The 56,153-nt window shown below is 66.0% G+C and carries 60 protein-coding genes (2 of these 60 cut by a window edge); 31 read left to right on the forward strand and 29 right to left on the reverse strand.

Features of this window, described 5'->3' with window-relative positions; translation table 11 throughout:
• Positions 1–103, reverse strand: the 5' portion of a protein-coding gene (gene ligD / locus ABZ293_RS24015; RefSeq protein WP_355183977.1) for a non-homologous end-joining DNA ligase. It extends 857 nt beyond the left edge of the window; 103 of the gene's 960 nt are visible here — the first part of the coding sequence; the start codon lies at positions 101–103; its stop codon lies off the left edge, out of view.
• A gap of 112 nt (positions 104–215) precedes the next feature.
• Between ligD (ABZ293_RS24015) and ABZ293_RS24020 the strand changes: the two genes are divergently transcribed.
• From ABZ293_RS24020 to ABZ293_RS24035, 4 genes are all read left to right on the forward strand, one after another.
• Entirely contained in the window at positions 216–656 is a 441-nt protein-coding gene (locus ABZ293_RS24020) for a MarR family transcriptional regulator (protein ID WP_354959475.1), read from the forward strand.
• On the forward strand, positions 653–2,059 hold the full coding sequence (locus ABZ293_RS24025) for an MFS transporter (RefSeq protein ID WP_355183979.1): 1,407 nt from the start codon (positions 653–655) through the stop codon (positions 2,057–2,059). Before ABZ293_RS24020 ends, ABZ293_RS24025 begins: the two co-directional genes overlap by 4 nt.
• Positions 2,060–2,101: 42 nt before the next feature.
• A complete protein-coding gene (locus ABZ293_RS24030) occupies positions 2,102–2,683 on the forward strand; it encodes a hydrolase (RefSeq protein WP_355183981.1) in 582 nt (193 codons plus the stop codon).
• Positions 2,684–2,748: 65 nt separating this feature from the next.
• A complete protein-coding gene (locus ABZ293_RS24035; protein WP_355183983.1) occupies positions 2,749–2,952 on the forward strand; it encodes a hypothetical protein in 204 nt (67 codons plus the stop codon).
• A gap of 28 nt (positions 2,953–2,980) precedes the next feature.
• Here the strand turns inward: ABZ293_RS24035 and ABZ293_RS24040 are convergent, their stop codons facing one another.
• From ABZ293_RS24040 to ABZ293_RS24055, 4 genes are all read right to left on the reverse strand, one after another.
• Positions 2,981–3,139 carry a hypothetical protein gene (locus ABZ293_RS24040; protein ID WP_355183985.1) on the reverse strand — a complete coding sequence of 53 codons (159 nt, stop codon included), beginning with the start codon at positions 3,137–3,139 and terminating at the stop codon, positions 2,981–2,983.
• Between the two features lie 116 nt (positions 3,140–3,255).
• Positions 3,256–5,379 (reverse strand): DEAD/DEAH box helicase, encoded by a 2,124-nt coding sequence (locus ABZ293_RS24045; protein ID WP_355183987.1) that lies wholly within the window; start codon positions 5,377–5,379, stop codon positions 3,256–3,258.
• Between the two features lie 299 nt (positions 5,380–5,678).
• A complete protein-coding gene (locus ABZ293_RS24050; RefSeq protein ID WP_355183989.1) occupies positions 5,679–6,923 on the reverse strand; it encodes a DUF6596 domain-containing protein in 1,245 nt (414 codons plus the stop codon).
• Complete coding sequence (locus ABZ293_RS24055; protein ID WP_355183991.1) at positions 6,920–7,312, reverse strand: YciI family protein; 393 nt, start codon at positions 7,310–7,312, stop codon at positions 6,920–6,922. The genes ABZ293_RS24050 and ABZ293_RS24055 overlap by 4 nt, the downstream gene beginning before the upstream one ends.
• Before the next feature lie 340 nt (positions 7,313–7,652).
• Here ABZ293_RS24055 and ABZ293_RS24060 point away from each other — a divergent pair, with 340 nt between their 5' ends.
• On the forward strand, positions 7,653–8,294 hold the full coding sequence (locus ABZ293_RS24060; RefSeq protein ID WP_355183992.1) for a LysE family translocator: 642 nt from the start codon (positions 7,653–7,655) through the stop codon (positions 8,292–8,294).
• Between the two features lie 569 nt (positions 8,295–8,863).
• A complete protein-coding gene (locus ABZ293_RS24065) occupies positions 8,864–9,346 on the forward strand; it encodes a hypothetical protein (protein WP_355183994.1) in 483 nt (160 codons plus the stop codon).
• A 146-nt stretch (positions 9,347–9,492) separates the two neighbouring features.
• On the opposite strand, the gene ABZ293_RS24070 is transcribed toward ABZ293_RS24065, so the two are convergent.
• From ABZ293_RS24070 to ABZ293_RS24095, 6 genes are all read right to left on the reverse strand, one after another.
• Positions 9,493–10,716 carry an RtcB family protein gene (locus ABZ293_RS24070; RefSeq protein ID WP_355183995.1) on the reverse strand — a complete coding sequence of 408 codons (1,224 nt, stop codon included), beginning with the start codon at positions 10,714–10,716 and terminating at the stop codon, positions 9,493–9,495.
• Positions 10,717–10,798: 82 nt separating this feature from the next.
• Positions 10,799–12,001 carry a glutamate ABC transporter substrate-binding protein gene (locus ABZ293_RS24075; RefSeq protein ID WP_355183997.1) on the reverse strand — a complete coding sequence of 401 codons (1,203 nt, stop codon included), beginning with the start codon at positions 11,999–12,001 and terminating at the stop codon, positions 10,799–10,801.
• A 162-nt stretch (positions 12,002–12,163) separates the two neighbouring features.
• Positions 12,164–13,240 carry an amidohydrolase family protein gene (locus tag ABZ293_RS24080; protein WP_355183999.1) on the reverse strand — a complete coding sequence of 359 codons (1,077 nt, stop codon included), beginning with the start codon at positions 13,238–13,240 and terminating at the stop codon, positions 12,164–12,166.
• A gap of 1 nt (position 13,241) precedes the next feature.
• Entirely contained in the window at positions 13,242–14,615 is a 1,374-nt protein-coding gene (locus ABZ293_RS24085; RefSeq protein ID WP_355184000.1) for a glutamine synthetase family protein, read from the reverse strand.
• Between the two features lie 58 nt (positions 14,616–14,673).
• Positions 14,674–14,886, reverse strand: coding sequence for a DUF397 domain-containing protein (locus ABZ293_RS24090; protein ID WP_355184150.1), 213 nt, complete (start codon positions 14,884–14,886; stop codon positions 14,674–14,676).
• Positions 14,876–15,784: a helix-turn-helix transcriptional regulator gene (locus ABZ293_RS24095; RefSeq protein ID WP_355184002.1), complete on the reverse strand. Its 909-nt coding sequence runs from the start codon at positions 15,782–15,784 to the stop codon at positions 14,876–14,878. The genes ABZ293_RS24090 and ABZ293_RS24095 overlap by 11 nt, the downstream gene beginning before the upstream one ends.
• A 228-nt stretch (positions 15,785–16,012) precedes the next feature.
• Here ABZ293_RS24095 and ABZ293_RS24100 point away from each other — a divergent pair, with 228 nt between their 5' ends.
• From ABZ293_RS24100 to ABZ293_RS24110, 3 genes are read left to right on the forward strand one after another with little or no spacing between them, the layout of a single operon-like run.
• Positions 16,013–16,384 carry a hypothetical protein gene (locus ABZ293_RS24100; RefSeq protein ID WP_355184004.1) on the forward strand — a complete coding sequence of 124 codons (372 nt, stop codon included), beginning with the start codon at positions 16,013–16,015 and terminating at the stop codon, positions 16,382–16,384.
• The gene (locus tag ABZ293_RS24105; protein WP_355184005.1) at positions 16,384–16,719 is read left to right on the forward strand and encodes a hypothetical protein; all 336 of its coding nucleotides are present in this window, start codon (positions 16,384–16,386) and stop codon (positions 16,717–16,719) included. Before ABZ293_RS24100 ends, ABZ293_RS24105 begins: the two co-directional genes overlap by 1 nt.
• Positions 16,720–16,736: 17 nt before the next feature.
• The gene (locus ABZ293_RS24110; RefSeq protein WP_355184007.1) at positions 16,737–16,991 is read left to right on the forward strand and encodes a hypothetical protein; all 255 of its coding nucleotides are present in this window, start codon (positions 16,737–16,739) and stop codon (positions 16,989–16,991) included.
• 264 nt (positions 16,992–17,255) lie between these two features.
• On the opposite strand, the gene ABZ293_RS24115 is transcribed toward ABZ293_RS24110, so the two are convergent.
• From ABZ293_RS24115 to ABZ293_RS24160, 10 genes are all read right to left on the reverse strand, one after another.
• Entirely contained in the window at positions 17,256–17,627 is a 372-nt protein-coding gene (locus ABZ293_RS24115; protein ID WP_355184009.1) for a hypothetical protein, read from the reverse strand.
• 29 nt (positions 17,628–17,656) lie between these two features.
• Positions 17,657–18,106 carry a roadblock/LC7 domain-containing protein gene (locus ABZ293_RS24120; RefSeq protein ID WP_355184011.1) on the reverse strand — a complete coding sequence of 150 codons (450 nt, stop codon included), beginning with the start codon at positions 18,104–18,106 and terminating at the stop codon, positions 17,657–17,659.
• Positions 18,103–18,903, reverse strand: a complete 801-nt coding sequence (locus ABZ293_RS24125; protein WP_354960342.1) for a hypothetical protein — start codon at positions 18,901–18,903, stop codon at positions 18,103–18,105. The genes ABZ293_RS24120 and ABZ293_RS24125 overlap by 4 nt, the downstream gene beginning before the upstream one ends.
• Positions 18,893–19,327, reverse strand: a complete 435-nt coding sequence (locus ABZ293_RS24130; protein ID WP_355184013.1) for a hypothetical protein — start codon at positions 19,325–19,327, stop codon at positions 18,893–18,895. The genes ABZ293_RS24125 and ABZ293_RS24130 overlap by 11 nt, the downstream gene beginning before the upstream one ends.
• A gap of 500 nt (positions 19,328–19,827) precedes the next feature.
• Entirely contained in the window at positions 19,828–21,792 is a 1,965-nt protein-coding gene (locus ABZ293_RS24135) for a hypothetical protein (RefSeq protein WP_355184015.1), read from the reverse strand.
• Between the two features lies 1 nt (position 21,793).
• A complete protein-coding gene (locus ABZ293_RS24140; protein ID WP_355184017.1) occupies positions 21,794–23,659 on the reverse strand; it encodes an HSP90 family protein in 1,866 nt (621 codons plus the stop codon).
• A 54-nt stretch (positions 23,660–23,713) separates the two neighbouring features.
• On the reverse strand, positions 23,714–24,055 hold the full coding sequence (locus tag ABZ293_RS24145; protein WP_355184019.1) for an MmcQ/YjbR family DNA-binding protein: 342 nt from the start codon (positions 24,053–24,055) through the stop codon (positions 23,714–23,716).
• Between the two features lie 8 nt (positions 24,056–24,063).
• Complete coding sequence (locus ABZ293_RS24150; RefSeq protein ID WP_355184021.1) at positions 24,064–25,488, reverse strand: VWA domain-containing protein; 1,425 nt, start codon at positions 25,486–25,488, stop codon at positions 24,064–24,066.
• A 2-nt stretch (positions 25,489–25,490) separates the two neighbouring features.
• Positions 25,491–26,372 (reverse strand): MoxR family ATPase, encoded by an 882-nt coding sequence (locus ABZ293_RS24155; RefSeq protein ID WP_354960336.1) that lies wholly within the window; start codon positions 26,370–26,372, stop codon positions 25,491–25,493.
• A gap of 85 nt (positions 26,373–26,457) precedes the next feature.
• Complete coding sequence (locus ABZ293_RS24160) at positions 26,458–27,723, reverse strand: glutamate-5-semialdehyde dehydrogenase (RefSeq protein ID WP_355184023.1); 1,266 nt, start codon at positions 27,721–27,723, stop codon at positions 26,458–26,460.
• Positions 27,724–27,798: 75 nt separating this feature from the next.
• Between ABZ293_RS24160 and ABZ293_RS24165 the strand changes: the two genes are divergently transcribed.
• The 9 genes from ABZ293_RS24165 (at position 27,799) to ABZ293_RS24205 (ending at position 34,437) form a co-directional block, all read left to right on the forward strand.
• The gene (locus tag ABZ293_RS24165; protein ID WP_355184025.1) at positions 27,799–27,999 is read left to right on the forward strand and encodes a DUF2510 domain-containing protein; all 201 of its coding nucleotides are present in this window, start codon (positions 27,799–27,801) and stop codon (positions 27,997–27,999) included.
• A gap of 164 nt (positions 28,000–28,163) precedes the next feature.
• Positions 28,164–28,916 carry an RsiV family protein gene (locus ABZ293_RS24170; protein WP_355184027.1) on the forward strand — a complete coding sequence of 251 codons (753 nt, stop codon included), beginning with the start codon at positions 28,164–28,166 and terminating at the stop codon, positions 28,914–28,916.
• A gap of 65 nt (positions 28,917–28,981) precedes the next feature.
• Positions 28,982–29,662 carry an RsiV family protein gene (locus tag ABZ293_RS24175; RefSeq protein WP_355184029.1) on the forward strand — a complete coding sequence of 227 codons (681 nt, stop codon included), beginning with the start codon at positions 28,982–28,984 and terminating at the stop codon, positions 29,660–29,662.
• A 48-nt stretch (positions 29,663–29,710) separates the two neighbouring features.
• Entirely contained in the window at positions 29,711–30,352 is a 642-nt protein-coding gene (gene nadD / locus ABZ293_RS24180; RefSeq protein WP_355184031.1) for a nicotinate-nucleotide adenylyltransferase, read from the forward strand.
• A gap of 83 nt (positions 30,353–30,435) precedes the next feature.
• A complete protein-coding gene (rsfS, locus tag ABZ293_RS24185) occupies positions 30,436–30,879 on the forward strand; it encodes a ribosome silencing factor (RefSeq protein WP_355184033.1) in 444 nt (147 codons plus the stop codon).
• On the forward strand, positions 30,872–31,531 hold the full coding sequence (locus tag ABZ293_RS24190; protein WP_355184035.1) for a histidine phosphatase family protein: 660 nt from the start codon (positions 30,872–30,874) through the stop codon (positions 31,529–31,531). The genes rsfS and ABZ293_RS24190 overlap by 8 nt, the downstream gene beginning before the upstream one ends.
• Before the next feature lie 487 nt (positions 31,532–32,018).
• Entirely contained in the window at positions 32,019–32,753 is a 735-nt protein-coding gene (gene octT, locus ABZ293_RS24195; RefSeq protein WP_355184152.1) for a diglucosylglycerate octanoyltransferase, read from the forward strand.
• Positions 32,754–33,596 (forward strand): DegV family protein, encoded by an 843-nt coding sequence (locus ABZ293_RS24200; RefSeq protein WP_355184037.1) that lies wholly within the window; start codon positions 32,754–32,756, stop codon positions 33,594–33,596. It begins immediately after the preceding gene.
• Between the two features lie 394 nt (positions 33,597–33,990).
• A complete protein-coding gene (locus ABZ293_RS24205) occupies positions 33,991–34,437 on the forward strand; it encodes an HIT domain-containing protein (protein ID WP_355184039.1) in 447 nt (148 codons plus the stop codon).
• Between the two features lie 60 nt (positions 34,438–34,497).
• Here the strand turns inward: ABZ293_RS24205 and thrS are convergent, their stop codons facing one another.
• Positions 34,498–35,721 (reverse strand): threonine--tRNA ligase, encoded by a 1,224-nt coding sequence (gene thrS / locus ABZ293_RS24210; protein WP_355184040.1) that lies wholly within the window; start codon positions 35,719–35,721, stop codon positions 34,498–34,500.
• 215 nt (positions 35,722–35,936) lie between these two features.
• Positions 35,937–36,695, reverse strand: a complete 759-nt coding sequence (locus ABZ293_RS24215) for an NAD(P)H-binding protein (RefSeq protein WP_355184042.1) — start codon at positions 36,693–36,695, stop codon at positions 35,937–35,939.
• A gap of 160 nt (positions 36,696–36,855) precedes the next feature.
• Between ABZ293_RS24215 and lexA the strand changes: the two genes are divergently transcribed.
• The 8 genes from lexA to holA all read left to right on the forward strand — a co-directional run bounded on the left by lexA (position 36,856) and on the right by holA (position 46,623).
• Complete coding sequence (lexA, locus tag ABZ293_RS24220; protein WP_355184044.1) at positions 36,856–37,518, forward strand: transcriptional repressor LexA; 663 nt, start codon at positions 36,856–36,858, stop codon at positions 37,516–37,518.
• 107 nt (positions 37,519–37,625) lie between these two features.
• Positions 37,626–38,117: an FBP domain-containing protein gene (locus ABZ293_RS24225; RefSeq protein WP_355184046.1), complete on the forward strand. Its 492-nt coding sequence runs from the start codon at positions 37,626–37,628 to the stop codon at positions 38,115–38,117.
• A 446-nt stretch (positions 38,118–38,563) separates the two neighbouring features.
• Positions 38,564–39,511, forward strand: coding sequence for a non-homologous end-joining DNA ligase (ligD, locus tag ABZ293_RS24230; RefSeq protein WP_355184048.1), 948 nt, complete (start codon positions 38,564–38,566; stop codon positions 39,509–39,511).
• Positions 39,512–39,720: 209 nt separating this feature from the next.
• Complete coding sequence (locus tag ABZ293_RS24235) at positions 39,721–40,347, forward strand: histidine phosphatase family protein (RefSeq protein ID WP_355184050.1); 627 nt, start codon at positions 39,721–39,723, stop codon at positions 40,345–40,347.
• Positions 40,348–40,752: 405 nt separating this feature from the next.
• Positions 40,753–41,658 (forward strand): ComEA family DNA-binding protein, encoded by a 906-nt coding sequence (locus ABZ293_RS24240; RefSeq protein ID WP_355184052.1) that lies wholly within the window; start codon positions 40,753–40,755, stop codon positions 41,656–41,658.
• Positions 41,659–41,732: 74 nt separating this feature from the next.
• Positions 41,733–44,276 carry a ComEC/Rec2 family competence protein gene (locus ABZ293_RS24245; RefSeq protein WP_355184054.1) on the forward strand — a complete coding sequence of 848 codons (2,544 nt, stop codon included), beginning with the start codon at positions 41,733–41,735 and terminating at the stop codon, positions 44,274–44,276.
• 455 nt (positions 44,277–44,731) lie between these two features.
• Positions 44,732–45,502: a phosphotransferase gene (locus ABZ293_RS24250; RefSeq protein ID WP_355184056.1), complete on the forward strand. Its 771-nt coding sequence runs from the start codon at positions 44,732–44,734 to the stop codon at positions 45,500–45,502.
• Between the two features lie 149 nt (positions 45,503–45,651).
• Positions 45,652–46,623, forward strand: coding sequence for a DNA polymerase III subunit delta (gene holA, locus ABZ293_RS24255; protein WP_355184058.1), 972 nt, complete (start codon positions 45,652–45,654; stop codon positions 46,621–46,623).
• Between the two features lie 87 nt (positions 46,624–46,710).
• On the opposite strand, the gene ABZ293_RS24260 is transcribed toward holA, so the two are convergent.
• Both ABZ293_RS24260 and ABZ293_RS24265 read right to left on the reverse strand, forming a co-directional pair.
• Positions 46,711–46,899 carry a type II toxin-antitoxin system HicB family antitoxin gene (locus tag ABZ293_RS24260; protein WP_355184060.1) on the reverse strand — a complete coding sequence of 63 codons (189 nt, stop codon included), beginning with the start codon at positions 46,897–46,899 and terminating at the stop codon, positions 46,711–46,713.
• Between the two features lie 10 nt (positions 46,900–46,909).
• Positions 46,910–47,980 carry an aldo/keto reductase gene (locus ABZ293_RS24265; protein WP_355184062.1) on the reverse strand — a complete coding sequence of 357 codons (1,071 nt, stop codon included), beginning with the start codon at positions 47,978–47,980 and terminating at the stop codon, positions 46,910–46,912.
• A 123-nt stretch (positions 47,981–48,103) separates the two neighbouring features.
• Between ABZ293_RS24265 and ABZ293_RS24270 the strand changes: the two genes are divergently transcribed.
• Positions 48,104–49,015, forward strand: coding sequence for a helix-turn-helix transcriptional regulator (locus ABZ293_RS24270; RefSeq protein WP_355184064.1), 912 nt, complete (start codon positions 48,104–48,106; stop codon positions 49,013–49,015).
• Positions 49,016–49,074: 59 nt separating this feature from the next.
• Here the strand turns inward: ABZ293_RS24270 and ABZ293_RS24275 are convergent, their stop codons facing one another.
• Positions 49,075–49,320, reverse strand: coding sequence for a hypothetical protein (locus ABZ293_RS24275; protein WP_355184066.1), 246 nt, complete (start codon positions 49,318–49,320; stop codon positions 49,075–49,077).
• A 380-nt stretch (positions 49,321–49,700) separates the two neighbouring features.
• The gene (gene rpsT / locus ABZ293_RS24280; protein WP_355184068.1) at positions 49,701–49,961 is read right to left on the reverse strand and encodes a 30S ribosomal protein S20; all 261 of its coding nucleotides are present in this window, start codon (positions 49,959–49,961) and stop codon (positions 49,701–49,703) included.
• A gap of 432 nt (positions 49,962–50,393) precedes the next feature.
• Between rpsT and ABZ293_RS24285 the strand changes: the two genes are divergently transcribed.
• From ABZ293_RS24285 to ABZ293_RS24300, 4 genes are all read left to right on the forward strand, one after another.
• Positions 50,394–51,983, forward strand: coding sequence for a circularly permuted type 2 ATP-grasp protein (locus ABZ293_RS24285; RefSeq protein WP_355184154.1), 1,590 nt, complete (start codon positions 50,394–50,396; stop codon positions 51,981–51,983).
• Complete coding sequence (locus ABZ293_RS24290) at positions 51,983–52,957, forward strand: alpha-E domain-containing protein (protein WP_355184070.1); 975 nt, start codon at positions 51,983–51,985, stop codon at positions 52,955–52,957. Before ABZ293_RS24285 ends, ABZ293_RS24290 begins: the two co-directional genes overlap by 1 nt.
• A complete protein-coding gene (locus tag ABZ293_RS24295) occupies positions 52,954–53,796 on the forward strand; it encodes a transglutaminase family protein (protein ID WP_355184072.1) in 843 nt (280 codons plus the stop codon). The genes ABZ293_RS24290 and ABZ293_RS24295 overlap by 4 nt, the downstream gene beginning before the upstream one ends.
• A gap of 187 nt (positions 53,797–53,983) precedes the next feature.
• A complete protein-coding gene (locus ABZ293_RS24300; RefSeq protein ID WP_355184074.1) occupies positions 53,984–54,772 on the forward strand; it encodes an aquaporin in 789 nt (262 codons plus the stop codon).
• A gap of 194 nt (positions 54,773–54,966) precedes the next feature.
• Here the strand turns inward: ABZ293_RS24300 and ABZ293_RS24305 are convergent, their stop codons facing one another.
• A complete protein-coding gene (locus tag ABZ293_RS24305) occupies positions 54,967–55,545 on the reverse strand; it encodes a type II toxin-antitoxin system PemK/MazF family toxin (RefSeq protein WP_355184076.1) in 579 nt (192 codons plus the stop codon).
• Between the two features lie 116 nt (positions 55,546–55,661).
• On the reverse strand, positions 55,662–56,153 hold the 3' portion of the coding sequence (locus tag ABZ293_RS24310) for a hypothetical protein (RefSeq protein ID WP_355184078.1). It continues 237 nt past the right edge of the window; 492 of the gene's 729 nt are visible here — the last part of the coding sequence; its start codon lies off the right edge, out of view; its stop codon occupies positions 55,662–55,664.

A 56,153-nucleotide genomic window follows, 5' to 3' on the forward strand; every position in this document is an offset into this window, starting at 1 on the left:
TCGCGCCGGACTCCGGGAAGTAGATCCGGTCCGGGTTGGAGATGCGGACGGTGCGGTCGCCGATATCGAGTTCGACAGCGGGCGACGCGGACTTACTGGCCACCTGTCCGACGATAACGGCTGCACGGTCCGATCGCGTGCATCCGCGTGATATGCAGGTCGAACTGAGCAGTTAGAACTGTACAGTTGAGACTGAATAAATTAGAGTCGTCGGCATGGCCGAGAAGATCTCCGAATCCGCCGTTCGGGCCGCTGCCGAGGTGCGGGTCGTCTTCGGCAGGCTGCGCCGGCGCATGCGCGAACTGGCCGCCGACGACGACCTGACCCCGTCGCAGGCGGCCGTGCTCAGCCGCTTGGACAAGGACGGCGCGGCATCGACCAGCGATCTCGCCGCGGCCGAACGCGTGCGCCCGCAGTCCATGGCCATGACGGTCGCGGCGCTGGATCGGTACGGATTCGTCGAACGCCGCCCGGATCCCGCGGACGGGCGCAGGCAATTGCTGTCATTGACGGCGGCGGGGCGCGAGCGGCTGCGGGGTGACCGACAGGTGCGCCAGGAGTGGCTGGCGCGGACCCTGCAGCAGCGGTGTACGGAGGCGCAACGGCGCACCATTCTCGAGGCACTCGCATTACTGGACGATGTGGCGCAATCATGACCGCTGTCGAACAGCAGCACACTGGACCATCCACTGGCACAACGGGATTCGATCGCGGGCTGATCGCGCCGATGATCCTCGGCTCGATTCTGAACCCGATCAACTCCTCGATGCTCGCGGTGGCGCTGGTGCCGATCGGGAAGGCGTTCGGCGCACCGCCGTCGCAGACCATCTGGCTGGTCTCGGCCCTCTACCTGGCAACAGCGGTCGGCCAACCGGTCCTCGGACGGCTCGTCGACCGATATGGGCCACGCACCCTCTATTTGATCGGCACCGCACTGGTCGGTATCGCGGGCTTGCTCGGTGCGCTCGCGCCCGGTCTCGGCGTGCTGATCCTGTCCAGGGTGCTGCTCGGATTCGGCACCTCGGCGGCCTATCCGGCCTCGATGTTCCTATTGCGCAGCGAATCCGAGCGGACCGGAGCGCAGAGCCCGGCCGGGGTGCTCGCCGTATTGTCGATCGCCAATCAGGTGATGGCGGTGGTCGGGCCGACGCTGGGTGGGGTGCTGATCGGCGTGGGCGGTTGGCATCTGATCTTCACCATCAATGTGCCGCTATCGCTGGCGTGCCTGGTGCTCGGGCGGATGCGCCTGCCCGGGAGGGCCGAATTGCCCGCGGCGGTGCGGGCGCGGCAGGACGGCGGCGTGGATATCGCTGGCATGGTGTTGTTCGCGGGTGCGCTGGTCTCGTCGATGCTGTTTCTGATGGAACCGGCCCTCGCGCACTGGTATCTGCTGGTGATCGCCGGTGTTGTCGGGCTGGTATTCGTGCTGCGGGAGTTGCGTGCCGCCGCGCCGTTCATCGATCTGCGGGTGCTCGGCGGTAATGCGCCGCTGCTGGCCACTTATGGCCGTCAGGTGCTCGCCTTCGTCACCGCCTATGCCTTCCTCTATGGCTTTACCCAATGGTTGGAGGAGGGGCGGTCACTGAGTGCATCCGTGGCGGGGCTGGTGCTGTTGCCGATGTCGTTGAGCGCCATAGTGATTACCGCCATTACCGGACGGCGTCGCCAGGTGCGCGGCAAGCTCATCGCGGGCGGTCTGCTGCAGGTCGCCGCGTGCGCGTGCCTGCTGCTGCTCGGCCCACACACCGGAATCTGGCTATTGGTGGCGCTCGGTGTGCTGATCGGGCTGCCGCAGGGGCTCAACGGGCTGGCCAATCAGAATGCGCTGTACTACCAGGCCGATCCGGCGCGAATGGCGTCGTCGGCCGGATTGTTGCGCACCGGAATGTATCTCGGTGCGTTGATCGCGGCGGCGGCCGATGCGGCCGTCTTCCCGCAGGCCGCCGATAGCGCCGGGGTGCACGAGTTGGCGGTATTGCTGCTCGTCGTGTCGGTGCTGTTGGTGATCGTCACGGTTGCGGATCGCTCACTCGCGCGCGTGGGGCGCGCGGCAACCTGATCTTCATATATCCCAGGACAATTCACCTCGAAAGGTCGCATCATGCCGGTTACCACACTCGACGAGCGCACCGCACTGGTCGTCATCGACCTGCAGCACGGCATCGTTGCTGCACCGCGCCAACCGCATTCGGCCGCAGCGGTCATCGAGAACTCCGCCGCGCTCGCCCACGCCTTCCGCACCCACGGCCTGCCGGTGGTGCTGGTGCGGGTCTCGTTCTCGGCCGATGGCGCCGATCAGGTGAAGGGGCGCAACGAATTTCCGTTCCCGGGCGGCAATCCGCCGGAGGGCTGGGACCGGATCGTGGACGATCTCACCGGCCATCCCGAGGATATCCACGTCATCAAGCGCAATTGGGGCGCGTTCTACGGCACCGACCTGGACCTGCAACTGCGCCGCCGCGGCATTACCCAGATCGTGCTGGCCGGGATCGCGACCAGCATCGGCGTCGAATCGACCGCCCGCGCCGCGCACGAACACGGCTACCACGTCACCCTGGCCGTCGATGCCATGACCGATTCCGATGCCGAGGCCCACCGGCACAGCATTACCAAGATCTTCCCGCGCCTCGGCGAAACCGGCACCACTGCTGAGATCGTCGAACTGGTTGCCGCAACCCGCTGACCCGTGGCTTCGCCGGTCGTGAACATCGGGTGTCAACCGGGGTCGAAGGGGCGCACACTGGCGAGATGACCAAGCTGATGCGAGCGATTCGTCGTTTGTTCGGACGCGGGGTCCCCGCCGGTGGCGGCGGGGGGCCCGGCGAAGCCGGTGGCGGCGCCGCGGGCGTTCGCGAGCCGCGCCGGCCGATACTGCCCGACGACCGACTCAGCGATACCAAGCGAATGGAACCGGATCCGCCGACGCTTCGGCTACCGGACGCGCGCCAGTGAGGCGTGACCGGTAACCGACCGCTGCGGCTCAGTTGTCTCCGCGCAGTTCCGGCATGGGCGGTAGCTCGATGGTGTCGGCGAGCGGGTCGACGCACTGGTTTTGCAAAATCTCGAAGAACGCCTCGGCCGAGCCATACCGCGCGGTGACCTCTCTGAGCAGCCGTTCTGCGGGCATGTTCGAGTTCATGTGGATATCGTGACCTACCGAACCCGGCCTGAAACGCGCGTTCGCTAAATATTCGCTAGGTTGTTAGTTATTGAGCGGCAAACGATGGGTTCGCGCATGCACCCGCCCGGTACCGATTACGTCTGGGTCGCCAGCGCGAAGGGCAGAACCGCCGGTGCACCGGCGTTCCGGAGCGCATGGGCCGCCACCGTGAGCGTCCACCCGGTATCGGAGAGGGCGTCGACCAGCAGAATCGGCCCGTCGACCGAAATCGGGTCCGGGATCAGCCAGGAGTCGAACAGCCCGGCCACCCGGTGCGCGGAATTCGCGGCCGATACCGGCGGCCGGTCCGGACGCAACCGCAGGGTGCCGAGGTCACGGAGGCGACCGACCTCGGCGAGGCGGGCCGCGAGGGTGGCGGTGAGCACCGGATGGCGATGCGATTCGAGGGCCATGACCGCGGTCGGGCGGGTCGCCCAATTCCACTCGCGCAATACCGCGATGCAGGCATCGAAGACCGCGTCCGGAACCGGATCGTCCGGGGCGTCGAGGAGGGCGCGCAGGCGCTGGCCCCAACCCAGATCGGTGAGCCTGCCGAGAGTTCGTCCGGTCTCGGCGCCATTGGTGATCTTGCCGGACAACCGGATGCCGAGTTTCGCCATCCCGGTCGGCCACTGTTTGCGCGGGGCGAGGTCGAGGCCGGGACGGTCGAGTCGGGCCCGGGTCGCGGCAATGGCCGAGGAATCGATGGTGGTATCGAGCCGGGTGCCGGTGCAGTTGTCGCAGCGACCGCAGCCGGGCGCATCGTCGTCGAGCGCGGGCAGTCCCGGGTCGTCGAGCTGGCGGCGCAGGAACCGCATCCGGCAGCCGGTGGTGCGCTGGTAGTCGATCATCGCCTGCTGTTCGACCTCGCGGGCCGCGGCCAGGCGTTCGTAGCGTTCGGTGTCGTAGGTCCACGGCTGTCCGGTGGCGATCCAGCCGCCGCGGACCCGGCGCACCGCGCCGTCCACATCCAGCACCTTGAGCACCATCTCCAGTCGCGAGCGGTTCAGCTCGACCAGCGGTTCCAGGGCGGCCGTCGACACTGCCCGGTCGAAATCCAAGGCGTCGAGTACCGAGCGCACTATGTGTTCGCGCGGAAAGGCAACGGAGGCAAAGTAACTCCAGATCCTGGTGTCCTCAGGTCCGGGCAGCAGCACCACCTCGGCGCGATCGGTGCCGCGGCCCGCGCGACCCACCTGCTGGTAGTAGGCGATGGGGGAGGACGGGGCGCCGACGTGCACCACGAATCCCAGATCGGGTTTATCGAAGCCCATGCCGAGGGCGGAGGTGGCGATGAGCGCCTTCACCTCATTGTTGAGCAGCGCCGCCTCCAGCACTTCGCGTTCGGCGGTATCGGTCTGCCCGGTGTAGGCGGCGACATTGTGCCCGTGCGCATTCAGCACATCGGCAAGATCGTGGGCGGCGGCGACGGTGAGGGTGTAGACGATGCCGGAGCCGGCCAGCTCGCCGAGGTGCCCGCTCAGCCAGGCGGTGCGCTCGACCGCGTCGTCGAAGTGGACCACCGACAGGTGCAGGGATTCACGATCCAGGGTGCCGCGCAGTACCAACGTTTGGGTGCCGATCTGGGTCGCGACATCGGTGACCACCCGGTCGTTGGCGGTCGCGGTGGTGGCCAGCACCGGCACATCGGAGCCGAGATCGGCGATGAGGGTGCGGATGCGGCGGTAGTCGGGCCGGAAATCGTGACCCCAGTCGGAGACGCAGTGCGCCTCGTCGATCACGACCAGTCCGGCGTCGGCGGCCAGCTTGGGCAGTACCTGGTCGCGGAAATCCGGATTGTTCAGCCGTTCCGGGCTGACCAGCAGCACGTCCACCTCGCCCGCGGCCACCCGATCATGGATCTCGTCCCATTCGGTGACATTGCCGGAATTGATGGTCGCCGCGACGACGCCCGCGCGTTCGGCGGCCGCGACCTGATTGCGCATCAGCGCCAGCAGCGGCGACACGATCACCGTCGGGCCGCGTCCCGCCCGCCGCAACAGCTTGGCCGCGATGAAATACACCGCCGACTTACCCCAGCCGGTGCGCTGCACCACCAGCGCCCGCCGCCGCTGCACGATCAGCGCCTCGATCGCCGTCCACTGATCCGCGCGCAGCCTCGCCCCCGGTCCCGCCAGGTCGCGCAGCAGCTCCTCGGCCCGCTCGCGCAGGTCGGGAGCTGTGAGGTCGATCGCTGACGTACCGGCCGCCGTGGTCATGCGCTCCATCGTGCCCGATGCCACCGACAGCGCTACCGACCACCGCCGTGCGCACCATGCTGCCCGAATTCGACGGCTCGGCCGATACTCCTGGGCAATGAACAACAGGGATGCGAATTGCTCTCTGGGGAGTGTGAGTGAACGCGAGTCTGTCTCGAGTCAATATCTTGGCAGGATCCGGCCGGTCACATGGTTGATGCCACGGCCGGCGAGATCACCTGAGAGTGCTCGGTAATGTCGATTATGCGATGTTCAGGCCAGACAAGACCCAACCCGCACCGGGAGCTGCGAGCGCGCGTCTAGGCTGGGCCGGCGAGGCGACGTATCCGATCGTTGAGGTACCGCTGTTCAGGGACGCTGGCGGCGAGTTGAGCGGCCCGCCGATAGCTTTCGACGGCGCCGGTCTGGTCGCCGATCATTTCCAGTAGGTGTGCGCGAACCGCGTGGGTCCGGTGATGACGCCGCATGGACGGGTTGTCGAGCAGGGGTGCGATCAGGTCCAATCCCTGCTTCGGGCCGAAGGCCATGCTGATGGCGACGGCCCGGTTGAGCGTCACGACCGGGCTGGGTCCGACTCGGTCCAGCATGGTGTAGAGGATGCTGATCTGCCGCCAGTCGGTGCTCTCCCACGTGGGCGACTCCGCGTGCACGGCAGCGATCGCCGCCTGCAACTGGAACCGGCCGACATGGCCGCGGGGCAGGACCCGCTCCAGGATGCCGACACCTTCCGCAATCAGGTCCCGGTCCCACCGGGAACGATTCTGTTCGGCCAGCGGGACCAGGTTGCCGTCCTCGGTGCGGGTCTCCGCTCGGGAGTGGGTGAGCAGCATGAGAGCCAGGGCGCCCGCAACCTCGTCGTGATCCGGTATCGCACAATGCAATTGACGGGTCAGCCGGATAGCTTCATCGGTCAGACTCCAATCCACCAGTGCGCCACCGGCAGAACGAGTGTGGCCCTCGGTGAACAGCAGATGGCACACATCGAGTACGGACGTGACGCGCGAGGGCAGGTCCTGTTCACTCGGGAGCTCGAACACAGCACCGGCCGACCGCAGGATCGACCGAGCGCGGGTGAGACGTTGCGTCATGGTGCGTTGCGGAACCAGGTAGGCGGCGGCGATCTCGCCGGTTCCCAGACCACCAACGGCGTGCAGGGTCAACGCAACCTGCGAGGAGCGGCTAAGACTCGGGTGACAGCACAGCACGAACATCTGCAGCATGTCGTCGCAGTCGCCTACAGTCGCCTGATCCGCCGACGGCGCGAGGTACGCGCCACCGGGCTGCGCGACGGCCACCGCCTCTTCGCGCCCAGCCCGTGCCCGGTCGGCCCGCAACCGATCGATCAATCGCCGCGACGCCACGGTGATGAGCCAGCCCCGCGGATTGGCGGGCACCCCGTCGCGACACCACTGCACTGCCGCCGCCTCGGCCGCTTCCTGGGCGGCATCCTCGCAGTCGCCGAAGTCGCCATGCCTGCGCAGCAGGGCGGCGAGGACGTGCGGCGACTCGTGCCGCCACACGTCCTCCACCACCCGGTCGCTCACTGCTCGTCGCCGCCCGGCCACATCGTCGGCCGCAATTCGACGGTTTCACCCGGACCGGTGAATTGCGCGGCGATCTCCTCGGCGCGGGTGTGGTTTTCCACGTCGATCAGGAAGAACCCCGCCAGATGCTCCTTGGCCTCCGAATACGGCCCATCGGTCACCAGCGGTTTCCCGTCACCCCACCGATACAGCCGCGATGACTCGGGCGCCCCAAGGGCTTCCCCCGTCAGCAACTCACCCTTCTCCCGCATCTCGCCGAGCAGCTTCTCGAAATCGGAGTTCATCTGATCCCGCTCTTCCTGCGACATCGCCTGGTACTCGGGCAGGTAGTCACCCGTCGGATGTCCCCAGGGCTGCGGATTGGAGTGAATCAGGATCACGTACTTCATCACGACTCCTTCGCGATCGCGGATGCGCCCGGATGACCCATCCTTACCCGAAACGTCGGAGTCCGCGCCATGATGTCGACATCCCTGTTGCGTTCGCCCACATGACCGCCGCGGGCGGGTGTTCGCTCGGCATCGAAGTCGACTGTCGATCCGTTTCCGGCAGGACGTCCGGCGCAGGAATCGAACGTCCCGTAATGCCGCTGGGCGCGTGGTCGTGAACGTCCGCATCTGCCGATTCCGCGATGTTTCAACGGCAGGATCTCCCGACAGCAACGGTTACGGTTCCAGTGCGTCGGAACTGGCTCGCGACAAATAGCCAGCTGCACCCCAGGATGAGAGCATGATCGAAACCACGGCAGTGTTGGGAGTGGCTGCGACCGAGTTGGGAATGGTGCTGACGCCGGGCCCGAACATGATGTATCTGGTGTCGCGCACCATATCGCAGGGACGACGAGCGGGTCTGGTATCGCTATCGGGTGTGGCCGTCGGATTCATCGTGTATCTCGTGGCCGCCACCGTCGGGATTACCGCGATCTTCGCGGTGGTGCCGGGGGTGTATCTGAGCATGAAGCTGGCCGGCGCAGCTTATCTGGCGTACTTGGCGTGGAAGACGTTGCGCGGCGGCATCTCTGTGTTCGAGCCCTCCGATCTGCCCGCCGACTCCACGCGCAGGCTCTTCGGCATGGGGCTGGTCACCAACCTGCTCAATCCCAAGATCGCGATCATCTACATGGCGTTGATCCCGCAGTTCGTGACCCCAGAACAGGGGCGAGTCTGGTTGCAGAGCCTGCTGCTGGGCGCAGTGCAGATCGGTATCGCGCTGACGGTCAACGGCTTGATCGTGCTGGGAGCCGCCACAATCGCAGCGTTCCTGACCGGCCGCCCGCTCTGGATGCGGGCACAACGCTGGGTCACCGGCACAATGCTCGGCGTCGTCGCCGTTCTACTAGCTACCGACCGGACCCGCCCGGTTCCGGCCTAGGCTGACCGACGCGAATAACACGCTGCTGGCAAGTGCGCGGTAATGCCGAGTTCCGAATAGTTGGCCCAGTCCCGCCCTCGCCCGCCTCCCCAGCTATCTGCAGACTGCCATCGCTCGGTCCAATTTCCTTGGGGAGATACTGATTTGAGTGTTCATCCGCCTCTTCGCAGCCGCACTAGGGTTCCTCGTTGCGGTCTCGTGATCGATCGGGATCTCAACGCCGCGATCAACCTCGCCCGCCTCGGCGACGCCACTGACACCGGTGGACGCCACTGACACCGGTGGTGGAACGGGGACTGGTACCTCGAGTAGCCTGGCCGCCAGTCATGGGCTTGGACAAGACGTGGAGCCGACCAGACCCGCCCCACCACGGTGGTTGGGAAGGCAGGTGGCGTGGAAGCGTCTGCCCCGCACGGTTCTCGGGCCGGGAAGAAGGGTACTGCCACTCCGCAAGGAACGGCTGCCTGAACGATGAGTCGTCATTCGTCATACGAACACTCACACTTCAGGTAACGGTGAGACGATAGCTCGGCACGCACGCACACCGTGGGACCGCGCAGGAGGTAGCCATGACCAACTACGAGCCGCCGCCGGGTTGGTCTCCGCCCGGTTCCCAATTCCGCAGCACCAGTGGGTTCGGGCGGACTCTGGTCGGCATTCTGGTCGGTCTGGTGGTGACGCCGGTCGGGATCGGGCTGGCCGCCCACGCGGCGTTGGATACCCGACAGTGGGTCATTCTCGGATCCGCGGCCAATCGAGCCGGATCGACCTTCCAAATCGTCGCAGCGGCACTGCTATTGCTCCTGGTCGCGGCGCTGGCCGCGTACTCACCGGCCGGGACGGTGCTGGCCGGGCTGGTCTGGGGTGTGGTGCCGGGATTCGTGTACTTCCTTTTTCCCGACGACACCTGGCGGATCATTCACGACGATCTGCCGGTGCTGTCGGATGAAATGCGGTTCGCGCTGATCACCTGGGTGACCAGCGGTTTCCCATTCATCCTCGGCGTGCTCCTGATCGGTGCGGGCGTCGCAGGCACACTGCGGCGGCGCTGAATACATTCAGGCCGAATTGCCTGCGCGATCCTTGCATGCCGACCTGGTCAACACTCAGCAGCGGCCGCTGCGTCGGAGTTGTCGCAGTGTTGCTGAGCTGGTTCGGGGCCGAATTGCGGTTGTGTGCATCGCAATTCGGCCACGTTTCACCCCTTCACACACAGCACCTGATGCAATGTCGCGACGATATCCACCAGATCGCGCTGTGCCGCGATCACCTCGTCGATATCCTTGTACGCGGCCGGGATCTCATCGACCACACCCGCATCCTTACGCGACTCCACCCCTTCGGTCTGCGCGATCAGATCGGCGACCGTGAACTGCCGCTTCGCCGCATTCCGGCTCATCCGCCGACCCGCACCGTGCGATGCCGACTGGAACGAGGCCGGATTTCCCTTGCCACGCACCACGTATGAGCGCGTGCCCATCGAACCCGGAATCAACGCCAGATCGCCAGCGCCCGCGCGCACCGCGCCCTTACGGGTCACCAGCATTGGCACACCGTCGATCTCTTCCTCCGCCACATAGTTGTGATGGCATGAAATCGGCTCGTCGAAACGCACCTCGCGTCCGGCGAATTCCGCGCGCACCGCACCGCATACCAGCGACAGCATGACCGCGCGGTTGCGGGCGGCGTATTCCTGTGCCCAGGTGAGATCACGCCGGTAGGCTTCCATTTCCGGTGTACCGGAAAGGAATACGGCCAGATCGCGATCGGGGATGTCCTGGTTGTGCGGCAGTGCGCGCGCGATGGTCATATGCCGCTCGGCGAGTTCCTTACCGATATTGCGGCTACCTGAGTGCAGCAGGATCCATACCGAATCATGCTCGTCCAGGCAGATCTCGATGAAGTGATTTCCGGAGCCGAGCGAGCCGATCTGCTTATGTGCCTTGGACTCCAATGCCTGCACGCCCGAATGCAATGCGCCGAATTCTGACCAGAAGCGGTTCCAGCCGGTGTTGTGCCGGGCCAGCTCGCCGTGTGACGCAGCGAACTGCGCCCCCAGCTTCGCGACATCGACCGCATTCTTGTGCGCCTGGAAACCCACCGGTACCGCAGCTTCGATGCGCGAGCGCAGCGAATGCAGATTGTCCGGCAGATCGGCGGCGGTGAGGTCGGTCTTGACGCTTTCCATGCCGCAGCCGATATCCACGCCGACGGCGGCCGGCGCGACGGCATCGCGCATCGCGATCACCGAGCCGACCGTCGCCCCCTTGCCGAGGTGCACATCCGGCATGACGCGGACGCCGTGGACCCATGGCAGTTGCGCGATATTTCGCAGTTGCTGCAGCGCGGACTGCTCGATGTCGTGCTCGTTGGCCCACATGAGCGTCTGCGCCCTCGTACCGCGCAGCTCGACGGGAAACATGGGGAACATCCTTTCTCGTTCGGTGTGTTCCCCTTCAACGCTAGATTCCCCGGACCACTATCCGCACATCATTTTCGGCCGGTTACGGCTCCACGAAATCGGCGGCCAGGCCGCACAGTTTCCATGTCCCACCGCGGCGCGCCATCGTCCCGGTGTAATCGATGTCCTTGAAGTACTGCCGATATTTCGCGGGCACATTGGTGAAGGATTCGTGCGCGAGGAAGGTCGCCGAATCCGGGCCGGTCTGGGTGATTCCGGTAATCGTGGTGGTGAATCCGGCACCTTCGACCTCCGGGCCGATCCGCCCGTCGTATTGCGGCGTGTACTGCACAACCAGCGCGTTGACGGCCGGTAGCGCCTCCGGGCAAATGAGCGCGGCGAACGATTGCCACTGTCGGGCATTCGCGGTCGCGGCCAGCTGTCCGACGGCCTCGGTCAGCGCCGGGTCGGAGCTGGACGGATTGTTCGTCGTGGTGCGCGCATCCGGCGGATTGAAGACCAGCGGCGCGGGCAGTGGCCGATAGCCCGACGGCTCGATATTCTCGGCCACCGCGCGGGCCCAGGTGCCGTCGGCGATCATGGCCTGAATGGCATTGGTGATCTTGCTCTGCAGGACGGTGTCGCCCTTTTCGACGCCGACGCCGTATCGCTCGCGGGTGAAGGGGTGCCCGACGACCCGCAGCTCGTTCGGATGCTGTGCGGCGAATCCGGCGAGGATCACATCGTCGGTGCTGACCGCGTCGACCTCGCCCGCGAGCAGTTCGTCCACGCAGGTCGAATAGGTCTCCTCCAGGGTGACCCGCACACCGGTCGCGAAGTCTCGCTTGATCTTGTCCGCCGAGGTGGAACCCTCGCCGGTGCACACGGTGCGGCCATCGAGAGCCTCCGGCCGATCGATATCCGCCGCACTGCGTAGGACCAGCAGATCCTGACCGGCCAGCAGGTACGGTCCGGCGAAGGACACCGCCTGCTGTCGAGCGGCGGTGATCGAATACGACGCGACGACAAAATCCACCTCGCCGCTGTCCAGCAGCGCTTCACGCCGATCCGACGGTGCCTCCAGCCAGCTGATCCGCTCGGCATCGACGCCGAGGTATTTCGCGATATAGATCGCGGTATCGACGTCGAATCCGTGCGGAATCCCGTCCTCGCCCATGACCGACAGACCAGGCTGATCGAATTTGATACCGATGGTGACGGTCCATGGCGTGTGATCGATGGGGTACACGCAGGCGGCCAGCACCACGCCGCTCGCCAGGCCGACAGTAAGGATCGAGCGCTTCATCGAGCCGAATCTCCTCTCGATGCCGGGATACCTCGGTCGAGCAGGTTCGCGCCCTGCGCATATTCAGCTAATTATCAGCACGAACGATTCGCGTAATTTTCGCTGATCATGCGATAGAAGTGAGTGGGCATTGCGCGAAACCGTTCACTTTTTGAGACCTGGCTACTGATGAGCGATCGACGGGCTTCGATAGATGTGCGCCGCGTTTCCGTTGGCGATTGCAATGACGAGTGCTTCGGCGTCAACGGTCGTTATGACGTCCTCGGCGATCCACTCGTCGAGCAGGCGGCCGAGACCGCGCCGCCACAGCACCGCCCCGAGGTAGTGCAGTTCCGGAAGTCCGTAGCCGTCCGAGGAATAGAGCATCGAACGGAACGGGGCGAGTTCGAGTGCTTCCGCGAGCACCGCCGCGGCCCGCTGTCCCACATAGGGAATCGTCAGGCCGAGATCGAGATGCACATGGTCGAAGGCGTGTGCGAGATAGGCCGCGTTGCGATGAAACGGCCAGCAGTGCAGCAGTACGACCGATGTGCCCGAGCCCGCTGTGGCCCGCAGGAAGTCGGTGAGCAGCAAGGGATCCGCATGCCGAAGCCGCAGATCGGTGTCGCCGAAACCGGTGTGGAATTGCAGGGGCAGGCCGAATTCCCCGCCGATGCGGGCACCGAGTCCGACCAGCCAGCCCAGGGTCGCCGGATCGGTGAGGCGGCGTTCGAGGGGGACTTCATCGGGCGGGGAGTCGGTGCGCGGGAAGTCGAGTCCGCAGCGGTAGGCCACGATTGTCTTGAGGCCGACGGCATTTCGGACCCGCCCGCGCAGCGCGGTCTCGATATCCTCGAACGGCGTCGTCTCCACGGCGACCTCGGCGATCACCCGTTCGGCGAGGTGTTCGAGTCGGACGATCTCGCGCACCTCACCGTCGGCGACCGCCGCGAATTCCGCTCGTCCGCCGCCGAATCCGGTGTCGAGGAACCAGCGGGTGACACCGGTCGCGCGCAGTAGCCGGGTGGTCGTTTCGCGCCAGCCGAGTTCGGCGCGGCGGGCCAGATACCGCTCCGGATCCACATGCGGCTCCAGATCGAGAACCGGTGCGCACCAACGCCTTATCGCGAGACCGAGCGCCGAATCGAAGCTGCCGCGCTGCCCCTCGCCGAGCAGCCGCTCGAAACCGGGCCGGTCCAGATCGGCGGCCACTACGCCGTGACAGTGGTGATCGGTCAGCGCGATGCCATCGGTCAGCACGCTAGAACCGCCACCGGGTCAGCTCGACCACCTTGGCCGGGCTGATATCCCGATAGCGTTCGGCCTCGGCGCGGCGCACGGTGAGCAGGGCATCGTGCAATTCGACACCGAGCGCCTCGGCGAGCACCTTGGAATCCGCCAGTGCGTCGGCGGCCTCCATGGAATTGGTCGGCAGCCGCCGCACACCCGAGAGCATGAGTTGTTCCGCATCGAATCCCACCGGATCGCCGGTGATTTCGGCGGGCAGCCGCAGTTCTTCGGCGACGCCAGCGAGCCCGGCGGCAATGACCGTGCCGACGATCAGATACGGATTACCGGTCGCGTCGAAACATTTGATCTCGGCATTGGCCGCCCATTCCTCGGTGCCCCGCACGCCGGTGATGAAGCGCAGGGCAGACTCCCTGGTCTCCCGACCCCAGCATTGCCAGATCCCGGCCCACCGCGAGGGCTGCAGGCGCAGGAAGCTCGCCGGATTGCCGGCCCCGATCGCGACCAGTGCGGGCAGTTCCCGCAGCACACCGGCCAGGAAGGCCTCGCCGGCGCGTCGCATGCCGTACGGTCCGTCGCCAGCGGCGAAGAGCGGCCCCTGCTCGTCCTGAAGCGAAAAATGCAGGTGCGCACCGGAACCCGCACTGCCGGGCTCGATACACGGCGCCAGCAGCGCGCGCCAGCCGTATTGCGCGCTCACCTGCCGGATGGTGTGCCGGAGCAGGACCACATCATCGGCCGCGGCCACCGGATCGTTGGGTGCGACCGACAGCTCCATTTGCGCGAGCGCGTATTCCGGATGGAACTGATCGACCGCGATCTCCTGACGTTCCAATGCCGCGACCAGATCGCTGGCGTATTCGGCCACCTGACTCAACCGGATCATGCCGTAGGCGGGTCCGTATATCGCTGGGACGAAATCGCTTTCGGTATCCGCGCGCCCGAGCGCCCACTCCGTCTCGAAGGACATTGACAGCCGCAGACCCGACTCCTGCGCCGCTTGGGCCTGCCGGGTCGCGAACGCACGCTGGCAGGCGACGAAGCGGGTGCCGTCCTGGGTGTACTTATCGGCGGGCGCCCAGGCCCAGCCCGGCTGGCAGGCGAGTTCGGTCAGCCGGGACAGGTCCGGGATCAGGCGCAGATCGCCGTCGGGCCCGCCGAGATATCGGCCGACCGACATCAGATCGTCGAAGGTGAACGTCTCGAAGCAGGGGGAGACGCCGATCCCGTATTTGGCGGCATGCGCCAGCCGCCCCTTCGGTACGGTCTTCACCCTGGTTATTCCGGCATTGTCGACGAAGGACAGCACGACCATATGGGCCTCGAGGTGTCCGATCAGCGCATCGTGGGCACCTTCGGCCGGTATCCGGTCCGGCATGGTGGGCATAGTCCCAAGATAGGCCGCGCCCGCCCGCTTGGGGGCGGACTCGGCCGACCTGGTCGTGTTATGCGGTGGGTCGGGTGAACTCACCGTCTTGCATGCCTGCGGTGAAGGCATCCCACTCACCAGGGGCGAATACCAGTGCTGGGCCGGTTGGGTTCTTCGAGTCCCGAACGCCGACCTTGCCGCCGTCGAGCCATGCCACCTCGACGCATTGCCCGCTGCCTTCGCTGTAGCTGCTCTTGAACCAGTTCACCCCGGATAGGTCAACGTTCACCACGTTCGTGCTCCTTCGCCACCTGTCGCAGCAGGTTTCTAGTCTCCACCTCGCCCAGACATGCATCCCGGATGGCCGCAGCAAGCTCGCCATAGAACCGCACATCCTCAGGCCTCTCAAGATATACGTCCTGCGCCGCTCCGCCGTCGATGAATACCACTGGAGGCTCGATGGGTTCACCTTTGGCGATGCGCTCGAACTCCAGGATGATGAACGAGCTGTTGGGCGTCCCCCACGTCAAACCTGCACTGTATGGATGTATCCGCAGCGTGATGTTGGGTCGCTTGGACATTTCGGCGAGGTGCCTCAGCTGCGCGGCCATGATGCTCCGGTTGCCGATCACGCGGTATAGCACCGATTCGTGCAAGATCACGTTCAACTGGATCGGGTTCGTCTTGCGCGTGATGAGCGCTTGCCGTTTCATTCGGTGCTCGACGCGCCGGTCGACGTCGTCAGGGCTGGTGAACATGGGAACCGCGCTGATGATTGCCCGCGCGTAGTCGACCGTCTGGAGCAGGCCAGGAACGTGTTGCTCATGGCAGCTGGTGAGTCGGCGCGCGGCGGCCTCGAGCCCCACGTACATGTTGAACGCGTTGCTGTACAAGCCGCCATAGACGTGGTGCCAGCTCTTGACCCTGCCTTGCTGGGCGAGGTCGACGGCGGCCTTGGTGTCGTCGTCGCCGACGTCGTACACCTCGCATAGCGCCTGTACGTCCTGTCGGCGGACCTTTTGAATCTGTCCGGTCTCGATGCGCTGAAGCACGGCTCTGGATAGGTCGACCAATTTGGCGGCTTCGGCAATGGTGAATCCGGTCGCTTCGCGGCGCTCGCGAAGGAACCGTCCGAGTTGGCGGCGCGGCAGGGTTGATGACGGGCCGTGCTCTTCGGTGCTGGTCACGGGGTCTCCTGGAATCGAGTCACATCGGATCGAGAACCGAGCCTGTTCTTACTGCAGAACCGAGCGCCGTTCTGGCGTTTTAGAGCAATCGCAATCGAGTGCTCGTTTCTGCTGCTGTCTATCGGTTGCTGATGCTATGCTGTGGGCGGCGCTCGAGCTGGGAATCGTTGAGGTACAAGGCCTGTCCGACCGCCACCCCGCAGCTCCATCGACCGAAGGCCTGGAACGATGACGAACAATCAAGTGGCAGAATCACATACAGGGCAATCCGACGCGCCGAAGGCTGTTGGATTCGTGCGCGGTGACGTGTCCGGACTCGCCGCACCCCGGCACGCAAACGCCGTAACGCTGCACGCTCGGCTACTGGGCTACCAGTACGTTTACACGGTACGGCCACCCCAGGACATCCCCGACCCGATCGGGTACGGCCTCGGGATCGCCGCCGGGCTGGGGGTTGCCGCGATCGTGGTCTACGACTTGGCTCAGGTCGACGATCAACCAGCGCGGGTGTGTGAGGACTTCGATCTCGAAACCGTTTGTCCCGCAACCACATGGGCGAGGGTCGCCTACCCGGCCATCCCCGAGACCGGGGTGGCCTGATGCGCGAGGACATGATCGTCACGCCGCCGCGAGTTTGCGGGCATGCCGATATCACGTTGGCGCATCAGCAGATGCGCGAGCATCGCGCCTGCCGTATCGGCTGGTGCGTGTGGAAGGCGGCGGCGTATTACACGCTGGTCGATGCGGGTCGAGTCACGCCGCAATCGTTGACCCCGCGCGAGCGCGCCGCCGCGCGCGGCCTCGAGTTCCCGCCACTGGACCACGAGGGCTCCGCGCAGGGCGGGCCGACAGTACAAACACTGCGTGAGGTGCTGGACAAGCTCACCGAGCTGTCGCTACCGATTCCGGGCGCGAACAGCGGCGGCGACGGCTGACGATCGGGGGATTCGGGATGAGTGAGCATCGCACTGAGGTGGACGGCTGGCAGGCGATCTGGCGGCTCGACGACCACCGCGTTCGAATGATGTTGGTGCGCAACCTCTTCGAATCGGAGCCGCTGCTATCGATGTCGAGCGTAGCCACCGCACCGGACCTGGTGCAGGTCCGGGAGCGGTTCCCGGCACTGTCGCGGTTGTGGGACGCGGTACGTCACGAGTACTGGACGGAATCCCTGTCCCCTAAAGAGCATTCGCCGGGGACGACCTGAGTGACGGGCATCCACCGACCCGGCGCGCCGCGATCGGCTGAACGAGCACTTGCTACCTGTACCAGGTGTACTGCCCACGGACGTTGGTAACGGCGAGCTGACATGGCGAAGACCTCCGAGTGAAGTGCGAGCTGTCTAGGAACGCACCGAATTCACTGGAGGTCTTCGTGTCTCACCGTAATGCCCCATTGTCGGAGTTGGGCCTCGCCTACAGTGAAATCCTGCCCGACGAACGCAAGGAAACCGCGGTCGCGAGCGAGCGGATCACACCTCCAGGTCCCCCTCGATGCCCTTGAGGCGGTGCCGGGCTAGCGCGAGATTCGCCCGGCCCCGGTCCAGGGCGAGGTAGAGGAACAGGCCTTGGGACTTACGGCCGGTCATCGGTCGGATGATGTGGTATTGGCCCGACAACGTGATGAGGATGTCCTCGATGGCCTCGTTGAGCCCCAGCTGCTCCATGGTGCGCAGCTTGGCGCGCACCACCTCGGTGTTGCCCGCGGCGGCGACCTGGAGGTCCAGGGCCTTGGTACTGCCGAGCATCCCGAGCGCCATGCCGCTGTCGTAGTCGACGACGGCGGCTCCGATCGCGCCGTCGATTACCATCATCTCTTTCAGTGCCAGATCCATACTGGACATATCTGTTCCTTTCGATTGATGTTGGTTGCCTAGTCTTTTCCAGGGGCCGTCAGCTGGTCGGCGATCCTGCGCGCCACCGGGCGCGACTCCAGATGGAGCCGGCCGACGTTCACCTCAGGGCCCGCCAGCACGGTCAGCGAGGCCCAGCTCGCCGCGTAGACCACCACGTACCCGCCGGTGCCGCGCACCACGACGTCATGGAATCCGCCATCGTGCGCGGTGGTGGCCATCCGGTGCGACAGCGCCAGCTGCGAAGCGGCCAGCGCGGCCATGCCGGAGGGCTCGATGTGCGCGGGCAGATCGTGGGCGATGAGCAGCCCGTCAATGGATGCCACCAGCGTGCCGGTCAGGTGCGGGATGCGATCGTGCATTGCCTTCAGCTCTGCCAGCACCACCGCGTTCGGTTCGGGTCCGGACACCGCCACCTTGGTTAACCTTCCCATCAGTGCGTGACCGAGCAGTTTCCTCCGCGCGGTCACTCGAGCTCCGCCAAAGCTGCCCGCAGACGGAGGAGCAGGGCCTCATCAACTGGCTCCCATTTCGGTTCGGAAGCCGGCTCGGCCCGCCGCGTCCGGCGTCGAGGTAGCGGTTCGGACTCGGCGACTTCGCGAGCGGCCGCCACCGGCTCGGCTGTCTCGACCGGAGCGGGTGCCGCGACGGCCGGCTCGATCAGCCCTGCCACGGTCAGGTCCCGCACGGCCTTCAGGCAGCCATAAGTGGTGCGGCCGAGCTCGCGTGCGATCCCGGTGATGCTGCGCCGGGTGTCAGCGGCGGCCAGCACCTCGGCCTGGCCGCCGGTGAGTACTACGCGCCGTCGCCGCACGCGGCGGACCGGCACAACGGGGGCGCGGTCGACCAACGTCGCAGGCCACGGCCCAGACTCCGGATCGCCACGCCGCGCGCACTCATGAACGAGCGCGCGCGGCGTGATCTGGCAGACCGGGGCGAGCCAGTGCGGCGGCGCGGGCTGGAATTCGGGGACGGCGGGCGAGGCCAGCAGAAAGTAGGCGGCATCGAACACCGACAGCAACACCAGAGTTTCCAGCCCTGGCCGCCCCAGCACATGGCCGGGATTTCCGTCTGCGGCCCGCCGCCAGTCCTCCGTGGTTGCCACACCCGCCTCCACGACAAGCCGGTCCAGCCCGGTTGTCCGGCCGCAGTCGACGGATGCGATCGCGCCCTCGGTCAGATGAAACGCACCGTCGCCAGCGCGCAACATGCCGGTACGCCTTTCCTTTTCGAGCCGTTGCAGTTCGACTGCGAGCTCAACGCTCATGACCGTCCTCGGTCAATTCGCGCAGAATTCCCCGGAGCTGGAACCGCGCCATCGCAAGATTCCCGGTGTCGTCGTCGAGCACAACGTGCATGAAAAGCCGACCGTCGAAGTCGCCGTTCACCAGATTCAACAGGTGATATGCGCGGGTTCCGCAGACGATGATCTCGGTGACGTCGTCACCGTCGCGGCCGGTTGCCAACGCTGTGCAGCCGAGCACCTCGCGGACCACATCGGTGGTGGCGGCGGCGGCCTCATGCTGGTCCACCAGATCGTGCCGACCTGCCGCGGCGATCGCCAGACCACTCGCTCCGTCAACCAACGTCACGCTGCGCGCACCGGGAATCTCCATGACACGTTGCAGACAGCCGTCGATATCGGTCACCGTGCCCTGGCCTGCCTGCCTGTCGTGGGATGATTTCAGCAAACCAGACGCTACACACCGTGCCGACCGGTGTACAGAAAAAACCGGAAAATAATACTAAAAAATGCATATCCCCTGGTGGCAGGCGAAGATTGGGGCCGGAGCCGCCGGACAAGAAGTGCTGGACGGTGTCGGAACGGACCTGCGATACGACGCCGGATGCAATGCAGTACCTGATGGCGCGGGCACGCCAGCGCCTTCACGCGGATAACCTGTTACCCTGCAAGCGAATCCAGCAACTCGTCCGCATGCGCCAGCTCACTATCCACACCGGCCTGGTTTTGAGATCGGCACCGGAACTCGAGCCCGACACGCCGACCCGAACAGAGTCCTACTAACTAGTGTGTCGCTCCCAAATAGTGTGTCGGGCCCAAACTTCGGGACCGACACACTACGGCCTGCTACCCACCAACGATCAGGACTGGGGCGAGGAGCACCTCATGCTCGACATCGCACTCGAGGTCGTCAGGGATCTCGATCATGACCCCGGAAGTCGTTGATGGTCACTCGTCCGGTACCTCGAACTCGTCGCGCTCCATATCGGCCAGCTGGCTGCGGGTGTTGAGGAGTTCGGTGGCTACCTCGCTCGACGGGTCCTTTTCGGCCAGTTCTTCCAGTTCCGTGAGGAGTTCGCGCATCGTCGCCAGCCATGGCCGATCGGTTTCCGAACCGCTGCCGTAGAGCTGAAGCCAGGCCGCCGAGCGCAGGCATTTGGCTCGGGGGACGATGCGACCGAGGCTGCCCCACAGGTGTGCGGCGCGCAGGAAGGCGGCGACCGCCTGTTCGTCTTCGCCGCAGTAGTCCAGCACCGAGGCCGCCGACCAGGCCAGCTCGGCTTCGAGTTCGACGCGGTCGGGATCATTGTGGACCAGCCGGGCGCCCTCGACGAATTGCTGTGCGGCATCACGGAATCGGTTGAGCTTGCGTAGTGATTCGCCGTATTGGCGGCGCACGAGCGCCATTTCGGCGGGGGGATAGGGCATCTCACCGGCCGCGAGTGGCTGTTCGAACAGTGCGGCCGCCTCGCCGTGCCGTCCGGCCCGGTGCAGCGCACGCGCGGCGACGAAGGTGAGATGTATCGCGTCCGCGGGCGAGATCGGTTCCCAGCGGGCCGCGGCGGTGAGTGCCGCGTCGGCGAGTTCGTATTCGCGGCCCCGCTGCCCGGACAGCGCCATGACCAGTTGGGAGCTCAGTCGCGCGAGATGTTCCGCGGGCAGTGCGGTCGCGCCGATCGAGAGTGCCCGGCGCAGATACTGTTCGGCGTCCTGTGGATAGTCCACCAGTCGTACCGCGGCCAGTTCGGCCAGCTGCAGTGCGTCCTCGGCTTGCTCCTCGGAAGTCGCGGTGACAGCCGGTGCCACGGCGGCGATCTTGCGCGGCAAGGTGTTGCGCACACCGAGCGGAAGGTGCTCGACCAAATGCCGCTGTGCGAGGCGGGCCGCGACCCGATCGCTGACCACAGTATTGCCATTGCGGGCGTCGTAACGTGCGGCGAGCTCGCCGATTTCGACGGTGAGGTCGGCGCGCACCGAATCCACTGTGCCCGCGCCGATTTCGAGCGCGCCGAGATCCAGCTCCGTCAGCCGCCGCAACAGCACACCGACACCCGATATGAAGGCGAGCCGAATGGCGGCGTCCGCTCCCGGATCGGTCAGCCACGCCGTGTGTTCGGACAGGATCTCCAGACCGCGCGCCTCGTTCCCGGTCAACGCGCAGAATTCGATGTGCTCACCCACCGAGCGACGCAGATCCGGAATATGGCGTACCAGGGGATAACCCGTCAAATGCGCACTGCGCGCCTCGGCGATGCGACCGGTGCGCACCATCGGCAGCAAGGCGTGCCCGAGCACCCGGTGCGGTTCCTCGGCGCAGCTGCGCGTTCCATCGATGACCGGGTGCCAGCACTCGAGTGCGGCCTCGAAGTCACCGGCCTGCGCATAGTTGGTGCCCCACTGGTTGCGTTCACAGGCATCGCAGTCGGACATGCTGTCGCGCGCTGCCGCGCGGGCCGCGTCGAGCAGATCCGCGGCCGCGTCGTGGTCACCGAGTTCGCGGGCCAGGTCCGAGCGCAACGCGAGCACCGGACGAGCACTGTATCCCCGCTGCCGATAACGACTTTCGAGTTCGTCGAGCCAGCGGTAGGTGGTGTGCAGCGGTACAGCGGGATTGTCGATCAGGCCCCAGGTCAGCCATTTCAGATACCAGTGCACCGAATGCGTCATCCCGCCGAGTTCAGCGGGGAAGTCGTCGTAGATCCGCAGCAGCCTGCCATAGGCGACCGGAGCCAGATCTCGTTCGCCCGCATACGCGTACGCCTTGGCCAGCTCCAAAAGGACACTGCCCTCCAGTGCCCGGTCCGGACCCGACTTCGCCGCGGCGGCAAGGGTTTCCAGGCGTTCGGTGCGGGTGCGCCCGTGCGGCAGCGAACGGCTCTGCGCCAGCGCCGCCTGGATCTCGGAGGTCTCCATCTCAGGCCTCCTCCGCGGTCTCGCCCGCCGCGTGCCGGGTCGCCCAGGTGAGGAATTCGCCGAATGCGCGATTGAGCAGTGCGGTATCGGCCGGTCGCAGCGGCCGGTGTGTCATCAGTAACGCCTGGCCATAGAGGGATTCGATGGCCGTCTTCAGGAAGGCGGGATCACCGATGTGGCTCAGCCTGCGCACCACCGGACTGTGGTGGTTCAAGACCAGCTGTGCGCGGGGCGCGCTCGCTTCCAGTGCGCCGAGGATTTCGGTCCAGAGTTCGTCGGCGCCGACAGTGGTCTCGACCCGTGTTCGTTCATTGCGCGCGCCGCGACTGTCCAGATGCAGGGCGGGCACCGAAACCGGTTGGAACGCACGCAGAATCACATCGCAGGACAGCGGATCCAGGGCCGTGCGGGCGGCGGCGAGCACCGGGGCCAGCGCCAGTTCGTCGGGCGGATCCACCAGGTCGAGGGCATTGGTGACGGCGGCCGCGTCCAGTTCGGTGACCGTGACATCGGGCAGTATCGCGGGCAGCAGGGCGACGAGTTCGGCATCGTAGGTGTAGCCGCCGTTGACGACCCCGATGCCCTGTGCGGCCGCGATGGCGGCCACCTGACGGAACTCCTCCACCGTTGCCGTCACTCGCACCGCGGGATGGTTGCGGGCGAATTCGGTCAGCGGGACCCGGCCATCGGTCGTCTCGAACAGCAAGTGCGGCACCATGATTCGCAGCATGTCCGGGGAGTGCCTGGCCATTGCCTTGACGCCGAGCGCGTGCACGGACAGAAACGCGGCCAGCCGCTCGGGCTGTTCGGCGGCGATTTCGGTGAGCCAGTCGCGAATTCGATCCCCGAGGGTGTCGCGGATGATGGCGAGGCGTTCGTCTTCGTAGAGCCCCTCGCGCGAGGCGGTCGGGCGCAGGCTGTCGGTATCGATCACACAGCGCACGAAGAAGGCCCAGTCCGGCAGCAGTCCGCGCACCGCATCACCGAGCAGCATGCCCTTGAGATAGACCCGGTGTGCGCTGGGATCGGCCGGATTGCCCGGCTGCGACAGTACGAAGGCGACGCCGCTGACTCCGGCCAGTTCGGCATCGAGGTCGATCACATCCAGCGGGGTAAAGCCGAGTGTGCGCTCGCCGTATTCGAACAGCGCCGCCCGTCGCTGCGCCGGGGACGCATAGCTGCGCCGCCACACCGGCGGTCCATCGGTCGCGCGCAATCCGACGCCGTTCGCCTCGACCGTCACCTCGTAGGGCAGCAGTGAACCGTATTCACGGACCAGGTCGAGCACCCGACCGGGGGTGAACCATGCCTGCGCACCGGCTCGTGGCGTGAGATGCACTGTGGTGCCGGGTTCTCGACGGTCCGCGGGATCGAGTCGACGCAGTGCATAGGTGCCGTCGGCGGCGGCCAGCCATTCGACGGGCGCGGCGCTCGGATCGACGGCCGAACGGGTGACCACCCGGATTGTTTCGGCGACAGTGAAGCAGGCCAGCAGCCCGATGCCGAACTGCCCGAGGAACTCTCGGCGCGCGCCCTCGATATCGTCGCGCTTGGACGAATGCCCGATGGTGGCGAGGAACCGATGCACATCCGCCTCGGTCAGACCGATGCCCGGATCGGTTATCCGCAATCCGGATTCATCGATGACCAGGCGAATCGCGGTGGGCGCCAAGGCATCGAGCTGGGCGCGCGCAGTGACGGCATCGACCGCGTTCTGCAACAGCTCCCGGATGTACACCCGAGGACTGGAATACAAGTGATGCGATAAGAGATCGACGATGCCACGCAGATCGACCTGAAACGAATAATTCCCATCACCAATGCGGTCCGACCCCGACCATGCACCACCGGGTGCGCTGTTCACCATGGACCGAATCCTGGTGTGCGCCGCCAACAGTTCTCTTAACGAATGCTGATGGTGTTAACAGCCCGGACGCTTCGACTTTGGCAGTTTGCTGACAATCGCGTCGTAGGACTGATCGACGAGTTCACGCAGTTCGTCGTCGGACACCGCGCCACCGAGTTGTATGACATTCCAGCCGTAGCGGCCGATGTAGGCCGATGGCGAGACGTCGTCCGGGTAGATCCGCACCAGCTCATCGGCCTCCTCCCGATTGGGCCCGCACTTTAGCCCGATCGAAGTCGATCCGAGGAAGGCGAATATCTTGTCGCCGACCTTGGCGACGATATCGCCCTCCCACGGCTCGTCCTGCCAGGCACCGGGTTTCGCCAAGCAGTACTTCAGTAGCCGCGCGTCATGCACTGTCGCGCCTACACCGGCAGCAGCCGGGACACCACCGCGGTCAGCTGCTTGGCCGAGCGGCATTCGTGCATCTCGATCACCTCGCGGTATTTATCGGCGGCGGAATCGCCTGAGCCCCAATTGCTTTCCTTCTCCGGATTGAGCCAATGCGCGTGTTTGGCGGTCTGCACCAGTTGGCGCAGCGTATCCAGTCGCGGGTCGCGGTAGTTGGTGCGGGCGTCGCCGAGGATCAGCAGTGAACTGCGGGCGGTGACGGCATCGGGCCAGTTCGTGGCGAAGCCGGTGAGCGCATGGCCGTAGTCGGAGTGTCCGTCCAGGCCGACCACTTTGCCCTCGGTGAAGATGCGTGCCATGGCCTTGTCCAGCTGGGTGTTCGGATCCAAGAACCGGGTCACCTCATCGGTGCGGTCCACGAACGCGAAAATGCGCACCCGGGAAAACTGTTCGCGCAGCGCGTTGACGAGCAACAGCGTGAAGTTGCTGAATCCGGCCACCGAACCGGACACATCGCAGAGCAGGACCAGCTCGGGGCGACCCGGGCGTGGTTTGCGATTCACCAGGTCGATGGGCACACCGCCGGTGGACATGGATTTGCGCAGTGTTTTGCGCAGATCGATCTCGCCACGGCGCGCATGCCTGCGCCGCACGGCCAGTCGGGATGCCAGTATCCGGGCCAGGCGCTGGGTGCTGCGCCGCATCTCCGCGAGCTCGGTTTCCGAGGCACGCAGGAAATCGACATCCTCCGCCTGCCGCGCGACGGCATAGCTGGCGACGCGTTCGCGGCCGACGTTCTCCGCCACCCGCCGGTGGGTTTCCGCCTCCACGATGGAGCGGAATCCGGCAATGCGCGCCCGGCCGGTCCGGCGGGCGACCTCGGCGTCGAATTCGCTGGTGTCCGGTCCGGCGCCCAGGCCCTGCAGAATCCTGGCCAGCAGGATTTCCGGCTGTACCTCCCGCAGGGTGCGGTACGCCGAGAAGGAGGGGCCGCGCGAGGACTCGTACTGACCGAGCTGTTCGACCAACTGCGCGGCGATCATTTCCAGCTGCTGTGCCGAATCCTCGCGGCTCAGCAGCGTTGCGAGCAATCCACGCAGCGCGGGCATGTCGATCTCACCGGTGGGCGTGCGTGGAATCTCGATGTCATCCGGTGTGCTGCTGCGCGCGCCGAGCGCGGCCGGGAACCACAGGTCGAACAGGCCGTCGAAGGTGCTGCGGTGCGTGGTGCGGCGCAGCAGTGCGCAGGCCAGACCCTCGCGCAACACCTCGCGGTCCATCAGATCCAGCACCGACACCACCCGGCCCGCGTCCACGGTCTCCGAGGGACCCACCGCGATGCCGCGCGCCCGCAACGCCTCGACGAAACCGACGAGATGCCCCGAAAGCCCGTGCGGCGCATTGAGTGTTGGTGTCGCGGGCACCGATCCGGCCGCCATGGTCAGGCCAGCTTCAGCTCGGCCAGCGCGCGCTGGTGGTCGGCCTGATGTTTGAGCACGACACCCAGGGTGGCGCGCACGGTGGTGTCGTCGAGATCCTGCATGCCGAGCGCGAGCAGGGTGCGTCCCCAGTCGATCGACTCGGCGACACTCGGCAGCTTCTTCAGCTGCATACCGCGCAGCACGTGCACGATCCGCACCAGCTGGGCGGCGACCGCGGCGGACAGTTCCGGCACCCGACTGGCCAGGATGCGGCGCTCGAGTTCTTCGTCCGGGAAGTCCAGGTGCAGGTAGAGGCAGCGGCGCTTGAGCGCCTCGGACAGTTCGCGGGTGGCATTGGAGGTCAGCACCACGAACGGCTTGCGGCTGGCGGTTATCGTGCCGAGCTCGGGCACGGTGACCGCGAAATCGCTGAGCACCTCGAGCAGCAGACCCTCGATCTCGACATCGGCCTTATCGGTTTCGTCGATGAGCAGCACGGTCGGATCGGCGCGCCGGATGGCGGTCAGCAGCGGCCGGGAGAGCAGGAATTCCTCGGTGAAGACATCGGCCTTGGTCTCTTCCCAGTCGTTTTCGCTGGACGCCTGGATGCGCAGAATCTGCTTGGCGTGGTTCCACTCGTAGAGCGCGCGGGCCTCGTCGACGCCCTCGTAGCACTGCAGGCGCACCAGTTCCGCGCCGGCGGTCTGCGCCACCGCCCTGGCCAGTTCGGTCTTGCCGACACCGGCCGGACCCTCGATGAGCAGCGGCTTGCCGAGCCGGTCGGCAAGGAATACCGACGTCGCGGTCGCCTTATCGGCCAGGTATCCGGTCGTGGCCAGCCGTTCGATCACATCGTCGACCGATGTGAAGATCGGCTCCTGCACTGCGCTTTCGGTAGCCACCTTGCGTCCTTCCCTCGAAAACCCACCCTTCACGCTACGGGAGGGTCCGAAGCCTGCGCTCAGCGGTTCTTACACTGCACGAAATCTAGACCGGACGGATCTGGCCGTCGCCCCAGACGATCCACTTGGTCGAGGTCAGTTCCGGCAGCGCCATCGGGCCGCGGGCGTGCAGCTTCTGGGTGGAGATGCCGATCTCGGCGCCGAAGCCGAACTGCTCACCGTCGGTGAAGGCGGTGGAGGCGTTGACCATGACGGCGGCGGCGTCCACGCGGCTGGTGAATTCCCGGGCCGCGGCCAGGTCGCCGGTGACGATGGCCTCGGTGTGGCCGGTGCCCCAGGTATTGATGTGCTCGACGGCCGCGTCCAGGTTCTCGACCACCTTGAGCGCGATGTCGAGGGTGAGGTATTCCTCGCCCCAGTCCTGATCGTTGGCGGGTACCAGGCCGGGCAGGTCGCCGTGCACGGTGACGCCGTGCCGTTCGAGGGCCTCGAGCAGCCGGGGCACGGCCGTGGTGGCGATCGCATCGTCGATGAGCACCGTCTCGGCCGCGTTGCACACGCTGGGACGGCGGGTCTTGGCATTGATGAGGATCTGCTCGGCCATCTCCAGATCGGCGGCCGCATGCACGTAGACGTGGCAGTTGCCGGTACCGGTCTCGATGGTCGGCACCTGCGCGTCGCGGACAACGGCGTTGATCAGCCCGGCGCCGCCGCGCGGAATCACCACATCGACCAGGCCGCGGGCCTGGATCAGGTGGGTCACGCTGGACCGGTCGTGGCTGGGCAGCAGCTGCACCGCATCGGCCGGGATGCCCTGTGCGACAAGCGCTTCCCGCAGCACCTCGACCAGCGCGGCATTGGACTGCGCGGCCGAGGAGGAACCGCGCAACAGTGCCGCATTACCGGATTTGAGCGCCAGCCCGAACGCATCGACGGTGACATTCGGCCGGGCCTCGTAGACCATGCCGACCACACCGAGCGGCACCCGGACCTGACGGATCTCCAGCCCGTTGAGCAGGGTCGACCCGCGCACGACCACGCCGATCGGATCGGGCAGCCCGGCGACCTGGCGCAATCCCGAGGCGATGCCGTCGATGCGGGCCTTGGTCAGCCGCAGCCGATCCAGCAGCGACTCCTCGGTGCCCGCCGCCTGTGCCGTCGCGATGTCCTCGGCATTGGCCGCGAGCACGGTATCGGCCGCCGCGAGCAACGCATCGGCGGCCGCGTGCAGCGCCTCGTTCTTCTGCGCCGTGGTCAGCTGTGCGAGCGCACGTGCGGCGACCCGAGCCTTGCGTGCCGCAGCGTGCACCGCTTCGCGGATATCCTGGCCGGTCGTCGTCCCTACCGTCATAGGTGACAGCCTACTGACCGGTGCGAAAGCGGTTCCAGCCACGGCGCGGACCGGCGGCCCGTGCACACTCGCCGCATGGAACTCATGCTGCTCTTGATCGTTCCAACGGTGGTCGTCGGGCTGGTCCTACTCATCGTGCAGTCCGGATCTCGCAGACCGAACCATCCCGCACCATCGATGACAGCGGGGTGGTATCCGGATCCGGCGAACCCCGGCGTCGTGCGTTGGTTCGACGGGCGGCAGTGGACGCCACATACGCAGCCGCGGACGCACTGACCATCGACACTGCCCCAACGCGTCCCCCAGACGCTGGCGGCGGTGCCGCCTGCTGGCTTGGCCGTCGGGGCGGTTGCGGACGATAAGAAAACTGTTAGGCGGCATCGGCATTGTTGTGGGGGACGCCGAGATCACCTCGGTGCGATGTGGATTCGGAGTTCCGGATGAACAAGACCGCCGCTGTTATCGGTGCGCTGGCGAGCGCCGCAGTACTCACGGCCTGCGGGCCGGACGATTCGCCGACGACCGGGGGTGGATCGTCGGTGCTCGCGACCTCGTCCGCAGCGGGAGCGCCGACGACCGTCGCGGGATCGCCGCGAGCCGAAACCTTCGCCGCGACAACAGTGCATCTCGAGGGCGCCGGGTACAAGATCGACGTGCCCCAGGTGAGTGGTGGAAAGGCTGATGCCAGAACCGAATTCAACGCGGCGATGCGGGCCGGGGCGCAGCAGTGGATCGACCGCATCACCGGTCCGGGCGATTCGGTCACCGGTGGCAGTGACAGCCAGGTCGTGCACATCGGCGCGCATGTGCTCAGCGGACATCTGGTCACCATCGTGTACGGCGCGGGTGCCGCACATCCGAACAGCTTCGACTCCGCGCATGTCACCAATGTCGACACCGGCACGGCGATCACCCTGTCCGATCTGTTCACCGATCTCCAGCAGGGCCTGAATGTGCTCTCGACCCAGGCGCAAACCCTGGTCGAGCAGAACCCGAGGGCGACCGGCTACAGCAAGAGCGAGCTCACCCCCGTGGCGGAGCACTTCCACACCTGGGTTGCCACGCCCGAAGGCATGAAGATCTATCTCGGTCAAATCGCCTCGCACGCCGCGGGAAATATCGATGTCACCGTGCCGTGGTCCGCGCTGGACGGCGTGCTGAAGCCGGGGATGCGCGCGGTGATCGGCAGCTGACGACCTCGGCACGGCTCGCGGTGGTAGCTTCTCGGGCACGCATGCGAGCCATACGGGGAGGCGAAATGAAGAAGACCGCTGCCGCTGTCCTGATCAGCGTCCTGTTCGCCGTGCTCACGGCCTGTGGGTCCAGCGATCGGGCCGACTCGTCGGCGGCACCGGCGTTCACCGCAACCTCGGTTCGGCTCGCGGGCCTCTGGTACTCCGTCGACCTGCCGCAGGTGGCGGGTGGCACCGACGATGCGCGGACCGATTTCAATGACGGCATGCGCGCCGAGGTCGATCCGTTCCTGCGGGCCGCGGCGGAGAAGCAGCAGGTGAAGGGGTTCAACAGCGAGGTCGCCCATATCGGTGGCCATGTGCTCAGCGGCGTGCTCGGCATCGAGGTCAGCGACGGCCATCTGCATCCGACCACCTTCAAGCGCACCCATGTGACGAATATCGACACCGGTAAGGCGCTGACCCTGCCCGATCTGTTCACCGATGTGCAAAAGGGCCTCGATGTGCTGTCGGCGCAGGCGGCAGTGCAGATTCCGAAGACACGGGTCGGCCCGAACTCCTACGACAAGGACCGCATCGAGCCGACGGTGGAGAACTTCAAGGACTGGCTGGCCATGCCCGACGGTCTGCGCGTCTACCTCGGGGAGATCGCATCGCATGCGCTCGGCTACATCGACATCACGATTCCATGGTCCGAACTCGACGCGACGCTGAAGCCGGGTCTGCGGGCAGTTGTCAGCAGTTGACGGTCCAACCCCGGGGCGGACCGAACCGACCGGTTAAGCTCGGCACTCATGCAGGAGAACGGTCGGCGCCGACGCAAGCTGGGCGTGATGGGTGGCACTTTCGACCCCATCCACCACGGCCACCTCGTCGCCGCCAGCGAGGTCGCGAACCGGTTCGAACTCGACGAAGTGATCTTCGTCCCAACCGGACAGCCGTGGCAGAAGGCCGATAAACAGGTCAGCCCGGCCGAGGATCGCTACCTGATGACCGTCATCGCGACCGCGTCGAACCCCCGATTCACGGTCAGCCGGGCCGATATCGACCGGGGCAAGGTCACCTACACCGTCGATACCCTGCGCGAGATGCGTGCCAAGCATCCCGACGCCGAGCTGTACTTCATCACCGGAGCTGACGCACTCGCCAACATCCTGACGTGGCAGGATTGGGCGGAGTTGTTCGAACTGGCGAAATTCGTCGGAGTGAGCCGACCGGGGTATGAGCTGAACACCGATCATCTCGAGGCGCATCTGCGTGATCTGCCGGTCGACGCGGTGACCATGATCGAGATCCCGGCGTTGGCGATCTCATCGAGTGAATGCCGTCGCCGCGCCGCCGAGAACCGGCCGGTGTGGTACCTCGTGCCCGACGGCGTCGTGCAGTACATATCGAAGCGGCACCTATACGTGCCGGTAGGAGTGGAAGGTAATTAAGGCGTGAGCGAGCGCAGCGAGCAAACCAAGGGCGGAGCCGCTGCTGCGGTCATGCCGGAACCGAGCGCCAGCGAGGTGGAGGCATGAGCGCATCTGTCGAGTCGGTGGAGATGGCGCAGGTCGCCGCGCGCGCGGCGGACGAGAAGCTGGCCTCCGACGTCGTGGTGCTCGACGTGTCCGAGCAGTTGGTGATCACCGACTGCTTCGTGATCGCCTCCGCGCCGAATGAGCGTCAGGTCAATGCCATCGTCGACAACGTCGAGGAGAAATTGCGCGAGGCGGGGCATAAGCCGGTCCGGCGCGAGGGCACCCGTGAGGGCCGCTGGGCGCTGCTGGACTACGTCGACGTCGTGGTGCACATCCAGCACAATGACGAGCGCAATTTCTATGCGCTGGAACGGCTCTGGAAGGACTGCCCGGCGGTGCCGGTGCCGGGGATCGCAGCCGGGAGTGAGGTTTTCAAGCACGCGGACGCGGATCACACCGCGGCGGTGAACAGCGAAACGGGGACGTCCGCGAGTGAGTAAGTATGCCGGGGTCCGCACGCTGATCCTGTTGCGGCACGGGCAGACCGAATGGAATGCCGCCGATCGAATGCAGGGTCAGATCGACACCGATCTCACCGAACTCGGCCGCCGCCAGGCGAAAGAGGCCGCACGCGAACTGGCTTCGCGCAATGCGATCGCCATCGTCTCCTCCGATCTGCGGCGCGCCTTCGATACCGCATCGGCGCTGGCCGATCACACCGATCTTCCCGTGGTCCCGGATGCGCGGCTGCGCGAAACCGATCTCGGCGACTGGGAGGGGCTGACCCACCTGGAGGTCGATGCCGACTATCCGGGAGCGCGGGTGGCCTGGCGGTTGGACGCGGCCTACACCCCGCCGAACGGCGAGAGCAAGCTCGAGGTCGGCGCGCGTTCGCTGCCCGTCGTTCGGGAATTATTCGCCGATCGGCAGGATTGGCCGGGCCGGACTATCATCCTGGTGGCGCACGGCGGGCTGATCGCCGCCCTCACGGCCGCGCTGCTCGACCTGCCGCCGCGGAACTGGCCTGCCCTCGGGGGGCTGGCCAACACCAGTTGGGTGCAGCTGAGCAGTCACGGTCCGAGCATTGATCAGCCCGGTTGGCGCCTGGATGTGTGGAACGCAGCGGCGAAGGTGGCCCCGGATGTCCTCTGAAGAACCGATCCGGCAGGTACCGGACGAACTGTTCCGTCGGGTTTCGGCGAAGCCCGAACGGGCGATCCCGGATGCGCTATTCGGACCTCCCCCGGTGAAGCAGGTCGAGCCGGACGTATCGGCCGAGTCGGCGACGTCGGAGTCCGAAGGTGATGAACCGGTTGCCGCCGAGTCCGGTGAAGACAACGACGAGCCCGCCGCGCCTGCGGCCGAGTCCGGTAACGGAGCCGAGCCAGCTGAACCAGCGAGCGAACCGCCCGAAGGTGTTGCGGCAGTATCCAATGCGACCGAGTCCGCGACTCCCACTGTCGGTGCTGCCGCATCGACCGCCGAGTCCGTGACCGATGCCGCGACGACTACCCCGGCGGACGAGTCTGTTTCCGCCACAGCGGATGCCACGGCTCCCGAAGTTGTTGGCGTCGGATCCGTACTAGCTCCGGCCGATTCCGATGGATCGGTTGTCGATGACGAGGTTTCGGCCGCCGCGGTGGCCTCGACCGATGAGCCGCAGCCGACGGATCGGCCGGTGCTGCTGGTGATCGCGGATTCACTATCCTACTTCGGCCCGAAGGGCGGCCTACCCGCGGACCATCCGAGGATCTGGCCCAATCTGGTTGGCGCCGAACTCGATTGGGATGTCGAGCTGGTCGGCCGGATCGGCTGGACCTGCCGCGACGCGTACTGGGCGCTGATCGGCGATCCCCGGGTGTGGGCCGCGGTGCCGCGCGCGGGTGCGGTGGTTTTCGCGGTCGGCGGGATGGATACGTTGCCCTCGCCGCTGCCGACCGCGCTGCGCGAGTTGATCCGGTATGTGCGACCGCCCGGGCTGCGCCGCGGCGTCCGCGCCACCTACAACTGGCTGCAGCCGAAACTGTCGAAACTCGGTCGCCCGGTGGCCTTGCCGCCGAAGGTCAGCGTGGACTACCTGGAGCAGTCGCGGGAGGCGCTGGCACAGCTGCGTCCCGATCTGCCCGTGGTCGCGGTGCTGCCGTCGGTGCACGACTGCGCCGCCTACGGACGCGTGCACAGCGGCCGCGAGCGTGCGGTGCAGGCACTGCGCGCCTGGTCGGCGCGGACCTCGGTGCCGCTGGTCGATCTCGCGGAGGCGGTGCGCGACAATATCTTCTCCGGCGAGGCGAATCCGGATGGCATCCACTGGGGCTGGGATGGGCATACAGCCGTCGCAAATTCGATGGTGAAGACCCTGCAGGAGGTTCGGTAGTTGGCCGTAGTGGTCGTCACCGATTCGTCCGCCAGCCTGCCCGTCGAACTCGTCGATGAGTTGGACATCGCCGTAGTACCGCTGCATGTTCTGGTCGGCGACCGCGCCATTCGCGAAGGCGTCGACGCCATTGATATCGATTACGGCTCCGATACCGTGACGACGTCGGCGGCCTCACCCGGTGAGCTGCGTGCGGTCTATGAGCAGGCACTCGCCCGCAGCAACGGGGACGGTGTTGTCGCGGTACATCTTTCGCGCCAGCTATCCGGCACCTGGGAGGCCGGTCACCAGGCGGTGCGCGATATGGATGCCGCCGACCGGGTCCGGCTGGTCGATTCGCTCGGCGCCGGCCTGGCCACCGGGTTGCCGGTGCTAGCAGCCGCCCGCCGCGCACATAGCGGCGCGGCATTGGCCGACGTCTATGACACCGCCGTCGGCGCGTCGAGCCGATCACGCACATTCGTTCTGGTGAACCGCACCGAACAATTGCGCCGCGGCGGCCGATTGAGCAGCGCCGCAGCCTTTTTCGGCAGCGAACTGGTGAGCAAACCGCTGCTACAAATCGTCGAGGGCCGACTGGAACTGCGCGAGAAGGTCCGCACCCGGTCCAAGGCCTACGCCAAACTCGTCGCGGCGGTGGTGGATGCGGCGGGTAAAGGCGGTGCGGCCGTCGCCGTCCAGCACCTCGGTGCCGAGGACGCCGCGAATACGGTCGCCGCTCAGCTGCGCGAGCTGGTTCCCGGCATCCATGAAATGATCGTCGCCGAATTCGGCCCCGCGCTCGGCGTGCACTTGGGTGTTGGTGCCGTCGGCGTGGTGGTCGTTCCCGGCGGCTTTGCCTGATTCGCCTTCCGAGAAGATGTGGCTACGGTCCAGCATGCGCTGGCGTGCCGCATCTTCCGGTCGAGTGGCCTGGTAGGCGTATTAATTTCTGGCTGATCGCAACCCCTTTGGTCGGCAGCGGAGGTGACTACCGTCGCGGCATGACCCGTTCCGCAACTCCGATCAATCCGCCGCTGACCGTCGAATCGCTCGAATGGGAGCATCCGGACGCGGTGGTCCGGCGCTGAACCGATCGCCGATGCCACGAACCACGATGTGCGGCGGGGCCGCGCGGCGGCCGCGCCCGACCCGACCGCGTCAGCGGGGTATCACGAAGTGCCGCAAGGGCTCTCGGCGATGTCGAGGCGGGTGGTCGACCTTCGATATCGAGGCGGTGCGCGACTGTGCTGATGCGGTGGGGAGCGGATGCCCGATCTGCGATAAGCACAGGGGCATCGGTGCGCTGGTCGGCCCGGTGATCTACGCGGATGACCTGGTACTGGTGACACACCGACCGCTCACCGAAGGTACGCCGGTACCCGGCTATCTCTTCGTGGAGACGCGGCGGCACGCGCCGACATTATCGACCCTGACCGATGCCGAGGCACGGGCGGTGGGCTGGGCCGCCCGCCGCGCCGCGCACGCGTTGAATGTCGAGCTGGCACCGGAATTCGTATGCTCCGCGATTACCGGGCGCAGCGTCGCGCACTTCCATCAGCACGTCTTCGCCCGGCCGCATGGCACCCCGGAGTCGGTGCCGTGGACCAATGCCGATGCGTGGCCGAACGCACCACACATCGATGCGAGCGCGCTCGGCGAACTCTGTGATCGCCTGGCGATCCACTTCGTCATCGAGCACTGACGATGCGGATCGGCCAGGCGCGGTCCGGAGCTCGGCCAGGTGGACGCGATCCGGCTGGCCTCACTCCGGACTCGGCCACAGGATGGTGCTGTGTCCGGCGATGAGTTCGGCTACGGGGGAGAGGAATTCGTCGATCGGCAGCGGTTCGAGGCGACGCCCGTCCCGAAGCCGCACCGCGATACGGTCATTGGCGACCTCCTTCGGACCGATGACAACCTGATACGGGACCAAACGGGCCTGGCGGATGCGCGCGCCGAGACTGCCGAGTTCGTGATCGGCGATCTCGGCGCGCAGCCCCAGCTCGAGACAGCGTCGGGCCAGCGCCTCGGCGTGCGGAACCTCGGCCGCCGAGACCGGCAGCAGCACCAGTTGGGTCGGGGCCAGCCAGGCCGGGAACGCACCGCCATGCTCCTCGATCAAGTGCGCGACGGCCCGCTCGACGCTGCCGATAATGCTGCGGTGCACCATGACCGGGCGATGTTTGGCACCGTCGGCACCGATGTAGTGCAGGTCGAACTGCTCCGGTTGGTGGAAGTCGACCTGCACGGTGGACAGGGTGAATTCGCGACCGGCACTGTCGGTGAACTGGATATCGATCTTGGGACCGTAGAACGCGGCCTCACCCTCGGCCGGTTCGTAGGGCAGACCGGAGCGCTCGAGGACGTCGGTGAGCATGGCGCAGGAACGCTGCCAAAGTTCCGGGGCCGCAACGTATTTCCCGCCAGGGCCGGGCAATGAGAGCCGGTAGCGGGTGGGGATGATGCCCAGCGCCGCATGGGCCCGCCGGATCAGCTCCAGTGCGCCCGCGACCTCATCGGCGACCTGGTCCACGGTGCAGAAAATGTGCGCGTCATTGAGCTGGATCGCGCGCACCCTGGTGAGTCCGCCGAGCACACCGGAGAGCTCGGAGCGATACATGCCACCCAATTCGGCCATGCGCAAAGGCAATTCGCGGTAGCTGTGCGAGCGGGCGCGGAACATCACCGCGTGATGCGGGCACAGGCTCGGCCGCAGCACCACCTGCTCGCCGCCCAGCTCCATGGGTGGGAACATGTCATCGCGGTAATGCGACCAGTGCCCGGATATTTCGTAGAGCTCCCGCTTGCCGAGCAGCGGTGAGTACACGTGCCGGTAGCCGGCCCGACGTTCCGCGCCGCGGATGTACTCCTCCAGGGTGTGGCGCACGGTTGCGCCGTCGGGCAGCCAATACGGCAGCCCGGACCCGATCAGTGGGTCGGTATCGAACAGGCCGAGTTCGCGGCCGAGTTTGCGATGGTCGTACATGGGGTCTCCTCGCGGACAGCGGGCGAGTGACCACAAGACGAAGCCCCGGGGCACTCGCCCCGGGGCTTCGATCAAGACAGCAATCAGCGCGCCGGGACAGTCTCCGGCGTCGTCGTCACAGCAGCGCGCTTCATGGTCGCCACCGTAGCAGATCCGTGGTGGCGTCGGCTCGCGGATTTTCCTGTGCGCAATGGTGTTCGCGTGACCGAGATCGGCTAGCCGACCTGCTCCGCGAGGAAGTTCTCCCAGGTGAGCTTGCCGACCGTCGCACCGTCGATGGTCAGATTCGCCTTGGCGCGGTACGCGCGTCCGACCTTGCCGGGTACCCGAACCGGCAGGAATATCCGGCGCTTGCCCTCGGCCTGCAGATAGCCCCGGATCAGCTCGGCCATCGAGTACACCGTCGGCCCGACCAGATCGGGCACCCGCCCCGCCGGTGCGCCGCGCGTCAGCTCCACGAGCCGGGCCGCTACCTCCCGCGAGTCGACCGGCTGCCAATCGATACCGCCGGGAGCCGGGACGATCGGGCTCTTCGCCATGGCCCGCGCGGTCTTCAGCGCGAGGTCGTGGAACTGGGCCGCACGCAGAATGGTGAACGGCACACCCGATTCGACAATGGCCTGTTCGGCGGCGAATTTGGCCTTGAAGTAGCCGATCGGCAGCTTATCGGCACCGATCACGCCGATGTAGACAAGGTGTCGCACCCCGGCCTTTGCCGCGGCGTCGACCAGGTGCTGGGTCGCCACGTCATCGTCCTTGGGGCCGCCCGCCAGGTGCAGGATTACCTCCGCACCGTCGACCGCCGCCTCGACGCCTGTGCCCTGCACCAGGTCACCGGTCACGTATTCGATGCCGTCGGTCGATTCGTGGGCATTGCGGCTGAGCATCCGAATCTTGAAACCGGCATCGACCAGCAGTGGGGTGACGTGGCGGCCCAGTGTGCCGGTGCCGCCGGTCAACAGGATGGTCGTCATGGTTCCTCCAAGCTCGGTGGGCCGATGTGCGCGGCCCCGTCGATAGGTCTTCGTAGGTATGACGGCGCCCAAGGGCATGGTGTGACAAGACCGGAGAACACGCAGGTACCGGACGGTGTGCGTGAACGAAGTGTCCGTGCCTACCTCTACGATTCCCCGGGTGACCGGATACGACGACCTCGATGCCTTCGAGCACCTCGACACCTCGACGCTGCCGCCGCGCCAGCAGCGGATTCTCGCCACGATTCGGGACTGGGTGCTGCGCTATGGGTACGCGCCGAACACCCGGGAAATCGGCGACGCCGTCGGGCTGCGCTCCTCGTCGTCGGTCTCCAAACATCTGAAGTCCTTGGAGGACAGGGGATTCCTGCGACGCAGCGAGACCATGTCGCGGCCGATCGACGTGCGCATGTTCCTGCAGGCATCGGCGCCGCGGGAGCAGAGCGAGGATTCGGTGACGGTGCCGGTTGTCGGCGATATCGCGGCGGGCACGCCCATCCTCGCCGAGGAGCACACCGACGATTCGATGACATTGCCGCGCGAACTCGTCGGGCGCGGAACGGTTTTCGGCCTGCGCGTGCGCGGCGATTCGATGATCGACGCGGCGATCTGTGACGGCGATCTGGTGGTGATCCGCAAACAGCACGAGGCACATTCGGGTGACATCGTCGCCGCGATGATCGATGGTGAGGCGACGGTCAAGGTGTACCGCCGACGCAATGGGCACGTCTATCTGGAGCCGCGCAATCCGGCCTATGACGTCATCGACGGTGATGAGGCCGTGGTGCTGGGGAAGGTGGTCTCGGTGATGCGCCGGGTGTGAGCTCGGCGACGCGGTGGCGGTTGCCGGAAAATCCGTTGTTCGAGCTAACGACCGGCTGTAGCGTCGCTTCGGTTTGTCCACCGATCAACCGAAGGAGTCGATGCCATATGAAAGCCGTCACCGAACGCGACATCAGGTCGTCGTTCATCAACTGTTCCAAGACGACCGCCAAGAAGTTGCCCATGCCCAGGGAGCTGGACACGCAGCCGTGGGATGACCTGGACTTCCTCGGCTGGAGCGATCCGTCGCTGCCCGGCCGCGGCTATCTCGTTGTGCCGCGCGACGATCGCCTCATCGGGGTCGCGCTGCGTTACGAGACGGGCGGATCCGGCCGGACCCAGATGTGCGCGATCTGTCTGACCACGCACACCGGCCATGGCGTTTCGCTGATGACCGCGCACAAGGCGGGCGAATCCGGGCGTCGAGGCAATTCGATCGGTACCTATATGTGCACCGATCTTGCCTGCTCGCTCTACGCGCGCGGTAAGCGAACGCCCGCGCTCGGCAACCGGTACCGGGAGGATCTCATTACCGAGGAGACGAAGATCGAGCGGGTCCGTGACAATCTGACCGCCTTCGTCACCAGGCTCTTCAGCTAGTCCGCCGCATCCGGCTGCAGCAACGAAACGGAGGTAGATGCCATGCGCCGACACTCAACAACCCGGGCACCGTCGCACCCCGAGTTCCGCGACGCCGCACCAGAACTCGGGGTGCCCAGCATTCCGCTCCGGTTGAGATGGCCCGGATATCGGCCGGACCACCTCATCCGGAGCGGAATCCCCGCCCTATAGGCCGGACCCGGCCGCGACGGCCACCTCGGGGCGCCGGCGGTACGCGAAGCCCAGCAGCACCTCACTGGCCTGGCTGTGCGCGTGTCCGATGGCCACGCTGTGGTCGCTTACCGAGGCCCGTCCGGCGATGGTGCGGTCGTCCAGGGTGAGCCGATCCCCGCAGCGCCGATTAGGTCAGACCAGTCGGTATTATCTGGCTAACTGTCAGCAGCGTTCCAGTTCGCGAGGGGACCGGCGATGGCGACGAGGCAGGTGTGACCCGGCTGCCGCATTACGCGGCGATGCTGGCGATGGCAGGCGCCCTTCCCGGCGACGATGACCGATGGGCCTATGAGGTCAAGTTCGACGGCATCCGCGCCATCGGCTATATCGACGACAACCTGAGGTTGGTCTCACGCAACGATAAGGACATCACTGCAGCCTGGCCCGAACTCGTGGACCTCGCACCGGGAAGTCCGAGATTCGTCGTCGACGGCGAGATCGTCACCTTCACCGCCGACGGCCGGACCTCCTTCGAGGCGCTGCAGCCACGGATGCATCAGCGCAATCCGGCCACCATCAGCGCATTGCGGCGCACGATCCCCGCGACCTATCTGATCTTCGACCTGCTCCACATCGGCGACCGCTCGCTGATCGATCTGCCCTACCAGCAGCGCCGCCAGCTACTCGAACAACTCGGCCTGCGCGGCCCACACTGGCAGGTGCCGCCGCGCTTGGACGGCGTCGGCGCCGACATCCTCGCCGAATCGAAACGCCTCGGGCTCGAAGGCATTCTGTGCAAGCGCCGAGACAGCCCCTACCTCCCCGGTCGGCGCAGCCCGCTGTGGACCAAGGTCAAGAACGTCCGCGACCAGGAGGTCGTCATCGTCGGATGGCGCCCCGGAACCGGCAGGCGCGCAGGCAGCATCGGCTCACTCCTGATGGCGGTCAACGACAACACCGGAAATCTCGTCTACATCGGCAATGTCGGCACCGGCTTCACCCAAGCAACCCTCACCGACCTACAGTCGAAACTCCAACTGCTACAACGCAATACCCCCACAGTCGCAACCGACATCAAGGACGCGATCTGGGTCACCCCCGAACTCGTCGGCGAAGTGACTTTCACCGAATGGACCGGCGACGGCCGCCTCCGCCACCCCTCTTGGCGCGGGCTGCGACCGGACAAATCGCCGAACGAAGTCAAAGCGCCATTCGATTAGAGGGACGTGACCGCGACGTCATCGGTCTTGCCGACAGTGCCGAGCCGCACCGATCCCAGCTGTGCAGGGCGCCCAGCCGACAGCGTCCATCTCGCGCGAAGCTCCGCGGCCCAACACATCCTCCTGAAATGTCACAATCCGCGCCCGGCTCCCACGGCGCGACCGGAACAGTCCGCTGGAAGGGGGCCGCGTCGAGGAGAATCCGAGTCGTGCGAACTCTTTACGTGATCGTCCATCCGGAGTCGACACATCACGTCGACGGACTGGTGGGCGGGTGGTACGACTCTCCGCTCACCCCTGCAGGTTTGCGTGCTGCGGCGGCCGTCGCCGAGGTACTGCGGGCAAGGATTCCCGAGCAGGCCGACGTGGAGTTGTTCTCCTCGGATCTGCGGCGGGCCGCGCAGGCCGCGACCGTCATCGGCGAGCGGTTGTGTGTGCGGCCGGTCCTCGATCCGAGACTGCGTGAGAAGTCCTACGGCGAGGCCGAAGGCAAGCCACAGGAATGGCTGAACCAGCGGTTCGTGCCTCCACCTGCGGTCGGCGAGCGGATGCGACACGACGAAGGTGTGCGTGGATCGGAGACCATTGCGGCATTCGCACGGCGCGTTTATACGGCAATGGACGTGATCGTGCGCCGCGACTGTCGACACCAGGTCATCGTGACGCACGGCGGCGCAATAACATTCGCCGTCGCGTCGTGGACCGGGCTGCCGATCGAATCACTCGGCTACGCCCGGTTTCATGCCGCCGCCGGGAGTATCACGGAACTTCGGGAGGATGACTACTTTCGCAACCGTCAGGTTGTCAGCCTGGGGGACGTCCGCCATCTCGTCTGAGGAATGATGTTGCGCGCCGGTACCGGCCGATGTGCGTAACGCCGCGAACCGCTGCTCGATCCGGCCGGTGCGGAAGTGATGACGCCTTGCCTGTTGCCGATCGAAATCCGTGTCTCGGCAGCCGAGTTGTCCACAGGTCGGGAGTTATCAACAGACTTTTTATTTCGCCTGTTCAGCGCTGATTCCCGGTGCTGATCCGGGACTAGCGTCGCCGCCATGTCACGACAACATGAGCGCGAGCGGATTCGGCGGCGACTGAGCGGGTTGACCGAGCGTGTCGGCGCCAGCCGAACGATCAGGGGCGGGGGTGCGGTCGATTCCGGGGGCGCCGAGTGTGCGAATCCGCCCGGATCGGGACAGCGGTTGGGAGCTGAAAATCGTTGTGCGAAACCGACGGTGGGTTCAGTGCGCTCGGCGAAGGCTGGGCGGTGGGATGACGAAAAGTTGCCCTCGTATGACCCCGAAGATGCCCGGACCGGGGACGACGGGGATGTGGTCGATGAGGACGACTGGGTAGACGGGGTCGACGAGGTGCGTACCCCCGGCTGGCTGGATGAACCGAAGGGTCGTTCCGTGTGGCGCGATCGGCTTGTGCCGGAACGATTTCGAGGAACGCGACTGGACCCGGGATGGCGGGGACTGGTGACGCTGGCCATGGTCGGGCTGGCAGCGGTGGTCATCGCGTCGGTTGTCGTGTTGCGTGAGCGACCGGTGGCGGAGGCGGTGCCGCCACTGTCCGCGGCGCGAACCAGCACCGCCACGGCATCCGCAGGACTGTCGAGTGCCAGTATGGTCGCCATATCGCCCGCTGCATCGGTAACTGCCACTCCCGCAGCGGAATTGGTCGTCAGCGTGGTCGGCCTCGTACACCGGGGCGGCCTCGTGCGCTTACCTGCGGGTTCGCGAGTCGCCGATGCACTCACCGCCGCGGGCGGTGCGAAGGACGGCGCCGACCTGAACGGTCTCAACCTGGCCCAGCGCCTCCAGGACGGTGACCAGGTCCTCGTCGGTCCAGAGGGACCGAATGCGGCCCCGCCGCGGCCCGGCAGCGCAACGATCGGCGCGGGTGGGCGAGCGCCGAGCGGTTCGGCATCGAATTCCGCCGCACCACGCGTATCGACCAAAGTCGATCTCAATACCGCGACCGAAGCCGAGCTCGATGCCCTGCCCGGCATCGGCCCCGTCACCGCCCACGCAATCATTGCTTGGCGCAACGCAAATGGACGATTCACCGATATCGCCCAGCTCGGTGATGTCGATGGCATCGGCCCGGCCCGGCTCGCCCGCCTCCGCGATCTGGTGACGATATGACCGCGCCCAGAGGTGCATCGAATCAGCGCAGTCGCAGCAACCGACCGGCTGGGCGGGATGCCGGTCGGCGGGTAATGACGCAGGATGATCGGCGCCCGGGTGCGGAGGTCGATTCCGCGACGGAGGAAGCGGTACCGACGCTCGATGCGCGGTTGCTGCCCGCGGCGTTGTGTTGTTGGGGAGCAACGGTTGTCGCGCTGACAGCGGGGTGGGTGGCAGGTCTGGTACTGGCGTCGGCACTGGTATTGCTCGCGATCGGGCTCTGGGTGGTGTTCTTGCGCGCGCTGGCGCATCCCAGTGAGCGGTGGCGGGTCGTGGCCATTGCTGCACTTGCCGCGATGCTGCTCGGTGCCGGGTTCGCGGCGGCGGGGTCATGGCGTGCGCACCGGGTGGCGACGCATCCATTGCGGCACACCGCGGCCTCGGTGCGGGTTGTCGCCGTACCTACCGATGATCCGAAACCGGTGCGGTCCAGTGCATTCGGTGGTGAGCGGCAGTGGACGGTCCGGGCGCGACTGCGGGAGTACCGGCAAGGCGAGTCGACGGTACGGGCCGGTGGTGCAGTGGTGATCCTCGCCTCCGGCGCGGAGTGGGGCGAGCTGCTGCCCGGTCGGGCAGTGGAGTTCCGCGCCGGACCGGAACCGCCGTGGCACCGCGATCTCACCGTCGCCACCCTGCGAGCCCAGGGACCGCCGGTCGCAGTCGGCGCGCTGCCGTGGTGGCAGCGGGTGGCCGCAGCTGTACGCGCCGACCTCGCGTCGGCGGCGCGGGTATTGCCCGAACGTCAGTCCGGATTGCTGCCCGCGCTGGTCGTCGGGGATACCTCCGCGCTGTCCGACGAGGTCCGCGAGAACTTCGAAATCGCGGGGCTGGAACACCTTTGCGTGGTCAGCGGTGCGAATTTCACAATTCTGCTCGCGGCGGTGCTCGGTGCGATGCGGCTGCTCACCTTCGGCCCGCGTATTGCAGCCGTGGTCGCGGCGGCGGCACTGGTGATGTTCATTGTCATCGCGCGCCCGGATCCCAGCGTGCTGCGGGCGGGCGCGATGGGTGCGATCACCTTGCTCGCGTTGCTAACCGGACGCCGCAAGCAAGCATTGCCCGCACTCTGTGCGGCCGTCATCGGCCTGCTCGCAGTGTGGCCGGAATTGGCGGTGCAAGCCGGATTCGGACTGTCGGTACTCGCGACCGCCGGATTGATCCTGTTGGCGCCGAGTTGGGCGGATTGGTTGCGCGCTCGCGGCTGGTGGCGGGTCCCGGCCGAAATCGTCGCGGTATCGGCCGCCGCCTTCGTGGTGACAACACCGCTCGTGATCGCGCTCACGGGACGGCTCAGCCTGGTCGCGATTCTCGCCAATATCCTTGTCGAACCGGTGATCGCGCCCGTCACGGTGCTCGGCGCGATCGGCACCGCGCTCGCCGCAATCTGGCTACCGCTGGCCGAACTGGTGTTGCGCTGCGCCGCACCGCCGCTGTGGTGGTTGCTGTTCGTCGCCGAACATGCGGCGAATGTCCCAGGTGCGGAGATTTCGGTACCCGATGGCTCGACCGGCGGGCTGATGGCCTGCGCGGCGGTCGTTCTCGTGCTGCTGGCATTGCGATCCGCGCTGCTTCGGCGCTTGGCCGCCACCGTACTGCTCGGTGTCGCCGCGGTCCTGATTCCATTCCGGTTCTGGCATCCGGGCTGGCCACCCGGGGGCTGGGTGCTGGCCGTGTGTGATGTCGGGCAGGGCGACGGACTCGCATTGTCCGTCGGTGACCACACCGCGGTGGTCATCGATGTCGGCCCTGATCCGCGCACCATCCGCCGTTGTCTGGATCGCTTGCGCGTCAACCGGATAGCGCTGCTCGTCCTGACCCATCCGCACGCCGACCATATCGACGGTCTCGCCGGTGCCGTACAAGGTCGCACGGTCGATGCTCTGGCGGTCGGCCCCGGCGAACTCCCGGAAGCGACGATTTCCGGACGCACCGCATCCAAACCTACCGATGCCGGAAATCTTCCGATATCGAATGTGCGCGGATCCGAGCTGGATTCGAGTAAGGCGACCCGCGAACCACCTGCCGCACGGGATCGGCGCACGGAGATCAGCGGGCCGGGTCGAGTTGCCAGCATCGTGGCGCAGGCACACATTTCGGTGCTCGAGCTCACCTCCGGACACGTATTACGTTTCGGCACTGTCGAATTGGAAGTACTCGCACCTGCCCAACTCGAGCGCCACCCGACCGACGCTCCCAGCACCGATGATGCCAACGACCGCTCGATCGTCATCGCCGCCGCCACACCCGCGGGCCGGATCCTGCTCACCGGCGATATCGAAGCCTCGGCACAACAGCGACTGCTGCGCTCCGGTGCCGCTGTCCAGGCCGATATCCTGAAGGTCCCACACCACGGATCCAGAACCACCACAAGGGAATTCCTCGCTGCTGTGCGGCCTCGTCTCGCACTGGTGAGCGTCGGCGCCCACAACACCTTCGGCCACCCGAATCCCGGCGTACTGGCCGAACTCGCCGAAATCGGCACCCGCGTGATCCGCACCGACCAAAGCGGCGACACGGTGATCGTCGCCTCCGGTCCGAACCTTCGCACCCTGACCTCACGATCGACCAAATCTTGATAGGAGGCGCCCACCGATCCGCGCGGCCCAAAGTCACGGCCGGACACCCCAGCCGGAGTGGAGTGCGCCATCGCGTATCAGTCAGAGCAGTTGGACCCGACATTCTCTGCACCACGCAATCGGACTCGCCCCTGCGGATCCGCACCGAGCCGTAACGATCGAGACAAGGCAGCGGGAGGTCACCCAGACAGCACTTTCGGTTTGACGTTGAGCATCGGCCAGCGAATGCAGACATCTCCGAACCCCGCCGAGACAGATTGCTGCCCTACCCACTCCGGCTGCTCGCCGAGCGTAGTCATACCGCGGTCGAATACGCCTTGGTTCAACCATTCGACTACCTTCGACCGCGCCCTGGACCCAGGGGCGGGTGGTAGGGCAGGAGCTATATGGACGCTAGCTGTTCGAGGTGCGGGTGGTCTGAGCTGCGACGATCGGCTGAGCTTTAATGTTGGGGCGTGGAGTTCTGTGAAGGGTGGGATAGCTTCGCTGCTTTGGTCGATGGTTGCTGGGTCGAGCGCAGACCGCGCCGACCAGAGGTTGCGGATCAACTGCGGCGCGAAACTCGGCTGATGCCCTGGCTGGCACCGCTGCTGCCGCTTCAGGTGCCGATCCCCTGGGTGGTGCGGGAAACGCCGCTGGTCGTGCGTCATGCGCTCGTGCCTGGTCAGGCGGTCGTGTCGCCGGATGTCGAACACGGTCTCGCGATCGGAAATTTTCTCCGTGCACTTCACGACAGTCCCGCGACCGTAGCGGTCCGACATGGGTTGCCGCCGTCGGCGGAAACCAGGCGCAGCCGGGTCGCGACGATCAGCCGTTTTCGGGCCGATGTGGTGCCGTTGATTCCAGTCCTGCAACGGGGTTCGGCGCTGGCGATCCTCGATGCCGTACGGGAATTCCCAGCAGATGCGGTCGTCCATGGTGATCTTGGACCTGAGCATGTGTTGGTAGACGAAGGTCGTGTTTCCGGCGTGATCGACTTCGGCGACGTCCATCTCGGCGATGCCGCGAACGACCTGGCCTGGCCACTGCATGGTGCACCGGCAGACTTTGCAAACGCGGTCGCCGCCGCATATGGCGTCACCGACGACATCCGTCGGCGTGCACTTGTTTGGCATCAACTCGGACCGTGGCATGAAGTGACGCACGGCTTGGATATCGGTGACCCTGCCGTTCTGCAGAGCGGTTTGACGGGTCTGCTCGAAAGGTTGAAATGTACCGCTGGATGAGGGTGGTCAACGCGCCGCGACTGCCGTGCACCACGCCGTCGACTACCGGGACATCGCCGATGTCCGGAGTGCAGGCACGAGTTGGCTGGTAGAGGGGGCCCGCTGTGCGGCGCGGCGGTTGTGTCGGTCCGAGTACGTAGGATGCTCCCGTGAGCGAACGGACTGCGGCGGTGCACCTGGTGCTCGGTGATGAAGAGCTGCTGGTCGAGCGGGCCATCGCGGGAATTACCGCGCAGGTGCGGGAGGGTGCGCCGGATCCCGATGCGGTGCCCGTCGATCGGCTGCGGGCGGGTGACGCCAGTACCGCGGAACTGGCGGAGCTATTGAGTCCTTCGCTGTTTGCCGAGGATCGGGTGATCGTGCTCGAGTCGGCGGCGGATGCGGGCAAGGATGCGGTCGCGGTGATCACCGATGCCGCCGGGGATCCGCCCGAGGGCGTGGTGCTGGTGGTGCTGCACTCCGGGGGCGGCCGAGCCAAGGCATTGGCGCCAGCGCTGCAGAAGATGGGTGCACAGGTGCACGATTGCGCCAAGTTGACCAAGGCGTCCGAACGGGTGGAGTTCGTGCGCGGCGAATTCCGGAATGCCGGGGTGCGGGTCTCGGGTGAGGTCGTACAGGTGATGTTGGAGGCGGTCGGCTCGGATCTGCGGGAATTGTCCGCGGCCTGTTCGCAATTGGCCTCCGATACCGGTGGCAAGGTCGATATCGCCGCGGTGCGCCGCTACTACTCCGGCAAGGCCGAGATCTCCGGTTTCGATGTCGCCGAACTCGCGGTGGCAGGCGATCGGCCCGGTGCCATGGAGGCATTGCGCTGGGCCAACGATCGCGGCGTGCCACATGTCCTGCTCGCCGACGCACTCGCCGACTCGGTCCACACCATCGCCCGTGTCGGTTCCGCGGGCCGCGGCGATCCGTTCAAGCTGGCCCAGCAATTGGGTATGCCGCCCTGGAAGGTGAAGAAGGCGCAGGCTCAAGCGCGGGGTTGGAACCAGGCCAGCATCGGCAGGGCCCTACAGGTCGTCGCCACGCTGAATGCCGATGTCAAAGGCGGTGCCGCCGACGCCGATTACGCCTTGGAACACGCACTCACCCAGATCCTGGACCTGCACTCCGCAAGTTGATGTGATTCCCCGACAACAAATTGCCCAGCGGATTGCCGCCGAGACCAGGCTGACAGCGATACGCGCCGGGGTAGCCGGAATCCGGGATTACCGCTCAGTCGACGCCAACTTCTCGTTGACCCACTTATTGATGCTCACCCCGTGCTCGGCCGCCTCCATAGCCAGTCGTCGATGCAGCGCCGGAGAAATCCGCAACGCGAAGTGCCCGCTGAACTTCCGATTCGGTGGCCGACACGCTGATGCGGTGGGTGTGAGTCGGGCTCGCACCCACCGCATGATGTGAAACTCAGTCGCGGCCTTCGACTTTCAGGTCGCCGAAGGTCACTCCGCGGGTCATCGGACGGGCCAGCATGTCGTGCGGGAAGCCCAGCTCGATCGCGCTGGCCGCTTGCAGTTGATCCAACTGCGCCGCATCGAATTCGACCTCGAGCGCACCGAGGTTGTCCTCCAACTGTGCCGCGGTGCGCGCGCCGATGATCGGCGCCGTGACGCCCGGGTTCTGCAGGGTCCAGGCGAGTGCTACCTGCGACGGCGTCTTACCCAGTTGTGCTGCAACATCTTTCACTACATCGGCAATGGCGAGCCCGCGTTCGGTGAGCGAGCCATTGGCGGCGGCCACATTCTTGCGGGTACCCTCGGGCGAGCCCGCTGCGTCGTGATCAAGATCGGCGTGGCTGTACTTGCCGGTGAGCACGCCGCTGGCCAGCGGCGACCACGGCACCACGCCGAGTCCGAGTTCGCGCGCCATCGGAATGAGTTCGCGTTCAACGGTCCGCTCGATCAGGCTGTATTCGATCTGCAGCGCGATCAGCGGCGACCAGCCGCGCAGATCGGCGATGGTCTGCATGCGCGCGATCTGCCAGGCCGGTGCGTCGGAGATGCCGACGTAGAGCACCTTGCCCGCGCGGACCAGATCGTCCATGGCACGCAGGATCTCCTCGACCGGGGTCAGGAAGTCCCAAGCGTGCAGATACAGCAGATCGATGTAGTCGGTGTTCAGCCTGCGCAGGCTGGCCTCCACCGAGCCGACCATGCTCTTGCGGTGGTTACCGCCGGAGTTGGGATCGCCTGGCCGCCGCAGCATCGTGTATTTCGTTGCCAGCACCAGACTTTCGCGATTGTCGGCGCTGAATTCACCGAGCAGTTGCTCGGAGGTGCCGTTGGTGTACTGGCTCGCGGTGTCGATGAAATTGCCGCCACGCTCGACGTAGGTGTCGAAGATCTTGCGGGCCTCGTCCCTATCGGCGCCCCAACCCCAATCGGCGCCGAATGTCATGGTCCCCAAGGAAAGCGGAGACACCCGAAGACCCGAACGGCCGAGTAGCCGGTAGGTATCGAGGGTGCGTGCTCCGGACATGCCGTGCTCCTGTCATTCGTACTTCGTTTCCGATGCGATCAAGTCTGGAGCGGTACAACACCATGGGTAAGGGAAGGTTCATCCTGGGAAAGCCAGTCCCACCCAGCCGTAAGATCGAGGGCGATGACCAGCACCGTGAAGGCGACACAACGGGGCGAGCACAGGCCTGATGGCAATGGCTCGCGTGACCATGCCGGGTCGGGGAGCGCCGAGAACTGGGCACAGGCGCTCGCGGACTTTCTGCGCGCCCGGCGCGAGCGACTGAATCCGGGCGATCTCGGTCTGCCCGCACGCAAACACGCGCGGCGCACCCCAGGTTTGCGCCGCGAGGAGGTCGCCGAACTGGCGGGGGTGAGCACCGACTACATAGTCCGGTTGGAACAGGGGCGTGGCCTGCGCCCGTCCGCGGATGTCCTGGAGGCGCTCACCCGGGCCCTGCGCCTGGACACCGACGAGCGCGCCTATCTGTTCGATCTGGCCCAGCAGCGGCAGCCGAATGCCGGGAAACCGAGCACCGTCCCCGCGCCCGCACTGGCGATGCTGGTGCGCGATCTGTCGCCGCTGCCCGCGATGCTGGTCAATCACCGCTACGACATCCTGGCGTGGAATCCGGAGATGGCCAGCCTGATCGTCGACTTCGGCGCCCTGCCACCCTGGCAGCGCAACACCATGTGGCTATGCCTGATGGATCCCGCGCTGCGCGATTTCTATGGTGAGCGCGATCGCGTCATTCGCGAGGGCATCGCCGACTTGCGTGCCGCATGGGCGGCCCACCCCGACGATCAGGAATTGGCCGATCTGGTCGCGGAGTTCACCGCCCGCAGCGAGGAGTTCGCGCAGGCCTGGGCCAGGCACGACGTCAAGGTCCATGGCCGCGGGCAGAAGCCACTGCGGCACCCTCGGGTCGGTCCGCTGGTCGTCAATTATGAAGTGCTCATGCCGCTGCAGGATCCGGACCAGCGCATCATCATCTACCGCGCGGCCGATGCAGACTCCCAGGACGCGCTGGATCGCTTATGCGCCGACCTGGAGTGAGCACGCACCCCGGTCAGAAGATCCGCACCCGCTCGGTGCGGGTGCGGATGCGCGGGGGATTATTCGACCGAGCTGAGAACTAGCTCGATATCCTCTTCCGGCTCCTCATAGCGGCCCTCCCACTCCTCGTAGACCGGAATCTCCTCGTCCCGGGTGACGATCCACTCCAGCGAGTAGCCGCCTTCCTCGTCAGGGACCATGACGTTCTCGATCTTCAGTCCGATGCCTAGGACCTCGGCGGCACGAATGACATCCGGGAGGTCTTCGGAGCGAACCGGCGTCTGATTGGCGTACACGGTAACCATGCGCCGAATCGTAGCGGGAACCTCCGACATGTGGCTGCCCGATCAGAATCCGGCTCGAGGAGTGGGATGCGGCAATGGCCCGGTGCGGTCGCCGCCCGGCGTTTCTCTACCGATTTGCCAGGGCAGTCTCGATGACATGGCACCTATCGGGGTCGTTCCGCTCAACGCCCATAGAGCAGCCTTGCCGCCGGAGCTGAAGTTTGCTGGATAGTTGCGATAAAAGTGCTCATCGGTACGTTTCGCGCCTGACCCGCCGCATCGGCAGCTCGAGAAAGTGATCTTCGCAATAGTCGATCGCGGACGACAAAAGCCGCCGTGGTCATCGAGGCCACGGCGGCTGCGTCAGCGTATGAGGTGGTACCGCTGCGGTACCGATGTGATCAGAGCTTGTTCAGCGCCAGCGCGAGGGCCGACTTCTTGTTGGCGGCCTGGTTGGCGTGGATGACGCCCTTCGAGGCGGCCTTGTCCAGCTTGCGGCTGGCGGAGACCAGCTGCTCGGCGGCCTTTTCCTTATCGCCGGCGGCAGCGGCCTCCCGGAAGCTGCGGATCGCGGTGCGCAGCCCGGACTTGACCGACTGGTTGCGCTTGCGCGCCGCCTCGTTGGTGCGGATCCGCTTCATCTGGGACTTGATGTTGGCCACGCCTGTTTCCTCGTGTTCCTGTCGCTGAGTGGACTGTGCTGAAAAGTTCGCGAGCGCGCGTTGGTAACCGGACTGATCAGGTAACGCGACGCCGAAGATCGAGGTTACCAGCCGTCGCGTCGCACACGAAATCACCACCACCCGACATGCGAAATCGCCACCGCGCGAACGGTTCGATCGGCAACATTACCGACCGTAGTAATTGGGCGGAAACCAGGAGTGATGCAAGAAATTTACCTGCGTCTCACACTGCATTGATGCTGCGTGTAGCACGATTTTTGCATGACTCCCGTGTCGTCGCCACGTTCGGCTCGATCTCTGGCACCGCCGCGTGCCCGGTCGAACGGGCATGCGAACGGCAACGGTCGAGCAACCACTTCGGGACTGTTCGAGGGCTACGGCCCCGGTCGGTACGCCGATGCCTTCGACGAGATGTTCGACGGCCAGGGCCGAGTGCGCCAGCCGTACCGGGGCATCTTCTCGGCGCTGGCGCCCATCGATGTGGCCGATCTCGCGGCTCGCTCCGATGCGCTCGACCGCGCCTTCATCGATCAGGGCATTACCTTCTCGCTGTCCGGACAGGAGCGGCCCTTCCCGCTCGATCTGGTGCCCCGGGTGATCGCAGCCGCCGAATGGGCCAAGCTGGAGCGCGGGATCAAGCAGCGGGTGACCGCGCTGGAACTGTTCCTCGCCGATGTCTACGGCGAGCAGAACATCCTGCGCGACGAGGTCATCCCGAAGCGGCTGGTGACCTCGTGCCAGCACTTCCACCGCGAGGCCGCCGGACTGGTGCCGCCCAACGGGGTGCGCATCCATGTGGCGGGCATCGACCTGATCCGCGACGAACGCGGCGATTTCCGGGTGCTGGAGGACAATCTGCGCTCGCCGTCCGGGGTCTCCTATGTCATGGAGAACCGGCGCACCATGGCCCGGGTCTTCCCGGATCTGTTCTCCTCGCACCGGGTCCGCGCGGTCGGGGACTATCCGACCCATCTGCTGGCCGCGCTGCGCGCCTCGGCCGCGCCGAACGAGGCCGATCCGACGGTCGTGGTGCTGACCCCGGGCGTCTACAACTCGGCCTACTTCGAACATTCGCTGCTGGCCAGGCAGATGGGGGTGGAATTGGTCGAGGGACGCGACCTGTTCTGCCGCGACAATGTCGTCTATATGCGGACCACGGCGGGGGAGCGCCAGGTCGACGTGATCTACCGGCGCATTGACGACACCTTCCTGGACCCGATGCACTTCCGGCCCGATTCGGTGCTCGGCGTCGCCGGGCTGGTGAATGCCGCGCGCGCGGGCAATGTGGTCATCTCCAGCGCAATTGGCAATGGCGTCGGCGATGACAAGCTGACCTACGCGTATGTGCCGACGATCATCGAGTACTACCTCGGCGAGAAGCCGGTGCTGCCCAATGTCGACACCTATCGGTGCTGGCTCGACGAGGAGCGCGAAGAGGTGCTCGATCGCCTCGATGAACTGGTGATCAAACCCGTCGAGGGCTCCGGCGGCTACGGCATCGTCATCGGACCGGTTGCCTCGCCACGGGAGTTGGAGGCAACTCGGCGCAAGATCAAGTCGGATCCGCGGGGCTGGATCGCGCAGCCGGTGGTGCAGCTGTCCACGGTGCCGACCAAGATCGGAAGTGCGCTGGTTCCACGCCATGTCGACCTGCGGCCGTTCGCGGTCAACGACGGTGATGACATCTGGGTGCTGCCGGGCGGTCTGACCCGGGTGGCATTGCCGGAGGGCTCGCTGGTGGTCAATTCCAGTCAGGGCGGCGGTAGTAAGGACACCTGGGTGCTGGCCGGGCGGACCTCACCCGACGACCGTGAGCTCGCTGGCGAGGAGCTGGTCAGCGATCCGCCACAGTCCGACCAGCGCGAGCTGGGCCGGGAATTGACCGCGGCGCAGGCGAATCAGCAACAGCAGCAGCAACAACAGGAACAGCGGCTGGGATCGATGCGCCAGCGACAAAGCCGATCGACCGGGCAGCAGCAACAGGGCGCGGTGATGCGCTGATGCTGGCCCGCAATGCCGAATCCCTGTACTGGATCGGAAGATACGTCGAACGCGCCGACGATACCGCCCGCATCCTGGATGTCGCGGTGCATCAGCTGCTCGAGGACGCCACGGTGGACCCGGACCGCACTTCGCGAGTCCTGTTGCGGGTATTGGGGATCGAACCGCCCGACATCGAACTCGATGTCTGGTCGGTGACCGACCTCGTGGCGTTCAGCCACGACCACGGCAATTCCATCGTCGATTCGATCGCCAATGCCCGCGAAAATGCCAGGGGCGCACGCGAAGTCACCTCCAGCGAGATGTGGGAGTGCCTCAACGCCACCTTTATCGGGCTCGCCGCGGCCGAGAAGGCCGCCCGCAGCCTCGGTCCGCACGAATTCTTCCACTACATCAAGGACCGGGCGGCAATGTTCGCCGGACTCTCCGATTCCACCCTCAGTCGCGACGACGGCTACCGCTTCCTACTGCTCGGCCGATCCATCGAACGCGTGGATATGACCGTGCGCCTGCTGCTTTCACGCGCGGGCGACCGCACCTCGTCACCGGCCTGGGTGACCGTACTGCGCTCGGCGGGCGCACACGACACCTACCTGCGTACCCACCGCGGCGCACTAGATGCCAATCTGGTCGCCGAGTTCATCCTGCTCGACCGGCTCTTCCCACGTTCGGTCTTCCATTCGGTGCGGGTGGCCGAGGCCTGCCTGGCCGAACTCGATCAGCGCCCGAGCAGCCGGGTCGGCGCCCGACACGAGGCGCAGCGACTGCTCGGCCGGGCCCGCAGCGAACTCGAATTCCTGCCGCCCGGTGCGCTTTTGGAGGATCTGCAGAATCGCCTGCTCTCGCTGCAGAAGACCTGCCGCGAGGTCAGCGAGGCGATCGCATTGCAGTACTTCCACGCCGCGCCGTGGGTTGCCTGGACCGATCTGCGCAGTAGTCACGACAACCATGCGCAGGTGGAGGGAGAGCTGTGAGCTGGCGGATCAGGGTGGTGCACACCACCGGATATGTATACGACGCTCCGGTTACCCGGTCGTTCAACGAGGCTCGGCTCACCCCGCGTGCGGACAGCAGGCAGAACGTCATCCTGAACCGGGTCGAGACGGTGCCATCCACCCGGTCCTACCGCTACACCGACTATTGGGGCACCGCGGTCACCTCCTTCGATCTGCATGCGCCGCATACCGAATTGGAGGTCACCGGATCATCAGTGGTGGAAACCGAACCGTTCGCGGGTCCGGCCGAGGAACTGTCGTGGGAGGAGTTGCGTTCCGAACACATCCGTGACCGCTTCGACGAAATGCTCTCGCCCACCGACTATGTGCCGCAGGACAAGAAGCTGGCCGCGGTCGCGAGGCAACTCGCCCGCGGTGTGCCGCCCGCGAAGGCCGTTGTGCGCGCGGCCGAATGGGTGCACGCCGAAATGAACTACATCACGGGGACCACCTCGGTGCACACCTCGGCCGTGCAGGCCTTCGCCGATCGCCAAGGCGTATGCCAGGACTACGCGCATTTGACGCTGGTGTTGTTGCGCAGCATGGGGATTCCGAGTCGTTACGTCTCCGGCTATCTGCACCCCAATCCGGCCGCCGAGATCAATACGACGGTTGCCGGGCAGTCACACGCCTGGATCGAGGCGTGGACCGGCGCGTGGTGGGGCTACGACCCGACCAACAATATCGCCATCAATGAACAGCACATATCCGTCGGCGTCGGCCGCGACTACGCGGATGTGCCGCCGCTGAAGGGCATTTTCTCCGGCGGTGGCTCGACCGATCTGGAGGTCGTCGTGGAGATCACCCGTCTCGCCTAGGCTCCCGGGCGTCCCCGGACCTTTGTGCCGGTCGTGGGTGGTGCGACAGCCGTCGCGGATATCTCGTGGTCGTTGTAGTGCTCACCGGTCTCGCGTAACGTCCCTTGCACATCAGCCGTGATTTTCGTAGCAGGTCCCAGGCAGATCCCCGTGCCAGCGGGGATGACCCTTTCGGAAGGTGGCGCGCATGTCTCCCACTGCTCAGGAAGTCGTCGAGGAAGTCACCGAACTGGAGCCGACGCCGGAGCCCAAGAAGTGGGCGGCCGAGGCGTTGGGCACCTTCGTCCTGGTTATCGGCGGTGTCGGCACCGCCGTGCTGGCCGGTGAGCGGGTCGGCGCGCTCGGCGTGGCATTCGCGTTCGGACTGTCCCTGCTGTTCCTGGTCTATGCAATCGGGCCGATCTCCGGCTGCCACGTGAATCCGGCCGTGACCGTCGGACAGCTGCTGATGGGCAGGCTTTCGGTGATCTCCGCGGTCGGCTATGTGATCGCACAGTTGATCGGCGCCTTCCTGGCCGGGCTGGTGCTGTTCGCGATCGCCAAGAACCTGCCGTCCTACGACCGCGCGGTCAATGGGCTCGGTGCGAACGGCTGGGGTAAGCACAGCCCGTCCGCGATGCGCGGTCCGCTGGGACAGGTGGTGATCCAGAACGGGTACGGCCTGTCGGCCACGATCATTGTCGAGGTCATGCTGACCGCGCTGCTGGTCTTCGTGGTGCTGGCCTCGACCGACCAGATCTCCGATATCCCACAGGCCGGACTGTCGATCGGTCTCACGCTCACGGTCATCCACCTGATCTCGATCCCGGTGGACAACACCTCGGTGAACCCGGCCCGCAGCCTCGCCGTCGCCTTCTACCAGGACGGCGCCGGTCCCCAAGTCTGGGCGTTCATCGTATTCCCGCTGATCGGTGGCGTACTCGGCGCACTGGTCTACGGCGTGCTGTTCGGCCGCTCCCGCGAGATGGTGTCCTGACCGCCTCGCCGCGCCTCAGGCCGACCGGTGAGTGCCGCGAGAGCTGCGTTGCGGACCGGCTGGTCGATGCTGGTTGAGCTAGCTCGTCCCCGGCGAGTTACCCAGGTAATTGCGAGATCAGTTGTTGCGTGGACATTCTCGTGCCAGCCCAGGTCGATGAGAGCACGACGTGCATGATGGCACCCGATTCCCGATCAGTACCAGTCGTATTCGGCGCACAGACGATGTGCGACCAGGTCGAAGGTCTTGCGTGCCAGGATCGCACCCTCGCGGCGGATACCGTCCTCCGGTACGTCGAGGACCCGGTCGAGGCGGACCCAGCTCGGCCTGCCCTCGTGATCCCAACTGCCGCTGCCGATTCCGACCCAGTTCCGGTCATACGCGCGTTCCGGATTCGACGACAGCATCAGGCCGAGCAGGGTTCTGCGGTCGCGCCCGACGACGAGCACCGGGCGATCCTTGCCGTTGTTCGGATCCTCCTCGTAGGGCACCCAGGTCCACACGACCTCGCCGGGATCGGCGCGGCCGTCCAATTGCGGGCAGTAGACGATCTGCCTGGCCCGCTCGCCCGTCGGCACCGGGGTGGAGGCGGCCGGGCGAATCGCCACCGCAGGGGCCTTGCGGGTCGCCAGCGAGCCGACCGCACGTTCGAGCAATGACGAACGCTGTAGCTTGTCGACCAGCTTCGGTCCCTGCTCCTTGACGATCTTGGGACTCTGCGCCTTCGCAATGAGGCCTAGCTGCTTGCCGATCGAGTTCCAACTTCGGGCCATCCTTGGATGGTAACGGCGCGGTCTCGTCTTCTCATCCGCACCGCCTACCGGTCGGTAGCACTAACGACTTGCGGTTCGCGGTCGCGGTCGTGTGAGGTGCGCAGACGATTCGCGCATCATGCTCCGCTGTGCTGGCGTGTCCGTAGCGAAAACGGTTGCAGCACGGGATATCTGCTGACGGAAACGGTATCGAGGTCGCGATCGGCGCCGATCCGCGCGACCGAGTCCAGCATGCGGCGCACCCGATCCTGGAACTCGGCCGCGTCGCGCGTGTCGTACCAGACCATCGGATCGGTGAGCGCCGCGGCCGGAAACTGTTCCTCGACAATGGCATCGATGGCGGGCGCGTCCGGTGTGATCGCCCGGACCACCACGTTCTGGGTGTAGCCGAACGTCGACTGCGTCGCGATGGCCACTTCGGTGTGCTCGTGCTGCCAGCGTCGCAGCCATTCCTCATGGGTGAGTTCGGCGGGTCGGCGCAGAAAGGCCAGATTGCCGAAGCCCTCGGTGCGCGTGGCGACCGCATCGTCGAGCCGCAGCGGCACGGACTCGGTCACCAGGTAGCCGTGTGCCGCCGTGGCGTATGCACCGAGGATCTCGGCCGCGGC

This window comes from Nocardia sp. NPDC005998 (genome assembly GCF_040614395.1).
In the GTDB taxonomy this organism is placed as follows: domain Bacteria; phylum Actinomycetota; class Actinomycetes; order Mycobacteriales; family Mycobacteriaceae; genus Nocardia.

Excerpts from the sequence above, each read along its gene's own strand:
- ABZ293_RS24105 (WP_355184005.1), top strand. The coding sequence starts at position 16,384 with ATGCGCGAGGACATGATCGTCACGCCGCCGCGAGTTTGCGGGCATGCC.
- ABZ293_RS24065 (WP_355183994.1), top strand. The coding sequence starts at position 8,864 with ATGACCAACTACGAGCCGCCGCCGGGTTGGTCTCCGCCCGGTTCCCAA.
- rsfS (WP_355184033.1), top strand. The coding sequence starts at position 30,436 with ATGAGCGCATCTGTCGAGTCGGTGGAGATGGCGCAGGTCGCCGCGCGC.
- ABZ293_RS24100 (WP_355184004.1), top strand. The coding sequence starts at position 16,013 with ATGACGAACAATCAAGTGGCAGAATCACATACAGGGCAATCCGACGCG.
- thrS (WP_355184040.1), bottom strand. The coding sequence starts at position 35,721 with ATGTACGACCATCGCAAACTCGGCCGCGAACTCGGCCTGTTCGATACC.
- ABZ293_RS24075 (WP_355183997.1), bottom strand. The coding sequence starts at position 12,001 with ATGAAGCGCTCGATCCTTACTGTCGGCCTGGCGAGCGGCGTGGTGCTG.
- ABZ293_RS24305 (WP_355184076.1), bottom strand. The coding sequence starts at position 55,545 with ATGGCCCGAAGTTGGAACTCGATCGGCAAGCAGCTAGGCCTCATTGCG.
- ABZ293_RS24040 (WP_355183985.1), bottom strand. The coding sequence starts at position 3,139 with ATGAACTCGAACATGCCCGCAGAACGGCTGCTCAGAGAGGTCACCGCG.
- ABZ293_RS24115 (WP_355184009.1), bottom strand. The coding sequence starts at position 17,627 with ATGTCCAGTATGGATCTGGCACTGAAAGAGATGATGGTAATCGACGGC.
- ABZ293_RS24125 (WP_354960342.1), bottom strand. The coding sequence starts at position 18,903 with ATGAGCGTTGAGCTCGCAGTCGAACTGCAACGGCTCGAAAAGGAAAGG.
- ABZ293_RS24285 (WP_355184154.1), top strand. The coding sequence starts at position 50,394 with ATGTTCGACGGCCAGGGCCGAGTGCGCCAGCCGTACCGGGGCATCTTC.
- ABZ293_RS24170 (WP_355184027.1), top strand. The coding sequence starts at position 28,164 with ATGAACAAGACCGCCGCTGTTATCGGTGCGCTGGCGAGCGCCGCAGTA.
- ABZ293_RS24225 (WP_355184046.1), top strand. The coding sequence starts at position 37,626 with ATGAAAGCCGTCACCGAACGCGACATCAGGTCGTCGTTCATCAACTGT.
- ABZ293_RS24165 (WP_355184025.1), top strand. The coding sequence starts at position 27,799 with ATGGAACTCATGCTGCTCTTGATCGTTCCAACGGTGGTCGTCGGGCTG.
- ABZ293_RS24020 (WP_354959475.1), top strand. The coding sequence starts at position 216 with ATGGCCGAGAAGATCTCCGAATCCGCCGTTCGGGCCGCTGCCGAGGTG.
- ABZ293_RS24215 (WP_355184042.1), bottom strand. The coding sequence starts at position 36,695 with ATGACGACCATCCTGTTGACCGGCGGCACCGGCACACTGGGCCGCCAC.
- ABZ293_RS24025 (WP_355183979.1), top strand. The coding sequence starts at position 653 with ATGACCGCTGTCGAACAGCAGCACACTGGACCATCCACTGGCACAACG.
- ABZ293_RS24045 (WP_355183987.1), bottom strand. The coding sequence starts at position 5,379 with ATGACCACGGCGGCCGGTACGTCAGCGATCGACCTCACAGCTCCCGAC.
- ABZ293_RS24055 (WP_355183991.1), bottom strand. The coding sequence starts at position 7,312 with ATGAAGTACGTGATCCTGATTCACTCCAATCCGCAGCCCTGGGGACAT.
- ABZ293_RS24035 (WP_355183983.1), top strand. The coding sequence starts at position 2,749 with ATGACCAAGCTGATGCGAGCGATTCGTCGTTTGTTCGGACGCGGGGTC.
- ABZ293_RS24060 (WP_355183992.1), top strand. The coding sequence starts at position 7,653 with ATGATCGAAACCACGGCAGTGTTGGGAGTGGCTGCGACCGAGTTGGGA.
- ABZ293_RS24150 (WP_355184021.1), bottom strand. The coding sequence starts at position 25,488 with ATGGCGGCCGGATCGGTGCCCGCGACACCAACACTCAATGCGCCGCAC.
- ABZ293_RS24070 (WP_355183995.1), bottom strand. The coding sequence starts at position 10,716 with ATGTTTCCCGTCGAGCTGCGCGGTACGAGGGCGCAGACGCTCATGTGG.
- ABZ293_RS24030 (WP_355183981.1), top strand. The coding sequence starts at position 2,102 with ATGCCGGTTACCACACTCGACGAGCGCACCGCACTGGTCGTCATCGAC.
- ABZ293_RS24085 (WP_355184000.1), bottom strand. The coding sequence starts at position 14,615 with ATGCCCACCATGCCGGACCGGATACCGGCCGAAGGTGCCCACGATGCG.
- ABZ293_RS24135 (WP_355184015.1), bottom strand. The coding sequence starts at position 21,792 with ATGGAGACCTCCGAGATCCAGGCGGCGCTGGCGCAGAGCCGTTCGCTG.
- ABZ293_RS24290 (WP_355184070.1), top strand. The coding sequence starts at position 51,983 with ATGCTGGCCCGCAATGCCGAATCCCTGTACTGGATCGGAAGATACGTC.
- ABZ293_RS24275 (WP_355184066.1), bottom strand. The coding sequence starts at position 49,320 with ATGGTTACCGTGTACGCCAATCAGACGCCGGTTCGCTCCGAAGACCTC.
- ABZ293_RS24245 (WP_355184054.1), top strand. The coding sequence starts at position 41,733 with ATGACGCAGGATGATCGGCGCCCGGGTGCGGAGGTCGATTCCGCGACG.
- ABZ293_RS24260 (WP_355184060.1), bottom strand. The coding sequence starts at position 46,899 with ATGCGGTGGGTGCGAGCCCGACTCACACCCACCGCATCAGCGTGTCGG.
- ABZ293_RS24300 (WP_355184074.1), top strand. The coding sequence starts at position 53,984 with ATGTCTCCCACTGCTCAGGAAGTCGTCGAGGAAGTCACCGAACTGGAG.
- nadD (WP_355184031.1), top strand. The coding sequence starts at position 29,711 with ATGCAGGAGAACGGTCGGCGCCGACGCAAGCTGGGCGTGATGGGTGGC.
- ABZ293_RS24140 (WP_355184017.1), bottom strand. The coding sequence starts at position 23,659 with ATGGTGAACAGCGCACCCGGTGGTGCATGGTCGGGGTCGGACCGCATT.
- ABZ293_RS24110 (WP_355184007.1), top strand. The coding sequence starts at position 16,737 with ATGAGTGAGCATCGCACTGAGGTGGACGGCTGGCAGGCGATCTGGCGG.
- ABZ293_RS24265 (WP_355184062.1), bottom strand. The coding sequence starts at position 47,980 with ATGTCCGGAGCACGCACCCTCGATACCTACCGGCTACTCGGCCGTTCG.
- ABZ293_RS24160 (WP_355184023.1), bottom strand. The coding sequence starts at position 27,723 with ATGACGGTAGGGACGACGACCGGCCAGGATATCCGCGAAGCGGTGCAC.
- ABZ293_RS24270 (WP_355184064.1), top strand. The coding sequence starts at position 48,104 with ATGACCAGCACCGTGAAGGCGACACAACGGGGCGAGCACAGGCCTGAT.
- ABZ293_RS24175 (WP_355184029.1), top strand. The coding sequence starts at position 28,982 with ATGAAGAAGACCGCTGCCGCTGTCCTGATCAGCGTCCTGTTCGCCGTG.